Source organism: Pseudomonas syringae group sp. J248-6 (assembly GCF_032586995.1).
Classification (GTDB): Bacteria; Pseudomonadota; Gammaproteobacteria; order Pseudomonadales; family Pseudomonadaceae; genus Aquipseudomonas; species Aquipseudomonas amygdali.
The window spans coordinates 158,383-216,053 of the sequence record NZ_JAWHOP010000003.1; the positions used below are offsets into that span (position 1 = coordinate 158,383).

Here is a 57,671-nt window from a genome sequence, read left to right on the forward strand (position 1 = left end):
CGCGGAGCGTCACCAACGGCATGCCAACGCGGAGCATTGGCACGATAGTGTTCTCGCGTAAGTGCTCTCCCTGAAGACTATCGTTCCGCACGCTCCAGCGTGGGAATGCCGTTCTGGACGCTCTGCGTCCGATCCTGGACGCGGAGCATTGGCACGATAGTCAGAGTGCATTTAAAGGCTACGAATTACTTGCCAACCACGTCGCCACGCATTGGCGCCAACCGGGCTATCAAACGGTTCTGGACCGGAACCGGAACGTTTTCGGTGTCCATCGCTGCGATCAGGTTTTCAACCAGCGCGTTGAAGTCGCTGGGGGTAAGGTTCTGGCCCTTGTGCGACTCGGCCATGCTGTCACCGGTGTAGCGGCACGGGCCGCCCGCTTCGACGCAGAACTGCTCGACCAGTTTGTCGCGCAGACGCACGATGTCGACTTTCTTGAAGTGCTCGACAATCCGGTCATCCTTGGCCACGTTCATGAGCATGCCTTCGACGATGCGCTGGATGCCGGCACGCTGGCCAAGGTCTCGATACAGACTGTCATCCTTGGGGGGCTGTTGCTGTTGGGCGCAACCGGCCAGTACCGTCAGCATCAGACAGATCAGCAAGCGTCTCATCAGAAACTCCCCTGCACAGACAGATAAGTGCCGTTCTGGTTATCCAGCGTGGCGATTTCGCCCAGACGGGCGTAGGCCAATACAACGGACAAGTGCTTGTTGGGGAAATAACCGAGAAACACATCTGCCCAGTCGCTTTCTCCAGCAAACGAAAGGTTATCCGGCTTTTCGCGATATTCGACGCCCAGCGCCCAGCGCGGATTGAACAGCACCGCTACCGAGCCCTCCTTGAGCAGACTGCGGCTGTCACGCCGGTCCCCGCCAAACCCGAGCAGGCCGGTTTCGTTGGCGCGGCTGTAACGCATGCCACCGTTGACCACGACGTTGTAGCCAAACGCCGCGCCCATGAACAGCCGACTGGCCGTCAGATACCCTTCGACATCCGAATCACGCTTGGCACCCACCAGACTCGGGATCAGGAAATCGTTCTGATGCTTGTACTGCACGCCCAGCGAAACCTGCGGCAGGCTTTCATAGATCAGGTCGCCGAACAGGCGCACTTTGACGCCGAACACGTCCTGACTGAGGTTGTCGTCCGGCAGACTGAGCCTGTGCTGCAGGTTGCTGATATCGAAACGTTGGTGAGCATAGGAAAACTCGACGCGGTTGCCATAGGCGACGGCGAGGCCTGCCACATCAAGGTTGTAGTCGGGCAGATTGACGTGCGTGGCGAAGGCTGTCGCGCCCCACTCGCCCTGCTCGCTGTAACCGGTGATCACTGCCCATGGAGTGATACCGCCACCGGCGCTGCCTTCAATGCTGGTCGCGCCGCCCGTGGCAATCAGCCGGCCGTTGTCGCCCAGCGCGAGCGTCGGGACAACCCCTGCCACGCCCGCCAACAGATAACCCAACAGTAATGATGTCTTGTAGGACATGGATTAATTCACCATAAGACTGGGTGATGCCTGATACGTAGCAATCCATGCCTCGAATGCTGACGCTGTCAGCGGCCGACTGATCAGGTAACCCTGGGCCGTATCGCAATGCCACCGCCGGAGCAGGTCCAGACTGTGTTGGTACTCGACACCCTCTGCCACCACCTTGAGTCCGAGGTTGTGGCTCATTTCAATGGTCGACCGCACGATCACCGCGTCTTCGCTGGTTTCATCCAGGTTGCGCACGAACGACTGGTCGATTTTCAACTCCTGCACCGGCAAACGCTTCAAGTGGGCCAGTGACGAGTAACCGGTGCCGAAGTCATCGACCGACAGGCTGATGCCGCAGTCGCGTAGACGGTGCAGGACCACCAGGGCTTTCTCCGGCTCGCTCATGACCGCGCTCTCGGTTATCTCGAATACCAGTTGTTCGGCAGGCACCGCGTATTGCTTGAGCAGTTTCATGACGTAGCCGGCCAGATCGTCGCCCAGCAGGTCGTCGGCGGAAATGTTGACCGATACCTGCAGCACCAGACCGCGCTGGCGCCATTCGGCCAGCTGACGCATTGCTTCTTCGATAACCCAGTTGGTCAGCAGGTTAATACTACCGGTGCGCTCGGCCAGGACGATGAATTCGGCTGGCGAAACATTGCCAAAGCGCGGGTGAGTCCAGCGCAGCAGGGCTTCCGCCTGACGAACATAGCCCTGACGGATATCCAGTTTGGGTTGGTAATGGAGCATCAGCTCGCCATTCTGCGGAGCCTTGCGCAGGTCGCGGATCAGACATATCTGACGCTGGTGAGCGAGGTCACGTCCGTCCTGGTAGATCTGCAGGCGACCGGGAATGAACGCTGCATCCTTGCGTGCAATCGCCGCACGGTTGACCAGTTCCTGAGCCGAATCACCGTGTTCCGGATAAACCGTGATGCCTATACAGCACTCAAGCATCAGATCATGGTTGTCGATACGTTGCGGCTCGCTGAGCAAACGCTGCACGGCATCGGCCATGCCCACCGCGCCGTCACTGGCAGTGTTGTCCAGCAACAGCAAGAACTCGTTGGCACTCAGCCGTGCCACCGTGTCGCCAGACCGCAAATTGCCCTGCAAACGCTGCCCCAACTGGCGTAACAGTTGCTCAACGCCTTCGGCACCCGCACTTTCGTTGATCGTGGCCAGGTTCTCGATGCCCAGGTACAGCAAGGCGACCGTGCGATTTGCCGCAATCAAACTGCCAAGACGTTCCATCACCAACGCTCGATTGGGCAGGCCGGTCAGGTTGTCGTGCAGAGCGTTGTGAGCCAACTGCCCTTCGCGCACGGCGATGCCCTGTTGCATGGTGTTGATCGCGTCGGCGAGCATGCCCAATTCGTCACTGCGCACCAGGGTTACCGGCGTTTTATAGTCGCCATCGCCAATACGTTTGGCCGCAATAGCCAGCTCCTGCACAGGCAGCGACACGCTGCGGGCCAGCGCCAGCGTACCAAGCAGCGACGCCAGCAATGCGATCATGGAAATCCAGAAAATCTTTTCATCCAGCGGCGCAAACGCTTGATAGGCCTTGTCCAGCGGGCTTTGCAGGAGCGCGATCACTTGTCCGCCGTCGCCATTGCTGCTTTTGGCAAGCATCAGCGTCTGGCTGAGGAAGTTAAGGTTCGCTTGCTCGGTCAGCAGCATCTGCCCTTCTGAAGAACTGCGCATCAGCTCGACCAGCCCCGCGTGCATGGCTGGCGGCTGGGTACTGATCAAATCACCGGACTGACCGTTTTCCACCGTGAGAAACGACACTTCCAGCCCACTGAGAGAACGCAGCTCTTCGGCAATGCCACTGTCGATGGTGAAGCCCATCACCACGCGGCCTATCGGCAGCGGCGCAAGCACGGTACTTTCCACCAGCAAATGAGGTATTCCGCCCCCCGGAATAATAAGCACTGACTGACCAGCACGCTTGGCGTTGCGCAGCGCCTGGTCATAGACAAACCTGGACCCCTCCGGCACTTCTTTCTCGGTACTGGCAACCACCACGCCATCCATGCCCAGCAGGAACATATCGCTGGCATTGATGCGTTTGCCATGATTGAGCAGTACCGATCGAATGGTCGATGAGTCGGCACTCGCTACAGCATCACGAAACCCGAAGTCGGCCGCCAGCAGTTGCACGGCATCACGCAGGCGCTTGCCACGCAGATCAATCAACCGCTCGAACACGCGGCTACCCACTTCCAGTTGCGCCTGAGCCTGGGTGCGCACCGCGTCGCCGGTCGCAACCTTGACCGCGAGAAAAACTGCGGCCACGACAATCAGCAACAGGGCAATCAGAACCCCGGCGATGCGCGCCTGAAAGCTGGCTTTAAATTTCATTCATGTGCGGCCTTGTGAAAAGCGTCGCCGAAACCACCGGGGGCCGGCTTGCCGGGTTTGTCCTCGGCTTTCACTTCGACCGCGAGGTTGAAACGCTGGGTGAGGCCCGATGCGGGCACATCGAATTCACCGCCCGATACAGGCTGCATGTCTTCAATTTGCGGATGCCAGAGCGTGGCAGCGTAATGTCCGGCTGGCACCTGATCCAGTTTGAGCAGGCCATTGCTGTCCGTTACGCCGAACCAGGGTTCGTCCGTGACATAGATGTAGCCGACCATCCAGTCATGGATGTTGCAGCCCAGCACTACCACACCAGGCTTGTCGAACAACAGCGGTTCCGAGGGGGTGCCTTCGTAAAGTCGCAACTCGAAACGCTTGGCCGGGGAAAAGGAATAAACCTGATGGCGGATGTTGTCGCTGTTGGGAAACTTGACCTGCGTGCCGGTATGTACAGCCAGCACATGGGGGGCAAACTCCTGGTCGCGCTGGTCCATGGCAGCCTTGAGCACAGCGGGCGACGGATCAGCCGGGCCTTTGAGCGTCACGACTGCATCTGCAAGGGGCTTGCCCTGCTTGTCGAGTACCTGTGCGGTAAAGGCAGAAGCCGATGCATTAGCAGCCGATGCCATCCATAGTCCAGCCAGTAATGCCGAAATAAATACGTTGGTCATACCTGATTCAACCCATAACGGCAGCGCCGTAAATGAAATAAGCCAGCGCTGGCCAGCACGGACTGGACCAACAACTAATAAATGACGGTTTTGCAACCGCTTTACAGACTATCGACCAAGACTATTGAAACCTGAGGGCTGCTGCCCCATCTAAGAAGCATGTTCAACTTCTCAGGTGCCCCATGAGCGACCAGCAGACAGACTCGCCAGATTTGCCCGATGACGCAGACGAGCACGACGTGTCTCTGAGCTCCGACAGCACCTCGCTTGCCTTGCCCGGCCAGAACCTGCCCGACAAGGTTTACATCATCCCAATCCACAACCGTCCGTTCTTTCCGGCGCAGGTCTTGCCGGTTATCGTCAACGAAGAACCGTGGGCCGAAACGCTGGAACTGGTCAGCAAGTCCGAGCACCATTCGCTGGCGTTGTTCTTCATGGACACCCCTCAGGAAGACCCGCGCCACTTCAAGACCGATGCGCTTCCCGAATATGGCACTCTGGTCAAGGTTCACCACGCCAGCCGCGAAAATGGCCGGTTGCAGTTCGTGGCGCAGGGCTTGAGCCGTGTGCGCATTCGTACCTGGCTCAAGCATCACCGTCCGCCTTATCTGGTGGAAGTTGAATACCCGCAACAACCCAACGATCCGACCGACGAGGTAAAGGCTTACGGCATGGCCTTGATCAACGCGATCAAGGAGCTGCTGCCGCTCAACCCGCTGTACAGCGAAGAACTGAAGAATTACCTCAACCGCTTCAGCCCCAATGATCCTTCACCGCTCACCGACTTCGCTGCCGCCCTCACCTCGGCCACCGGCGTCGAGCTGCAAGAGGTACTCGACTGCGTGCCGATGCTCAGGCGCATGGAGAAAGTCCTGCCGATGCTGCGCAAGGAGGTCGAGGTCGCCCGCCTGCAGAAGGAAATCTCTGCCGAGGTCAACCGCAAGATCGGCGAGCATCAGCGTCAGTTCTTCCTCAAGGAGCAGCTCAAGGTCATTCAGCAGGAGCTGGGGCTGAGCAAGGACGACCGCAGTGCAGACATCGAACAGTTCGAGCAGCGACTGGAAGGCAAGACCCTGCCACCGCAGGCGCGCAAGAAATTCGACGAAGAAATAGGCAAGCTCAAGGTGCTGGAAACCGGCTCGCCGGAATACGCCGTGACGCGCAATTATCTGGACTGGACCAGTTCGTTGCCGTGGGGTGTCTACGGCGAAGACAAGCTGGACCTCAAGCACGCGCGTAAAGTGCTCGATCAACACCATGCCGGCCTGGATGACATCAAGGCGCGCATTCTCGAGTTTCTTGCGGTGGGTGCCTATAAAGGCGAGATCAGCGGCTCGATTGTCCTGCTGGTGGGTCCACCGGGGGTCGGCAAGACCAGCGTCGGGCGCTCGATTGCCGAGTCGCTGGGGCGACCGTTCTATCGCCTGAGCGTGGGCGGCATGCGCGATGAGGCCGAAATCAAGGGCCACCGCCGCACCTACATCGGCGCACAGCCAGGCAAACTGGTGCAGGCCCTGAAAGATGTAGAAGTCATGAACCCGGTCATCATGCTCGATGAAATCGACAAGATGGGCCAGAGCTACCAAGGCGACCCAGCGTCTGCGCTGCTGGAAACCCTGGACCCGGAACAGAACGTCGAATTCCTCGATCACTACCTGGACCTGCGTCTGGACCTCTCCAAGGTTCTGTTCGTATGCACCGCCAACACTCTGGACTCAATTCCCGGCCCGCTCCTTGACCGCATGGAAGTGATCCGCCTGTCCGGCTATATCACTGAAGAGAAGCTTGCGATTGCAAAACGCCACCTGTGGCCCAAGCAACTGGAGAAAGCCGGTGTTGCCAAAAACAAGCTGAGCATCAGCGACAGCGCCCTGCGCGCCGTCATCGAAGGCTACGCTCGCGAAGCCGGTGTGCGGCATCTGGAAAAACAATTGGGCAAGCTGGTGCGTAAAGCGGTGGTCAAACTGCTGGATACGCCCGACTCGGTGATCAAGATCGGCCCGAAAGACCTTGAAGCGTCATTGGGCATGCCGGTGTTTCGCAGCGAACAGGTGCTGTCAGGCACCGGTGTGATCACAGGCCTGGCCTGGACCAGTATGGGGGGCGCTACGCTCCCGATTGAAGCAACGCGCATTCACACCTTGAATCGCGGCTTCAAACTGACCGGGCAACTGGGCGATGTCATGAAAGAGTCGGCTGAGATTGCCTACAGCTACGTCAGCGCCAACCTGTCGAAGTTTGGCGGCGATGCGAAGTTCTTCGATGAGGCGTTTGTGCACGTACACGTCCCCGAAGGTGCAACCCCGAAAGATGGCCCTAGCGCGGGCGTTACCATGGCCAGCGCCTTGCTGTCCCTGGCGCGTAACCAGCCGCCGAAAAAAGGCGTGGCCATGACCGGCGAGCTGACCCTGACCGGGCACGTACTGCCTATCGGTGGGGTACGCGAGAAAGTCATTGCCGCGCGGCGTCAGAAGATCCACGAACTGATCCTTCCGGAGCCTAACCGTGGCAACTTCGAAGAACTGCCGGACTATCTCAAGGAAGGCATCACCGTTCACTTTGCCAAGCGCTTTGCGGACGTGGTGAAGGTGTTGTTCTAAAGATTGATACTGCGCAGGTCCCATGCTGAACTGGCACGAGAGGTGTTCTATCGGGCGCCTCTCGTTCCGCACGCTCCAGCGTGGGAATGCGGTTCTGGACGCTCTGCGTCCTATCCAGAGCGACACCTGTTGTACTCCCCCACAAAACTCCGATCAGTTATCCTTGCGCCTCGTCTCGCAAAACCGGAACTTGCCATGACCCCTGCCCGTTTCCTTGCACCGTTGAGCCTTGCGCTGCTGACGGCCTGTGCGCAAACACCGAAGAACATCGTGTCCATCGAGGCTGAAAACGACTGCCCACTGACGCTCCAGAGCGGACAGACGCTGATCCTCACCCTGCCCAGCAACCCGACCACCGGCTTTCGCTGGCTGACCCAAAACCCGGCGCAGAACATCCTGCGCAGCCTTGGGCCAGAGGTGTATGCCAACGCCGAGAGCAAGGAGATGGTCGGCAGCGGCGGGCAGTCAGTCTGGCGCTACAAGGCAACCGACGCAGGCACCGGACGACTGGTGATGACCTACCAGCAGCCGTGGGCTCCGGAAGTGGCGCCGGAGCAGACCTTCGAATGCGCAGTCACGGTGAACTGACCGTTTGCCCGCGGCTTGTCCGAAGGCACGCGCTGCACCATGCATCACGGCGACAACTTGGCTAGAATGCCCGCTTTTCAAAGCCTTCGCCGGAACCGCCGTGAGCAAAGAAACCGACCGCATTTTCGCCCAGCCACTGGCCCAGGTGCCTGACTTCGCCTTCAACGAAGACGTCGTGCGGGTTTTCCCGGACATGATCAAACGCTCGGTACCCGGCTATCCGACGATTGTCGAAAACCTCGGAGTGCTTGCCGCACAGTTCGCCCAGCCGGAAACCGTGCTCTACGACCTTGGCAGTTCGCTGGGTGCCGTGACTCAAGCCTTGCGCCGCCATGTACGCAGCGAAGGCTGTGAAGTCATTGCGATAGACAATTCCAGTGCGATGGTCGAACGCTGCCGTGAATACCTCAATGCGCAGAATTCCATGTTTCAGGAGCTGTTGCCGGTGCAGGTCATCGAGGGTGACATTCTGGCGCTGGAGTTCAAACCTGCCTCGGTGGTCGCGCTTAACTTCACCCTGCAATTCATTGCCCCAGAGCAGCGTCTGACATTGCTCGGTCGCATTCGTGACGCACTGGTGCCGGGCGGCGCGTTGATCCTTTCGGAGAAACTGCGTTTTGATGACGAGCAGGAGCATGCGCTGCTGACGGATCTGCACATCGCCTTCAAGCGCGCCAACGGCTACAGCGATCTGGAAATTGCCCAGAAACGCAGTGCCATCGAAAACGTGATGAAGCCCGACAGCCTGGAAGAACACCGCCAACGTCTTCTCGCCGCCGGTTTTTCCAAGGTGGTGCCCTGGTTTCAATGCCTTAACTTCACCTCGTTGATTGCCCTGCCATGATTGATCTCGCTCCTCTTGTCCGCCGTCTGGCGGGAACCCCTCTGGCTGACTGGGCAAACGGCTTGCAAGCCCAGCTCGATACGAAAATGGCCAAGGGGCATGGTGACTTGCAGCGCTGGCAAAGTGCGCTGGATGCGCTTCCGGACCTACAGCCCGAGCGAATCGATCTGCACGATAGCTTTACCCTGCAAGCCGAGTGCAACGGCGAAACCCGCACTGTGCTGCGCAAGGCATTATTAGGCCTGTCGCCGTGGCGCAAGGGGCCGTTCAATGTGTTCGGCGTACATATCGACACCGAATGGCGTTCTGACTGGAAGTGGTCACGGGTATCGCCGCATCTGGACCTGAAGGGCAAGCGCGTTCTGGATGTTGGTTGCGGCAACGGCTATTACCAGTGGCGCATGCTTGGTGCCGGGGCTGACAGCGTGATTGGTGTTGACCCCAACTGGCTGTTCTTCTGCCAGTTTCAGGCCATGCAGCGCTACCTGCCTGACCTGCCCGCCTGGCATCTACCCTTCGCACTTGAGGACTTGCCAGCCAACCTGGAAGGCTTCGATACGGTGTTTTCAATGGGCGTGCTGTATCACCGCAAATCGCCCATCGACCATTTGCTGGCGTTGAAAGACTGCCTGGTAAAAGGCGGCGAGCTGGTGATGGAAACGCTGGTAGTGCCGGGCGATGTTCATCAGGTGCTGGTGCCGGAAGACCGTTACGCACAGATGCGCAACGTCTGGTTCCTGCCGTCGGTCCCCGCGCTGGAGCTGTGGATGCGCCGCGCAGGCTTCACCGATGTGCGCTGCGTCGACGTCAGCCATACGACGATCGAGGAACAGCGCAGCACCGAATGGATGCGCTTTCAGTCACTGAGCGACTATCTGGACCCTGCCGATCACAGCAAGACCGTCGAAGGCTTGCCAGCGCCGATGCGCGCTGTGATTGTGGGGCGCAAGCCCTGAGGGATTAGTTATCTGGCCGCCGCCACGATCAACGCTTTCATCTCGGCCACTGCCGCCTTGAAGCCGACGAACAGAGCATGAGCCACCAGCGCGTGGCCGATGTTCAGTTCGTTGATGCCCTTGATCGCGGCGACCGCTTCGACGTTGTGATAATGCAGGCCGTGACCGGCATTGACGATCAGGCCCTGGGCGAGACCAAACGCTACGCCGTCGGCGACCCGCTGCAGTTCTTCGGCGACTTCAGTCGGGGTCTGAGCATCGGCATAGCGCCCGGTGTGCAGTTCGATGGCTGGCGCTCCGACGCGCTTTGAAGCAGCGATCTGGCGCTCATCGGCGTCGATGAACAACGAGACCTCGCAGCCGATTTTCGCCAGCCGCTCGACCGCTGCCTTGATCCGCGCTTCTTGGCCCGCGACGTCCAGCCCGCCTTCGGTAGTCAGCTCCTGGCGTGTCTCCGGCACCAGGCAGATATGCGCAGGACGAATGCGCTCGGCAAATGCGAGCATTTCCTCAGTCACGCCCATCTCGAAATTCATGCGGGTCTGCAAGACATCCTTGAGCAGCAGGACGTCGCGCTCCTGAATATGCCGACGGTCTTCACGCAGGTGAACGGTGATGCCGTCGGCGCCTGCCTCTTCGGCGTCCAGTGCTGCCTTGACCGGGTCCGGGTAGCGCGTGCCACGGGCCTGACGCAAGGTGGCTACATGGTCGATGTTCACGCCGAGAAGGATGCGAGTGCTTTGGGTCACGGTTGTCTCCAGAAAAATGGGCGAGCTGGTCGAAGCAGGCTGTAGAGAATAAAGCCTGATCAAGGCTTGCGAAACAGTTCACGACTGACAAGTGGGCGGCCGCCCAGATGCACAGCCAGCGCCTGACGCATCAGACGCTTGGCAGCAGACAACGCACCGGGGACGCTCCAGTCCGCTTCGGACATGGCCAGCAATTCTGTGCCTTGAAACAGGCCGGGCTGAAGCAGATAAACACGCTCAAGCCCGGCATCCACTTGCAGGCGGTACATGCCATCAATGGCCAGCGGTTCGCCGTTGATGTCGGCGTCCATCGCGAAGCCATAGCCCAGGTCATCCAGCAACCGCCATTCGAACGAACGCAGCAACGGCTCCAGCGGACGCCCCAGAGAAAGGGCCAGCAGCGTGGCAGCGTAATGTTCGAACACGGCAGGATGAGGATCTTCGGCAGGCAACAGGCGAATCAGCAGCTCGTTGAGGTACATGCCGCTGAATAACGCCTCGCCGGTCATCCAGGTAGCGACGCCCGCGCTTTCCATGCGGCCGACATTCTTCAGCTCGCCTCGCCCTCGAAACTCGACCTCGAGGGGCACGAATGGGCGTGCCAGCGAACCCGCCTTGCCCTTGGCACTGCGCAGCACGGCACGCAGACGGCCCTGAGGCGTGAGGAAGTCGACCAGCGCGCTGTTTTCGCGATACGCACGGCTGTGGAGCACATAAGCAGGTTGGCCGGTAGGCGTGCTCATCAGGCTGGCTCGAAAGGGAAGTGTTCGCCCGACCATAGCAAGGTCGGGCGAAAGGACAGCTTAGAGGTCGCCGTAGCCAAGGGAACGCAGTGCGCGCTCGTCATCGGACCAGCCACCTTTGACCTTGACCCACAGGTTGAGCATCACCTTGGAGTCGAACAGCAGTTCCATGTCACGACGCGCATCGCTGCCGATGCGCTTGATGCGATCGCCCTTGTCGCCAATGATGATCTTCTTCTGTCCATCGCGCTCGACAAGAATCAGCGCATGGATATGCAGGGTGCGGCCCTGCTGCTTGAATTCTTCGATCTCGACGGTGATCTGGTACGGAAGCTCGGCACCCAACTGGCGCATGATTTTCTCGCGGACCAGTTCGGCAGCCAGAAAGCGGCTGCTGCGATCGGTGATCTGGTCTTCCGGGAAGAAGTGGTCATTCTCGGGCAGGTGCGAGGCAATCAGGCTTTCCAGCGCTTCGAGGTTGTGACCATGCTGCGCGGAGATCGGCACGATGGACGCATTCGGCAACTGGCCCTGCAGCCACTCGAGATGCGGCATCAGATCGCTTTTGTCTTCGATGCGATCGGTCTTGTTGATCGCCAGGATGACCGGCCCCTGGACATACTGAACGCGCTCCAGAACCATCTGGTCTTCGTCGGTCCAGCGGGTGCGATCCACGACGAAGATCACCACGTCGACGTCTTTCAACGCAGCCGAAGCAGTCTTGTTCATGTAGCGGTTGAGCGCTTTCTCGCCATTCTTGTGCATGCCGGGGGTGTCGACATAGATCGCCTGCACGGCACCCTCGGTCTTGATCCCGAGCATGTTGTGACGCGTGGTCTGCGGCTTGCGCGAGGTGATCGCCAGCTTTTGACCGAGAATATGGTTGAGCAGCGTGGACTTGCCTACGTTGGGACGGCCGACAATGGCAACATAGCCACAGCGTGTTGCGGTTGTATCATTCATGACCGTTCTCCACGCCCAGGGCAATAAGTGCAGCTGCTGCGGCTACCTGTTCGGCAATCCGGCGGCTGACACCCTGTCCTCGGCTTTTTTCATTCAATAGGTTGATCTCGCATTCGACGAAAAACGTCCGGCAATGCGGTTCACCCTGGATATCCACCACCTCGTAACGCGGCAGTTCGCAGGCCCGCGACTGGAGAAATTCCTGCAGGCGGGTCTTGGGGTCCTTGTTGGTGTCTACCAGCGTCAGGCTGTCGAACTCGGTTGTCAGCCAGGCCAGAACGCGCTCGCGCGCAGCCTCCATGCCAGCGTCCAGGTAGATCGCCCCGATCAGCGCTTCAAGGGCGTCGGCGAGAATCGACTCGCGACGGAAACCACCACTTTTCAGCTCGCCGGACCCCAGGCGAAGGTACTCGCCCAGATCGAAACCACGGGCCAGCAATGCAAGGGTTTCACCCTTCACCAGGCGCGCACGCAAGCGCGACAACTGGCCTTCGCGGGCCTGAGGGAAGCGTTCGAACAACGCCTCACCCGCCACGAAGTTGAGAATGGCATCACCGAGAAATTCCAGACGCTCGTTGTTGCGACCGGCAAAACTGCGATGGGTCAGGGCCAGGACCATCAGTTCCTGATCCTTGAAGGTATAGCCGAGCTGACGCTCAAGGCGGCTCAAGGATACGCTCACGGTTTACCCACACTGAATTGCTTGTCGAACTTCATCACCAGATCGATGTTCTGGAACCACGGTTCACGCTGCTCATAGTTCAAATGAGCTTTGAACGCATTGTTCTCCACCGTCACTTTCAACGCCTTGTTCAAATCTATATCCCGAATGCTGTTGACCTGCATGTTCTTACCGACATAACCGTAGAAATCGTCGACCGTGGTAATGTCCAGGGCCTGATTGGTGTCGACCGTTTCGATGATTTTCTTCATCGTCATGTAGTCGAGGTAATGCGGGACCAGCTTGAAGGCCGTGCTCGTCGCAAACGCGGCAAGCGCCAGCACCAACAGCCATCCCACTAGCGAAAAACCTTTTTGAGAAGTAGAGAACGTCATGTTCGACTTCAACCTCGAGAGTTCACTGCCTGCCCGACCGGGTCGACTCAGGGTTCAGAGGCGTTTCCAGTCAGCCCAAATGACATACGGCGCTGCTCCAGGCAGCGCCGCATCGATTACTTGATCAACCCTACGCGTGCAAAATTAGGGAAGTGGCTCAGTTTCGGTTCCGGCCAGCTCATCCAGACGGCGAACGCCTTGCCTACGATGTTCTTGTCCGGGACCATGCCCAGTTCGTCCTTGGGAATATTGGGATCGTCCCAGTAACGGCTGTCGTTCGAGTTGTCGCGGTTGTCGCCCATCATGAAGTAGTGCGCAGCAGGCACTGTCCACTCACTGTCAGGCGGCGCGCGGTATCGGCTCATTTCCTGGCGGATCTGATGTTCGACTGCGCCCAGTTGTTCTTCGTACAGTTCTGCGCTGCCCAGTGTACCGGGCTCGGTGCCGATCAGTTTCTTGGCAACCAGCTCACCGTTGATGAACAACCGCTTGTCGCTGGTGTAGCGGATGCGATCACCCGGCAGACCGACGACACGCTTGATGTAGTTGACGCTTGGGTCGCTTGGGTAGCGGAACACCATCACATCACCACGCTGCGGATCACCGAGCTGGATGACCTTCTGATCCAGTACCGGCAGGCGGATGCCGTACGCGAACTTGTTGACCAGAATGAAATCACCCACATCCAGCGTCGGCTTCATGGAGCCCGAAGGAATCTGGAACGGCTCTACCAGAAACGAACGAAGCACCAGCACGATAAACAACACCGGAAAGAACGATTTGCCGTACTCAACCAGCAAAGGCTCTTTGTTCAAGCGCTCTACGACAGCAATGTCAGGTTCGCCGACGCTTCCCTGATAGTTCGAAATGGCAGCCCGGCGACGAGGCGCCAGGATGACCAGATCAATCAGTGCAAGCACGCCACAGACGAACACAGCGATGACCAACAACAGCGGAAAATTTAGTGACATAGGACCTGACTATTCCAACCTGAGCACTGCGAGGAAGGCTTCCTGTGGAATTTCCACGTTGCCGACCTGCTTCATGCGTTTTTTACCGGCCTTTTGCTTCTCCAGCAATTTACGCTTGCGGCTGACGTCGCCGCCGTAGCATTTGGCCAGTACGTTCTTTCTAAGCGCCTTGACGGTTGTCCGGGCCACGATCTGACCGCCAATGGCGGCCTGAATTGCCACGTCGAACATTTGTCGAGGGATCAGCTCTTTCATCTTCTCGGTCAACGCACGCCCTTTGTAATGAGCGTTGTCGCGGTGAACGATCAATGCCAGGGCATCGACCTTCTCGGCGTTGATCAGAACGTCGAGCTTGACCAGGTTGGCCGACTGGTAACGATCAAAATGATAATCCAGCGAAGCATAACCGCGGCTGACAGACTTGAGACGATCGAAGAAGTCCAGAACCACTTCGTTCATCGGCAAATCGTAGCTCACCTGAACCTGGGTGCCGAGGAACAGCATGTCGTGCTGTACGCCACGTTTTTCGATGCACAACGTAATGACGTTGCCCAGGTGCTCCTGCGGCACAAGAATATTTGCGCGAACGATAGGCTCGCGCATGTCTTCGATGGACGACAGGTCAGGCAGTTTGGACGGGTTATCGACATAAATCGTTTCGCCGGTCTTCAGCAACAGCTCGAAGATTACGGTTGGCGCGGTGGTGATCAGGTCGAGATTGTATTCACGCTCAAGACGCTCCTGGATGATCTCCATGTGGAGCATGCCGAGGAAGCCACAACGGAAGCCGAAGCCCAGTGCATCGGAGCTTTCCGGCAGGTATTGCAGCGAAGAGTCATTCAGCGTCAGCTTTTGCAGGGCTTCACGGAAGTCTTCGAAATCGTCCGAGCTGACCGGGAACAGGCCGGCGTATACCTGAGGCTGGATACGCTTGAAACCGGGCAGCACGTCTACATCGGGCGTGGTGCTCAGGGTCAGGGTGTCACCAACCGGCGCGCCGTGAATGTCCTTGATACCGGCAATGATAAAGCCCACTTCGCCGGCTTTCAGATCAACGGTTGCCGTGTGCTTGGGGTTGAACACGCCAACGCTGTCGACCAGATGCAGCTTGCCGGTGGACTTGACGAGGATCTTGTCGCCTTTCTTGACGCGACCGTGGCGCACGCGCACCAGAGACACGACGCCCAGGTAATTGTCGAACCAGGAATCGATGATCAACGCTTGCAGCGGATCTTCGATGTTGCCGGTCGGTGCGGGAATGGTTGCTACCAGACGCTCGAGGACCTCGTCCACGCCCATGCCGCTCTTGGCGCTGCACGCCACGGCATCGGTGGCGTCGATACCGATGATCTTCTCGATCTCTTCCTTGACGCGGTCCGGATCGGCCTGCGGCAAGTCCATCTTGTTCAATACCGGCATGACCTCTAGGCCCTGCTCGATGGCGGTGTAGCAGTTGGCGACCGATTGAGCCTCGACGCCCTGCCCTGCATCGACCACCAGCAACGCACCTTCGCACGCGGCCAGCGAACGGCTGACTTCATAGGTGAAGTCGACGTGCCCCGGGGTGTCAATGAAGTTCAACTGGTAGGTGATACCGTCTTTGGCCTTGTAATACAGGGTAACGCTATGGGCCTTGATGGTGATCCCGCGCTCGCGCTCAAGATCCATGGAGTCGAGCACCTGGGCTTCCATTTCGCGCTCGGACAGGCCGCCGCACATTTGAATGAAGCGGTCGGCCAGCGTCGACTTGCCATGGTCAATGTGGGCGATGATGGAGAAATTGCGGATATGACTCAAATCACTCACGGATCAACACTCAAAAAGGTTGCAGGCAGATTGCCCGCCGAAAAATAGCCGGGAATTGTACCTGAACTAAGCAAGAGGCGTCACGCTTACAGGTACCCGGATAGGCGCAAGGTAAACAAACAGGTACAAAAAAGGGTGGCCGCAGCCACCCTTCCCGGTCAAACCGCCCTGTTACTCGGACAGCTTGAAGGTGATGAAGGTCGCACGGCCCTGACGCAGAACGCGCATCGAAACAGAGCGATCCTTGGGCAGGCTTTTCGCCACCTCAGTGAACTGCTTACTGGAGGTAATCGCCTGATTGTTCAGGTGAGTGATCACATCACCCGGCTGCAGGCCAATCAACGAAGCCGGACCACCTGTAACTTCCTTGATGGCCACACCGCCCTTGAGGTCCAGGGATTTCTTCTGCTCGGCAGTCAGTTCGATCACTGACACGCCCAGACGGTTGCTGCTGCGTTCGGCGCCTGTGCCAGCAACATCGCCCATTTCCTGACCTTCATCAGGCAGCGCGCCAACAGTGACCGTCAGCTTCTGACGCTTGCCGTCGCGAATCACTTCAAGTTCGGCCTTGCTGCCGTCCTTGAGGTTGCCTATCAAGTGCGGCAGGTCAGCCGACATGATGATTGGCTGGCCGTTGGCACTCAGAATTACGTCACCGACCTGCAGACCACCCTTGGCAGCCGGGCCATCTTCAAGCACCTGGGCAACCAGCGCACCGGCAGGCTTGTCCAGACCAAACGATTCGGCAAGGTCCTTGTTCACTTCCTGGATAACCACACCCAGCCAGCCACGGCTGACTTTACCGCTGGCCTTGAGCTGATTGGCCACGTCCATGGCGACGTCAATCGGAATCGCGAACGACAGCCCCATGAAACCACCGGAGCGGGTAAATATCTGCGAGTTGATCCCGACTACCTCACCGGCCATGTTGAACAGCGGGCCACCCGAATTACCCGGATTGATGGCAACGTCGGTCTGAATGAACGGCACATAGGTGTCGTTTGGCAGACTGCGGCCCTTGGCACTGACGATGCCTTTGGTCACGGAATGATCGAAGCCGAACGGCGAACCGATCGCCAGCACCCACTCACCCACCTTGAGCGTATTTGAGTTGCCCAGTTTAGCTGTAGGAAGGTCCTTGCCGTCGATTTTCAGGACCGCAACGTCGGTACGCGAGTCGGTGCCGACCAGCTTGGCTTTCAGCTCGCTGCGATCAGACAGGCGCACAAGAATCTCGTCGGCACCGTCGATCACATGATTGTTGGTCAGAATGTAGCCATCGGGAGAAATGATAAAGCCCGAGCCCAGTGACTGGGCCTCGCGCTGACGATCACCCTTGCCTGCTCCCGGCGGACGCGAACCTGGCGGCATGCTGCGCTCAAGAAACTCGCGGAGCATGGGCGGCAAGCCTTCCAGATCAGGCATCTGCTGATTGGCTATGGCGCGGTCCGGCAGCTTCTGGCGCGTACTGATATTCACCACTGCAGGCGAGGCCTGCTCGACCAGCCCGGTGAAGTCCGGCAGGTTCTCGGCTTGAGCCGTAGCAACCTGGCCGAGCATCAGCACAGCGGCAATCAGTGAAAAGTAGGATTTCATGCGTGGTATCGACATATGGCTCCCGTTGGTAACGAGCAAAAAATTAAGCAGTACAAGCAACTGACTCAAAGACCTCAAGCAGCGATGCTCATCCCTGGATCAGCGACATGGCCTCTGGAAACGACAAAAGGCCAAAGCTGCGAGGCTGTGACCTATAGAAAAAAACCAGAGTTTTTGCAACGTGCAAACCTCACCAAACATTTCAGTACCTGCGCCCAGGCCAGGTTAAATGCGCCCTGGCGACTCTTGAAACCCAGGATGAAAATTTTTACATCCTGGAATTCGTGACTTCAAATGTTTATTTTTTGGCTGGAGATTCGTCGTTACGCATCGACAAGGCTATACGCTCGGCGGTACCCATCGGTATTTCTCCGACGACCGTCACCATCATGTCACCCTGCGGAGTTGTGAGGCGACGCGAAACAGCCACCGTCGGGCCTAACTGGGTGCGAATATCCGAGGAAGATCCGCCTTTCACCGCCTCGATGAACACCGAAAAACGCGCCAGACCGTCGCCATACATCAGATGGGTTACGGAGGATTGCGTGGAGGCGTCCTTGCGCACACCACTGCTGCTGACTTCGAAACCAGGCGGCAGCCAGTCAGAATGCCAGGCCACAGAACTTATGGACGGCTCGGGCTTGGTTTTCACCACAGACACAGGTTTGCAGTCGGCGCTGGCCTTGAGCAACTGCTCGGACAGAACGCCGGCGGTATCGAGATCGGTAAACTGGAAACGTTCGAGCAACTGCCCCTTCTCGCTCAACAGAAGCGACTTGAGCACAAGACCGGTTTCGTTATCCAGGTGAAGTTCGAGGCCGTATCGATGCTGGTCCTTGGGGGACAGCGCAACGATAGTTGCCTGACGACCGGCCACTCTGGATTTTCCGACAATTTTTATGTCGTACCAGGCGGAAAGTCTTTTTACATCGAATGCGCGGGCAGATGAGTCGGCCGGATTGGCCACACCCGCTTCGAGCGTGCCGCTGACGCACTGTGTGAGTCCGTCAACACGCAGCACTTCCTGAGCAGAGCCATCAAGCTGCAACAAACGCTCCTGAACATGACCGTCCGCTATGCGGTGCCAGATTCGATGGGTAGAAAAACTACCATTGCGTTCGTATACAAAGGTGCCTTGATAGCTCTGCTGCTGATCAACCTTGGCAAGACGATTGATTGCGTCTTGCGCATCATCAGCCTGTACCGGGAGGGCAAGCCATCCACCAAGCAGTAATGGCAGTAGAGGGACGGCTCGCATGATCCTCCTTAACGGTTTTCCAGACTCGCAGCACGTGCGTAAGGCAGCGCGCTTTCAGTACCTTTCAACGCTGCTTCCTGGGCGTGCTGACGCAGATAGCCAGGCAAACGTTGATCACCTTGACCAGCACCCTGCAACACACCGTTGGCCATAGGACCAGGTGCCTGCTCGTTGCTTTCAGTGTAGCCAGCCAGTACGGCAGGGCCTTTCACTTGTGGAACGGTCAGGTTGGCAGGCTGTTGGGTCTGCTGTGCCAGTTGCGCGCCGGCAATCTCGTCATTGTTGTACATGCGGACACCGGCCAGAACGGCTACGGTAACCGATGCTGCAACAGCCAGACGACCCAGCGTGCGCCAAGGTCCGCGTGCTGCTTTGAGCGGGCTGACTTCATCGGCGATTGCGGCAGATACAGCAGCCGAAATATCCAGATGCGGGATCAGCAACTCTTTATGCATAGCTGCACGAGCGACTTGGTAACGCGACCAGGTAGCACGAGTATCGGCATCGTCAATGGCATTCAATACCCGACGTAATTCCAGTTCGTCCGCTTCGTTATCCAGTACCGCGGACAGCGATTCCTGCAGGGCTTCACGACTCATGGCGGGTTCCTCTCTTGGGCTATCGCCGCTGTCTCAGGATTCCTGCAACAACGGCTGCAGGGCTTTATCGATGGCTTCCCGAGCGCGGAAGATCCGAGAGCGCACGGTACCAACAGGACACTGCATGACGCTCGCAATGTCTTCATAACTCAGACCATCGAATTCACGTAAAGTTAGTGCCGTACGTAAATCTTCCGGGAGAAGCTGGATGGTCCGATGGACGGTGCCCTCGATCTCATCTCTCAACAATGCACGTTCCGGCGACTCGATGTCCTTGAGGCCATGATCGCCGTCGTAGAACTCCGCGTCTTCAGACCTTACATCGCTATCCGGTGGACGCCGACCTCGCGACACCAAATAGTTTTTCGCCGTGTTAATGGCGATGCGATACAGCCAGGTATAGAAAGCACTGTCACCGCGAAAGTTTCCGAGAGCACGGTAAGCCTTGATAAAGGCTTCCTGTGCAACGTCCTGAGCCTCATGGGTGTCGTGCACGAATCGCACGATCAACCCTAGAATTTTGTGCTGATACTTCAGCACCAACAGATCAAATGCTCGCGTATCGCCACGCTGTACGCGCTCGACAAGCTGCTGATCCTCTTCCTGGGTTAGCATGAACACTCCTCGTTAAGCATGAAGGAGTGTTGCAACTGACATTGTTCAGGCTCGCAAACATAGACTCGGGCTTTTCGCAAAAGTTCTCCCCCTTCAAGCAAGTTTCCTGCGGGCCATCGTAAAGCCTGCACGAAAAACGCAGCTCGACACGGTCGGCTGCGTGAATAGTCTTGTCGCCATTCTCGCAGTTGATGATCACTTATCTAACCCTGCGAAAACGACGCTGTTCCTGTGTAGGCAACCTGCTATTGAGCATGGATCCTGGCAAAAAGTTCCATTGACACAATCACAGGTGTGAGCCGCACACTGCACAAAGTTCTTTGAAATCAGTGCACTGGAGCATTTCCAGTAACAGATAACAGGGAAAACAATATGCATGACATCCGGGACTGGAGCACAATCCATACCCGCCGTGGTCTCACATTGCCATGTAGGCGTGGCTATTGTGCCGTTACCCCAATACTTATACTAGTGGTCGCCAAGGGCAGAATTCGCAGATGAGTCAACATTTTCAGCATGACGTACTGGTAATTGGCAGTGGCGCTGCCGGGCTGAGCCTGGCATTGACCCTCCCCGGCCACCTGAGCATCGCAGTGCTGAGCAAAGGCGATCTGGCCAATGGCTCGACATTCTGGGCCCAGGGCGGTGTGGCAGCGGTACTGGATGACACCGATACCGTGCAGTCTCATGTTGAAGACACGCTGAATGCCGGCGGCGGCCTTTGCAACGAAGAAGCGGTGCGTTTCACCGTCGAGCACAGCCGCGAGGCCATTCAGTGGCTGATTGATCAGGGCGTGCCTTTCACTCGGGGCGATGACGCAGATAGCGATGAAAGCGGCTTTGAATTCCACCTGACACGCGAAGGCGGCCACAGCCACCGGCGGATAATCCACGCCGCCGATGCCACAGGCGCAGCTATCTTTCGCACCCTGCTTGAACAGGCCCGTAAACGGCCGAATATCGAACTGCTCGAGCAGCGCGCCGCCATCGACCTGATCACCGAACGCCGTCTTGGGCTGCAAGGCCAGCGCTGCCTGGGCGCTTATGTACTCAATCGCACCAGCGGCGAAGTGGATACCTACGGCGCGCGCTTTACCATCCTCGCGTCAGGTGGCGCTGCCAAGGTCTATCTGTACACCAGCAACCCCGACGGTGCGTGCGGCGATGGCATCGCCATGGCCTGGCGTTCCGGTTGCAGAGTGGCGAACCTCGAGTTCAACCAGTTTCACCCCACTTGCCTGTATCACCCGCAAGCCAAGAGCTTTCTGATCACAGAAGCACTTCGCGGTGAAGGCGCCTACCTAAAGCTGCCCAACGGCGAGCGCTTCATGCAACGGTTCGACGAACGGGCAGAACTGGCCCCTCGCGATATCGTGGCCCGCGCGATAGACCACGAAATGAAGCGACTGGGTATCGACTGTGTCTATCTGGACATCAGCCACAAACCGGAAGCCTTCATCAAGACGCACTTCCCAACCGTCTACGAGCGCTGCCTGGAATTCTCCATCGACATCACTCGCCAGCCGATTCCGGTGGTCCCGGCAGCGCATTACACCTGTGGCGGTGTCATGGTGGACAGCAAGGGCCACACCGACGTGCCCGGTCTGTACGCCATCGGCGAGACCAGCTTCACAGGCCTGCACGGCGCCAACCGCATGGCCAGCAACTCACTGCTGGAGTGCTTCGTGTATGCCCGCTCGGCAGCGACAGACATCGAGCAGCAACTGGCCGACGTACAGATGCCCACCGACCTTCCGGCCTGGGATGCCAGCCAGGTCACTGATTCGGACGAAGACGTGATCATCGCGCACAACTGGGATGAACTGAGACGATTCATGTGGGACTACGTCGGCATTGTGCGTACCAACAAGCGCCTGCAACGCGCTCAGCACCGTGTGCGTTTGTTACTGGATGAGATCGACGAGTTCTACAGCAACTACAAGGTCAGCCGTGACCTGATCGAGTTGCGCAATCTGGCGCAGGTCGCGGAACTGATGATCTGCTCGGCCATGCAGCGCAAGGAAAGCCGTGGCCTGCATTACACACTGGACTATCCCGACATGTTGCCGGAGGCGCTGGACACTATTCTGGTACCGCCCACTTACGTCGGCTGAACTTCAGGCGCACGCGCAGATGCCGGTGAATGTCCGGTGTCAGCGCATCAAGCGGGATACAGCAGCTTTTTATCGGGCGGCCCGGCCGGCCTGCGATAACCGTGCGAAAACGCAGAATCACGACCAACGGTAACGCAAGGCTGTCCGGACATAACTGCACGGGCTGCCAGCCGTCGCGTTGATTCCACAATTGCCAGCCTTGATGATCGCGCTTAAGCGCGGTGAAGGCTGCCGGATGACTGAGCAGAATCGAGCGCGGCAACGTCCAGGCAGCATGCATCAAGCAAAACAGCACACCCAGTGCCAACGCCCACGAAGCGATGTTCAGCCAGGACAGCGCGACCAGCGCCAGCAACTGAACGGCGAGATACGCCGTCAGCAGCAGGCGCGAGGCCTGCCAGTGACATTCAAATCGATCACTTGGGCTGGACACGATCCAGAATCATGCGAACCATACGTTGCAATTCAGCATCCTCTGACTCGGCGCGCTGCATGAACCAGCCGAACATGTCCTGATCTTCACAAGTGAGCAGACGGCGATACAGATCGCGGTCCACGTCATTCAAATGCGGATAGACCTCACGGACAAACGGCACCAGCAGCACGTCCAGTTCAAGCATGCCACGGCGGCTGTGCCAGTAAAGGCGGTTGAGTTCGACGTCTTCGACCATGGAGCGCTCCTCAAAGTAGGCGGCAAGTATACAGCCGTGAGCCGGGCACGCGAATCTTGCAATGGTCGCAGCAGTTTTCACGTACCCCGTATGCATAACCTCGACTCGGCACTATGATGTGCCCCCGGACTTTTTTCCCAATCTGCGATGACCATGACCCAAAAAGCTTTTTTCTGCACGCTATCCCATGAGGGCGTTCTCGCCGTTCGCGGCGTGGATGCCAGCAAGTTTCTTCAGGGTCAGCTGACGTGCAACCTCAATTATCTGAATGAAGACAAGTCCAGCCTCGGTGCCCGCTGCACGCAGAAGGGCCGGATGCAGTCGAGTTTTCGCATCGTTTTCGAAGGCGACGGTTGCCTGCTGGCGATGGCCAGCGAGCTGATCGAGCCGCAATTGCTGGACCTGCGTAAATACGCAGTGTTCTCCAAATCGAAACTGACTGACGAAAGCGCAGAATGGGTGCGCTTCGGCCTGCAGGATGGCGACAGCGCGCTGGTCGGCCTGGGCCTGAATCTGGCGCAGGAAACCGATGCGGTGGTGCGAGCCAATGAGCTCCTCGCAATCCGCGTCTCCCCGGGCCGGGCCGAGCTCTGGGTACGCGCCGGGCAGGCAGACAGCATCAAATCACAGCTGGCTTCGCAGTTGAGCGAAGGCCCGCTCAATGACTGGCTGCTGGGTCAGATACGCGCCGGCATCGGCCAGGTATTTGGCAGCACCCGCGAGGAATTCATCCCGCAGATGATCAACCTGCAGGCGGTCGGCGGCGTCAGCTTCAAGAAGGGCTGCTACACCGGCCAGGAAATCGTTGCGCGCATGCAATACCTGGGCAAACTCAAACGCAGGCTCTACCGCCTGACCCTGAGCAGCGAAGAAATCCCCGAGCCGGGTACGGCACTGTTTTCGCCGGTACACGCCAGCGCCGTGGGCAACGTGGTCATCGCCGCACAGTCCGGCCAGAATGTTGAACTGCTCGCCGTATTGCAGGGCGATGCGGCAGAAAATGGCCATATAAATCTTGGCTCGCCAGAAGGCGCAGCGCTGCAAATGAGTGATCTGCCCTACATACTGGACAGCAAACTCGAAACTCAGCGCTAAGCCAGACGAACACATTCAGGTTCCTAGTGTCTTTAGAGCGTTCCAGTGCACATGCTGGCGCTCTGCGGAGCGCGCGGAAAACTCTGGACACCCCCAACGGCTGCGAGATGCAACATGAGCAAGATGGCTGACGAGGTGCAGAGAAACTTGATCAAGGCCATCGACAGAGATGCCTTGTTTCTGCCTACCCTGCCGGAAGTAGCACTGAGAATTCGCCTTGCCGCCGAAGACACCGAAATCAGTATTTCGGCCCTGAGCAAGGTCATCGGTAGCGATACAGCCCTTTCCGCACGCCTGATAAAGGTCGCGAACAGCCCCCTGCTGCGCCCGAATTTCGAAGTCAGCGACGTCACCACCGCGGTTCGGCGCCTGGGCGTCAATTACACCTGCAACCTGGCCATCGGTCTGGTGGTCGAGCAGATGTTCCACGCCAAGTCTCCAGTCATCGAGCAGAAGATGCGCGATATCTGGAAGCAAAGCCTGCAGGTTGCCGGCATCAGCTACACCCTTTGTCAGAACTACACGAATCTCAAACCCGACCAGGCCACGCTTGCCGGGCTGATCCACTTGATCGGGATTCTGCCGATCCTGACGTATGCCGAAGACCATTACGAACTGCTGGCTGATCCGATCAGCCTCAACCACGTGATCGACAGCATTCACCCGGTCATTGGCGAACGCCTGCTGCGCTCATGGGACTTTCCCGAGCCGCTGGCCTGCGTGCCGATTCAGTTCCAGAACTTCGCGCGCGTATCGAAAAGCCCGGACTACACAGATCTGGTGCAGATCGCCACAGTGCATATCCACAGGAACACCGACCACCCCTTCAGCCTCATCGAGATGGTCGACCTGCCTGCGTTCAGCCAACTGAGGCTTTCCAGAGCTGAAGGCATGCTGAGCGCCCAGATGGACGAAGCGAAGAGCATGCTTTACTAGGATCAGGGCGCACTGAAACTGACCCGAACCTTCAAACCCCGCTCGGCACCATCGTGCAAGGTGATTCTGGCCAGATGCGCACGGCAGATCTCCCCCACAATAGCCAGACCGAGCCCGGCACCGCTGCCCTGCTGACTGCGACGGTAGAAACGCTCGAAAACCCGCTCACGCTCATCTGCCGGAATACCGGGGCCATCATCCTCGACCTCCAGTACACCCGGCGCATACACCCGTAAAACCACGTTGCCGCCCGGTGAAGTGTGAGCCAGCGCATTGTCGATCAGGTTGCTCAGCAGTTCGTTCAGCAACGTCGGCTCGCCACGCAACCAGACCGGTTCGTCAGCCTCCAGCGCCAGCGCGACGCCGCGTGAATGAGCCAACGGCGCCATGGCCATGCCCAGTTCTCTTGCCAGTTGGCTGAGGTCGAGTTGTTGCGCGCCACCTTCGGCAATGGCCCGCGCACCGTTTTCGATCCGCGCCAGCGACAGCAACTGATTGGCCAGATGCGTCAGCCGATCCGTGCCAAGCGCGGCTGATTCCAGCGTACTGCGCCAGTGTTGCGGGTCGCGCTCGCGCAGGCCCAGCTCGACCCGCGCCTTGAGCGCGGCCAGCGGTGTGCGCAGCTCATGGGCGGCATCGGCGATGAACTGCGCCTGGCGCTCGAACTGCAGGCGCAGCCGCTCGGTAAAGTGGTTCAGCGCCCCTACCAGCGGACGCAGTTCATGCTGCACCTCAACCATTGGCAATGAGCGCAGATCATCCGGCTGACGCTCTTCTACTGCGGTGCGCAAGCGTTCCAGCGGTCGCAGTGCCGCACTGACCGTGAACCAGACCAGCAGCAGTGCGCCCCCACCGAGCATGCCCAGACGCAGCAACGTGTCGGCCATCAGGCTGCGCGCCATGCCCTTGCGCGCCTCCTGGGTTTCGGCCACACGAATTTCAGCCGTGCCGTTCATGCCTGGATCAGTCACAGGCTTGAGCAGGCTGACCACACGTACATCCTGCCCTTGATAAATCCCGTTATAAAACTTCGCCAGCGCAGGGTAATCGTCGGTACGCAAAGTGCCCGGTGGCGGCGAAGGCAGATTTTCATAACCGGAAATCAGCTTCTGATGGATGTCATTGACCTGATAATAGATTCGTCCTTCGCTGTCGTAGGCAAAGGTATCCAGCGCCACATAGGGAATATCGGCGCTCAGCGTGCCATCACGCTGCGTCAGACCGGCAGCGATGGTCCGTGCTGAAGCCAGCAACGTGCGGTCGTAGGCGGTATCGGCCACTTCGCGGCCATTCCAGTAAGCGCTCATGCCGCTGGCCAGCATCAACACCACCAGCAGCAACGCCAGGTTCCACAACAGCCGCCAGCGCAGGCTGTCGTTAATCATCGCGGCTTTCAAGCAGATACCCCAGACCCCGAAAGGTCACGATGGCCACAGAATGCCCGTCGAGCTTCTTGCGCAGGCGATGGACGTAGATTTCGATGGCGTCAGGGCTGGCCTCCTCGTCGAGGCCGAAAACCTGCGCGGCCAGTTGCTCCTTGCTCATCACCCGACCTGGCCGGGCAATGAGCGCTTCCAGCACCGCCTGTTCGCGAGACGTCAGGGCCAGCAGTTCCTCGCCGAGCGTGAAACGCCGCGTGTCCAGGTCATAGGCCAGTACGCCGCAGCGCTGTTGCCGCTCGCCACCCAGCACACTGCGACGCAGCAATGCCTTGACCCTGGCCTCCAGTTCGGAGAGCTCGAAAGGCTTGGCCAGGTAATCGTCGGCCCCCAGGTTCAGGCCATGAACGCGATCCTTGACGTCGCTGCGCGCGGTCAGCATCAATACCGGAAGGTTTTTGCTGCGCGCCCGCAGACGCGCCAGCACTTCAAAGCCGTCCATACGCGGCAAGCCGACGTCGAGAATGGCGACGGCGTATTCCTCGCTGCTCAACGCCAGGTCGGCGGCAACGCCATCATGCAGTACATCAACGGTCAAACCCGCGCTTTTGAGCGCCTGCGCGACACTTTCAGCCAATTGCAGATGATCTTCCACAAGAAGAACACGCATCGCCGTCTCCTGATTGTCACTGTTGTTATCGATCCGAGCATCGAGGCTTGTGGCGGTGGAGTTTACAGGCAGGCCGCCGCCTGTGAAGGACAGAAACGATTCGCGGCCCTTCAATTGCGACATGAAAGGTAGCTGAAAGGTTTACGAAAGGTTCGTCATCTAGCATCGCCGCACGACCCGTTAAAAGGGTACGTACAAAACAGGCGCCCGGATGCGTCTGGACAATAAAAACAATAAATCGCTAAACGGAGTCACGTCATGTCTACGCCAGCCCAGGCTTGCCCGTCCATTGAGCACAGCCCGTCGCGGATTTACCCGCACCCGTCGCGCCCCAGCTCCACCCTCCTGCAAAACATCAGCGTCCACCGCAGTACCGATGGCACCTGCGTGTCAGCGAAAAGGCTTCGTGGTGCGCGAGACAAAAGCATCTGCTGAACAGCTTCTCTCTTCCAAAAACAAAAATATCTCTGGAGACTGAACATGAAATTCCCTCTGCGTCAGATAGCCGCCACCGCCGCCTGCATGCTGGTTGCCAGCCAATTGTTTGCTGCCGAGCCAAAACGTCCGGAATGCATTGCACCCGCCTCACCGGGTGGCGGATTCGACTTGACCTGCAAGCTGGTGCAAAGCGCGCTGATCAACGAAAAGATTCTGACCTCGCCCATGCGCGTGACCTACATGCCTGGGGGCGTCGGCGCAGTGGCCTACAACGCAGTTGTAGCTCAGCGCCCCGCAGATGCTGGCACGCTGGTCGCGTGGTCCAGCGGTTCGCTGCTCAATCTGGCGCAGGGCAAATTCGGCCGCTTCGATGAAAACGCAGTGCGCTGGCTCGCCGCCGTGGGCACAAGCTATGGCGCCATTGCAGTGAAGAGCGACTCGCCTTACAAGAACCTCGACGATCTGGTCAAAGCGCTCAAGGCCGACCCGAGCAAGGTAGTCATCGGCTCAGGCGGCACCGTAGGCAGCCAGGACTGGATGCAGACCGCGCTGATCGCCAAGGCTGCTGGCATCAACCCGCGCGCCTTGCGTTATGTCGCGCTGGAGGGCGGTGGGGAAATCGCTACTGCCCTGCTTGGCGGCCACATTCAGGTGGGCAGTACCGACATCTCCGACTCCATGCCACACATTCTGAGTGGCGACATGCGCCTGCTCGCCGTGTTCGCCGAGAAGCGCATCGACGAACCCGAAATGAAAGACATCCCCACCGCCAAGGAGCAGGGCTACGACATCGTCTGGCCAGTGGTGCGTGGCTTCTACCTCGGGCCGAAGGTCAGCGACGAAGACTACAACTGGTGGAAAGCCTCGTTCGACAAGATCCTGGCCTCTGAAGACTTCGCCAAACTGCGTGATCAGCGCGAGCTGTTCCCCTTCGCCATGACCGGCGCGGAGCTGGACACCTACGTCAAGAAGCAGGTTGCCGACTACAAACTGATGGCCAAGGAATTCGGCCTGATTCAGTAATTGAACTCAATTGACTGACGTTAAGTTGCGCCTGCATAGCGGGCGCGACTCAGGAGCTTCTCATGGTCATACAACGCATTTTTGCTGCCGTACTGCTACTGGCATGCGCAGGCCTGGCTCTAATGGCCTGGCCTTATCAAGCGCCTTTCTCCTATGAACCGGTCGGCCCACGCGCTTTTCCGCTGCTGATGCTCGGGCTGATGGGTGCCGCCCTGCTGTACCTGCTGATTCGGCCTACCCCCATTGTCCACACCGAGGAAGAACCGGCGCTGGACCGCGAAACCCTGGTCAAGATTGGCGCGTGCATCGTTCTACTGCTGATATTCGCCGGGCTGTTCGAACCGCTGGGCTTCATCCTCAGCAGCATCCTGATCGGCATTCCCATGGCCCGCCTGTATGGCGGACGCTGGCTGCCGAGCGTGGTGGTGGTGATTCTGATGAGCGTCGGCCTTTACCTGTTGTTCGACAAGGCCATGGACGTTCCCTTGCCTTTAGGCCTGCTCAGCGTTCTGGAGAACTGACATGGATACTTTCAGCTACCTGGGCCAAGGCTTCGGCGTCGCCCTAACCCCTTACAACCTGATCACCGCACTGTCCGGCACACTGATTGGTACCGTTGTCGGCCTGCTGCCAGGGCTTGGGCCTATCAACGGAGTGGCGCTGCTGATCCCCATTGCCTTTGCGTTGGGCCTGCCGCCCGAATCAGCACTGATTCTGCTGGCAGCCGTGTACCTGGGCTGTGAATACGGTGGGCGTATCAGTTCGATCCTGCTGAACATTCCGGGCGAAGCGTCCACCGTCATGACCACGCTGGACGGTTATCCAATGGCACGCCAGGGGCTGGCCGGCGTCGCGCTATCGCTATCAGCATGGAGCTCGTTCATCGGTGCATTCATCGCCACCTGCGGCATGGTGCTGTTCGCGCCGTTGCTCGCCAAGTGGGCGATTGCCTTCGGTCCGGCGGAATATTTCGTACTGATGGTGTTCGCTATTGTCTGCTTGGGCGGGATGGCCGGTGACAGGCCGTTGAAGACGTTCATTGCCGCGCTGATCGGGCTGTTCCTGTCTGCGGTAGGTATCGATGCCAACAGCGGGGTATACCGTTTTACCGGCGACAACATTCATCTGACCGACGGCATTCAGTTCGTGGTGCTGGTCCTGGGTCTGTTTTCAATCAGTGAAATCCTGTTGCTGCTGGAGAAGACCCATCGCGGTCAGGAGGCGGTCAAGGCTACCGGGCGCATGATGTTCAACGTCAAGGAAGCCGCCGCTGTGTTTGTGGTGAATATTCGCTGCGGGCTGCTGGGATTCATCCTCGGCGTACTGCCGGGTGCCGGTGCGACGCTGGCCAGTGCGGTGGCTTATATGACGGAGAAACGCATCGCCGGCCCTGGCGGCAAGTTCGGCCAGGGCGACATGCGCGGCCTGGCCGCTCCCGAGACCGCCATCGGGGCAACCGCCTGCGGCGCGTTGGTGCCAATGCTGACGCTGGGTGTTCCGGGCTCGGGCACCACTGCGGTGATGATCGGCGCGTTGTCGCTGTACAACATCACCCCCGGTCCGATGCTGTTCCAACAACAACCGGACATCGTATGGGGCCTGATCGCTTCGTTGTTCATCGCCAACATCATGCTGGTGATCCTCAACATCCCGATGATCCGCATCTTCACGCGCATCCTCGCCGTGCCGAACTGGGCGCTGGTGCCGGTGATTGCAATCATTACCGGCATCGGTGTGTATGCAGTGCACGCCACCACGTTCGACCTGTTCCTGATGGTCGGTATCGGTATCTTCGGTTACATCCTGCGCAAGCTGGATTTCCCGCTGTCGCCGATTCTGCTCGGTTTCATCCTCGGTGGTCTGATGGAGCAGAACCTGCGTCGCGCCCTGTCGATCTCCAACGGCGAACTGGGGATTCTCTGGGCCAGCCCGATCACCCTCGGGGTCTGGGTGGTGACCGTGTTCATGCTGCTGTTCCCGCTGATCCGTATCTGGCGCAAGCGCGCAAAACTGCAGGCTGCCGTAACGCATGGCTGATTCGTCACTGCGTCAATGGTGGGCAACGCCGCTGGTTGGCCTGCTCGGCGGCTACCTCGCCAGTCAGGTTGGCTGGCCGCTGCCGTGGATGGTTGGCTCATTGCTGGCAATCATCCTGGTGCGCTGCCTGACACCCTGGCAACTGACGCAGATTCCGGGCGGTCGCAAATGCGGCCAACTGATCATCGGCATCGGCATCGGTCTGCATTTCACGCCAGTGGTCATCGAGCAGGTGCTGGCGCATTTCGGGCTGATTTTCATCGGTGCACTGGTCACCAGTCTGTCGTGTCTGGTTGGCGTCTGGCTGATGCTGCGTACCGGAGAAGATCGCCCTACCGCTTTCTTCTCCAGCATGCCGGGCGGCTCGGGCGAGATGGTCAACCTTGGCGCACGTAACGGTGCGACGCTCAGCAGCGTCGCTGCCGCGCAAAGTCTTCGGGTGCTGGCCGTGGTGTTATGCGTGCCGGCGATCTTCAAATACCTGCTGGGCGACGGCACGCCTTCACTGCATGCCACGGCGGTCGATTGGCGCTGGCTGGCATTCCTGCTGCCGGTCGGCGCAGCACTGGCCTGGCTGTGGCAGCGTCTCAAGCAACCCAACCCGTGGCTGTTCGGCCCTCTGTTGCTCAGTGCCGTAGTGAGCGTGGTCTGGGACCTGAAAATCGGCTTGCCCAACGGTGCCAGCCAGCTGGGTCAGCTACTGATCGGCAGCGGGCTGGGTTGTCATTTCAATCGGGCATTCTTTCGGCGTGCGCCATCGTTTCTGGCGCGTACGCTGTTGGGCACTGCGCTGACCATGTTGATCGCCGCACTGGCTGCGCTGGGGCTGAGCGCCCTCACCCACCTGGACCTGCGCTCACTGACACTGGGCATGATGCCCGGTGGCATTGCCGAAATGAGCCTGACCGCCGAAGTGCTTCAATTGTCGGTGCCGCTGGTCACGGCCATGCAGGTCATGCGCCTGCTGTTCGTGCTGTTTCTTGCCGAGCCGCTGTACAGGCGCTGGAACAAGCGGCTCGCTGACTGAGCTCAATCAGAAGCACTTTGATCAGAGAGCGGGCAGTCGCCAGTCGATTGGCTCGATGCCGTTTTGCTCAAGGTACTTGTTGGCTCGACCGAAATGCCCGTTACCCAGGAAGCCTTTGTAGGCTGACAACGGCGAAGGATGGACGGAGGTCAGCACCAGATGCTTGGTCGCATCGACCAGCTTCTGCTTGCTTTGCGCATGAGCGCCCCACAGCAGGAACACCAGGTGCGGCTGATGCTCGCTGACCACTTGAATGATCCGGTCAGTGAAGTGCTGCCAGCCTTTTCCCGCATGAGAAGCAGCGTTGGCGCGCTCGACGGTAAGAGTAGTGTTAAGCAACAGCACGCCCTGATCAGCCCATGATTGCAGGCAACCGTGATTGGGAATGTCGATATTCAGGTCGCGCTTGAGTTCTTTATAGATGTTGACCAGTGACGGGGGTGTCGGCACGCCAGGCTGCACCGAAAAACACAGGCCGTGAGCCTGATTCGGGCCGTGATACGGGTCCTGACCAAGGATCACCACTTTCACATTGTTGAGCGGCGTCGAATTCAGCGCATTGAAAATCAGCGGCCCAGGCGGATAGATCTCTTTACCCGCGGCATGCTCCTGGCGCAGAAACTCGCGCAACTGCGCCATATAGGGCTGCTCGAATTCATCGCGCAGCGCTTCCTTCCAGCTGGGCTCAAGCTTGATGCGGTCGTCGCTAGTCATGGTTACATCCGGTAAAAACAATGCGCGGACACTAGGAAAGCCCGGCAGCAAAGTCAATGCCGGTTGCGCTATGCGCCTGCAAGATCGGACACAGAGCGTGCAGAAAAAAGAAGTGCCGACGCGGAGCGTCGGCACGATAGTCAGTTCGCAGCAGCCAGTTCACCGCTCTGGCATGGCAGTGAGCGCAGGTTTCAGCTACCGATGCCCGCCACGACCATCACCGCGCCCGCCTCGTCCATGATCACGGCCATCGCGTCCGCCTCGACCGCCATGGTCCTCCCAGCCGCGGTTGCCTCGGTCGCCGCGGAAGCCGTCATTGCGTCCGAAACCACCATTGCCTCGAAAGCCGTCATTACGCCCAAAACCGCCATTGCCGCGAAAGCCGTCGTTTCTCCAGCCATAACCCGGCGGGCGTCCCGGCTGGTAGTAGCGTGGCACTGGCGGCGGGGCGTAATAACGCGGTGCCGGGGCGTAGTAGCGTGGTTGGGTGTAATAGCGTGGCTGAGGCGCTACATAGATGCGCTGCTCCTGATAGTAGGTGGAGCGGTAGCCGTTGTCGTACGCGTAAGCGCCACCGACGACGGTTGTCGGCTGCGTGTACACATCGGATTCGTAGTAACCAGGGCCTGCGTAGCAACCGGCAAGGAAAAGGGTCAGCAACGTGATAAGCAAGGGTCTTCGATACATGGCGGCCTCCTGGACCGCGATTGGGCACGAATCAGCGACGCTGATCGGCGTCCGCCAAAGCGGTTGGCGGACAGAAGTTCAGACACCGAAAAGGGAATCTAGTGCGTTGGCGCAGCGTGTAAACCCTACTAAAGATGATGGCCATCCTTCACTCAAGGGCTCTAAAGCCGGGGCATGCAGGCATGTTTCGACTTCCTGCAAAGATGCTACAAAACATTTCAAAGCACCCATGCATCAACACAGTGCGGTTACGCACCAGCACAAGGCAGTTTCCCTCGGGGCTGACCTGCGATGGTCCGGGCAGGCCTTGAAAAACAAAGGCCTTGGCGAGTTGGCACAAGTCTCGCTTGATGAATGGCGTGCAGGAGTCAACACAGGTTCGCGGCACCACAATTTGCAATAGCCGACTAGGGTTCCGGCTTGCCGACAGGCAAGTGGCTGGTCCGAGAGTTGGCGACCTCCAGTAGAGGTTACACGGCGGGACAAAAGCCCGGGAGACAGGGACACCAGTGGTGTCACGTTGCTCCTGGCCGCCTTTTTTCACTACTGGAGATTTCTCAACATGCAAAAGTCTCGTCTCTTCGGTCTGCTCACGGCAGGCCTGCTTGCTGCGTTGAGCCTCTCGGCGAATGCCGCCCAAAAAGATCACTTCAATGTCTGCTGGACCATCTACGCAGGCTGGATGCCGTGGGAATACGCTGGTAGCCAGGGTATCGTCGACAAGTGGGCGAAAAAATACGGCATCAAGATCGATGTCACCCAGCTCAATGACTACGTCGAATCCATCAACCAGTACACCGCTGGCCAGTTCGATGGCTGCACCATGACCAACATGGACGCACTGACCATTCCGGCTGCGGGCGGTGTGGAAAGCACGGCACTGATCGTCAGCGATTTCTCCAATGGCAACGACGGCATCGTGCTCAAGGGCGAGGGCAAAAAAGTCGCCGACCTGAAAGGCATGGACGTCAACCTGGTCGAGCTGTCGGTGTCTCACTACCTGCTGGCCCGGGCGCTGGACAGCGTCAAGCTCAGCGAAAAAGACCTGAAGGTCGTCAACACCTCGGATGCCGATATCTCGGCAGCCTTCAATACTGACGATGTACAGGCGGTCACCACCTGGAACCCGATGCTTTCGGACATCAAGGCCAAACCTGGCGTGACCGAAGTGTTCAACTCCAGCCAGATTCCTGGCGAGATCATGGACATGATGGTCGTCAACACTCAGACCTTGAAAGACAACCCGGCCCTGGGCAAGGCCCTGACTGGCGCCTGGTTTGAAGTGGTCGCGCTGATGAACGCCAAAAACGCTCAGAGCAAGGCTGCGCTGGAACACATGGCCAAGGCATCGGGGACCGATCTGGCCGGCTTCCAGGCGCAACTGGACACCACCAAGCTGTTTGCCACGCCCAAGGAAGCCCTTGAATTCGCGACCAGCAAACAGCTGCCGGACACCCAGCGCAAGGTGGCTGACTTCTCGTTCGCCCACGGTTTGCTCGGCGAAGGCGCACGCGATGCCGATGCGGTCGGCATGTCGTTCGCCAATGGCGTGATGCTCGGCGACAAGGGCAATCTCAAGCTGCACTTTGACCCCAGCTACGTGCAGATGGCCGTCGACGGCAAGCTGTAAATCACGTTCAGTAGAAAGGTCATTGCCATGCGTTTGATAAACCGCCATCCGGATCGTGCCGGTCGCCTGATACTGGTGATCCTGCCGTTCGCCCTGTTGCTGTTCGCCTATTTCATGGGCTCGGCCACCCGGCTTGCGGAAAACCCCAGCGACAAACTGCTGCCCAGCGCGGTACAGATGGCCGATGCGGTCAAGCGCATGGCGTTCGTTGCCGACCCGCGCAGCGGTGACTACCTGCTGTGGCAGGACAGCGCATCGAGCCTGCAACGCCTGGCCATCGGCCTGGGGATCAGCGCGCTGTTGGGTCTGTGTCTGGGCATCGCAGCGGGCATCCTGCCGTTGTGCGGCGCAACGCTGTCGCCCTTGCTGACGGTACTGTCGATGGTGCCGCCGCTGGCCATTCTGCCGATTCTGTTCATCGTGTTCGGTCTGGGCGAGTTGTCGAAGGTGGTGCTGATCGTGATCGGTATCACACCGATTCTGGCCCGTGATCTGGAACAGCGTGCCCGGGAAATTCCGGTCGAGCTGCTGATCAAGGCGCAGACCCTCGGCGCCTCGACCTGGACGCTGATCCTGCGGGTAGTCCTGCCGCAGTTGCTGCCGCGTCTATTGATTGCCCTGCGCCTGGTGCTGGGTTCGGCGTGGCTGTTCCTGATCGCCGCCGAGGCCATCGCCTCGACTGACGGTCTGGGTTACCGGATCTTTCTGGTCCGCCGCTACCTGGCGATGGACGTGATTCTGCCGTATGTAGTGTGGATCACCCTGCTTGCCTGGCTGATGGACTGGGGCCTCAAAGCCCTGACCCGACGCGCCTTTCCCTGGTACGAAGGAGCGCGGACATGAGCTTTATCTGTGCGCGCAATGTCTGGCAGCAATACGACGATCAGGTGGTGCTTGAAGGCCTGAATCTGGACGTGGCAGAAGGCGAGTTCTGCACGCTGGTCGGCGCATCTGGCTGTGGCAAATCGACTTTTCTGCGCCTGCTGCTGGGTCAGGAAACCCCGAGCCGTGGTCTGATCACGCTGGACGGCAAGGCCCTGCGCAATGAGCCAGACGCCAGCCGTGGCGTGGTGTTTCAGCGCTATTCAGTGTTCCCGCATCTGTCGGTGCTGGACAACGTGGCGCTGGGTCTGGAGCTGCCCCGCTCGGCGTGGCTGGGCCGACTGTTCGGCCAGGCAAAAAGCGAGGCGCGCGAGCACGCTGCGCAACTGCTCGGCAAGGTTGGCCTGGGGCATGCGCTGGATAAATACCCCACGCAATTGTCCGGCGGCATGCAACAGCGTCTGGCCATTGCTCAGGCACTGATCATGAAACCCCGCGTGCTGCTGCTGGACGAGCCCTTCGGCGCGCTCGACCCCGGTATTCGCAAAGACATGCACCACTTGCTGCTGGACCTGTGGCGCGAAACGAAGCTGACCGTGTTCATGGTCACTCACGACCTGTCCGAAGGTTTCAACCTCGGCACCCGCCTGCTGGTTTTCGACAAGGTCCGCCACGACCCGCACGAACCCGGCGCCTATGGCGCGCGCATCACTTACGACATCCCCCTCAACAGCGAACGCCGCGCCGAACGCGCCGCCATCGATTCGCTGCTCAACGTTTCAGAGGAGCCCGTTCAATGACTGACTCAACCACGCTGTACCCGGTTTTCGCCGAAGAGATGCTGCCCGGTGGCGGCCATCGTTCGTTCATCCTCAAGCGCGGCGAACTGCTGCGCCTGACCGACCTGCACGGCAACGCCAACGTCAGCCTGACGCTGCTCAACGCTCACGAAAAAACCGAGCGGCTGAACCTGCCCGACAGCCTCAAATGCCAACACACCGCCAGGTTGAGCAACGGCCATTGCCTGTATTCGGACATGGGCCGTGTGCTGGCGGCCATCGTCACTGACACCTGCGGCTGGAGCGACAGCATTGGCGGCGTGCTCAACGCTCAGGAAGTCGCTGAAAAATACGGCCAGGGCCGTTATCAGGAATTGCGCAACGGCTTCTTTCGCAATGGCGTCGACAACCTGCTGGTCGAGCTGGGCAAATGGGGGCTGGGGCTGTCCGACCTGCTGATGACCCTTAACCTGTTCAGCCGTGTTGATGTCGACGATGCAGGAACCCTGCACTTCGCGCCGAACAACTCAAAAGCCGGGGATTACATCGAACTCTACGCACCGATGGACACGCTGGTGGTGCTGACCGCGCTGCAACACCCGATGGACCCCAACCCGGAATATGCCCCGCAACCGCTGAAGCTCAGCTGGATGAAAGCCGACGCCAGCGTTGCCGAGCACTGCCGCACCTCGCGCCCGGAAAACGAGCGCGGCTTCATCAACACCGACCGCCTGTTCGCCTGAGGAGCCCTGTCATGAATTCACACACTCACATTTGCTGCGACGCAACCATACCGGCAGGCGAGCCGTTCCTGGCCGAAGTCAAGGCCGGGCAGACCGTGCGCATCCTCGATCTGCAAGGCAACCAGGCGGTCGATACGCTGTTTTTCAGCCTCGCCAACCCGCGTGAACGCTACGACGTACAACGCACCTTGCGCCGCCAGAACAGCGTGTACCTGACCACGGGCAGCGTGCTGTTTTCCAATCTCGGCCAACCGATGCTGACCATTGTCGATGACACCTGCGGACGCCACGACACGCTCGGTGGTGCATGCGCGCAAGAGAGCAACACCGTGCGCTACGCCCTGGAAAAACGCTACATGCACAGCTGCCGCGACAACTACCTGCGCGCCTGCCTGCACGACGGGCGTCTGACCAAGGCCGACATCGGTCCGAACATCAATTTCTTCATGAACGTGCCGGTGACAGCCGAAGGCGGCCTGACCTTCGAAGACGGTATTTCCGCGCCCGGCAAATACGTCGAGCTGCGCGCTGAAATGGACGTGATCGTGCTGATTTCCAACTGTCCGCAGCTCAACAACCCCTGCAACGGCTACAACCCGACGCCTGCGCAGTTGCTGATTCGCGACTGATCCGGCACCAGCCCTCAGCAACGGACGACCGTTGCGTAGATAGATCAATAGCGGGACGGCCCGCTTCCCATCACGAAACCGAGCGCGACTGGGTTTCCGGGGTTATGCCATGTTCGACAAACTGCTGATCGCCAACCGTGGCGCCATTGCCTGCCGTATCCTGCGGACCCTGCGCACTTTGCAGGTGAAAGGTGTGGCGGTGTATTCAGAAGCCGACGCCGCAAGCCTGCACCTGATGCAGGCCGACGAAGCCCACAGCCTGGGCGAAGGCGGCGCAGCGGGGACTTATCTGGCGGTGAACAAGATCCTCGCCATCGCCAAAGCCAGCGGCACCAGAGCCATTCATCCTGGCTACGGGTTTCTCTCCGAAAACGCTGCGTTTGCTCAAGCCTGCGAAGACGCCGATATCGCCTTCGTCGGGCCGACGCCCGAGCAACTGCGCGTCTTCGGCCTCAAGCACACCGCTCGCGCACTGGCCAGACAGCACGGCGTGCCCATGCTGGAAGGCACCGAACTACTCGACAGCCTGGAATCAGCCATCGCAGCGGCGCGTGATATCGGCTATCCGGTCATGCTCAAGAGCACTGCAGGCGGTGGCGGGATCGGCATGCGGGTGTGCCGCAGCGCTGAGGAGCTGGCCGACTCGTTCGAGGCGGTGAAGCGCCTTGGTCAGAACAATTTCAGCGACGCGGGTGTGTTCATCGAGAAATACATCCAGCGTGCCCGCCATCTGGAAGTGCAGGTGTTTGGTGACGGTCAGGGCGAGGTGCTGGCGCTCGGCGTGCGTGACTGCTCGGTGCAACGCCGCAACCAGAAAGTACTGGAAGAAACCCCGGCCCCCAACCTGCCCGACGGCATGGCCGATGAACTTTGCGCGGCAGCCATCAAACTCGCCAGAGCGGTCAATTACCGCAGCGCAGGCACCGTCGAATTTGTCTTCGACAGTGAGGATCAGCGCTTCTACTTTCTGGAAGTGAATACACGTCTGCAGGTCGAACACGGCGTCACCGAGCAGGTGTGGGGTGTCGATCTGGTCAGCTGGATGGTGCAACTGGCTGCCGGAGACCTACCACCGCTGGAGCAATTGCAAGCCGGCCTGAAACCGTCCGGCCATGCCATTCAGGCACGGCTGTATGCTGAAGATCCGGGCCGTGACTTCCAGCCCTGCCCCGGCCTGCTGACGGCGGTGAATTTTCCGCCTGCCGATGGCCATGCACTGCGCATCGACACCTGGGTTGAAGCGGGCTGCGAGATACCGCCGTACTTTGACCCGATGATCGCCAAGCTGATCAGTTGGGCGCCGACCCGCGAGCAGGCCAGCGCCGGGCTGATCGATGCGCTGAACGAGACGCGCCTTTACGGGGTCGAGACCAATCGCGACTACCTGCGCCAGATTATTGCCGACACGCCGTTCGCCAGCGGCCAGCCATGGACCCGCTGCCTGGAAGGTCTGGTGTATCACGCTGACACGTTCGAGGTGTTGAGCGGCGGCACGCAAACCAGCGTTCAGGATTATCCGGGACGACTGGGCTACTGGGCGGTCGGTGTACCGCCATCCGGTCCGATGGACAGCCGCGCGCTGCGTCAGGGCAATGGCCTGCTGGGCAATGCCGAAGGATGCGCTGCGCTGGAAATCACCATGAGCGGGCCGTTGCTGCGCTTCAATACCGATGCAGTGATCGCAGTAACCGGTGCGCAGATCCCGATCGCGCTCGATGGCGAACCCTGCGCAATGTACACCGCGCTGCTGGTGCGCGCAGGCTCGACCCTTGCGCTGGGCACCATTGCCGGTGCTGGCGTACGCAGCTACCTGTGCGTGCGTGGCGGGCTGGACGTGCCGGATTATCTGGGCAGCAAAAGCACCTTTACCCTCGGTCAGTTCGGCGGGCATGGCGGGCGGGCGTTGCGTGCCGGTGATGTGCTGCACATTGCGCCGTTGCTGGATCGTAGCGCGGGCCAGTGGATTGCCGATGACGCACTTGAAGCGCTGCCTGACATTCGCCGGATAAGGGTCATTTACGGCCCTCATGCTGCGCCGGAATACTTCACTGAAGCATACATCGAGACGTTTTTTGCAACCGACTGGGAAGTGCATTTCAACTCCAGCCGTACCGGCGTGCGCCTGATCGGCCCGAAACCCGAATGGGTCCGCGCTGACGGTGGCGAGGCAGGTCTGCACCCGTCCAATATTCACGACAACCCCTATGCGATCGGCGCGGTGGATTTCACCGGCGATATGCCCGTGATCCTCGGCCCGGACGGACCGAGCCTGGGTGGGTTCGTGTGCCCGGTAACCATTATCGAAGCGGACTTGTGGCAGCTGGGGCAGTTGAAGGCTGGAGACAAGGTCCGGTTTCATCCGGTGAGTGTCGAGGCATGTCATGCAGCGATGAATTCAACGATGGACCCACGTGGGAGCGAGCTTGCTCGCGAAAGCGATATTCCACACGCAGAAAATACATCGACTGTACCGACCTCTTCGCGAGCAAGCTCGCTCCCACAAGGCACCGCGAACTCCTGTGGGTGCGAAGCTGTGCGCATAGAGGATTTGCCCTCCCCGGTCATTCTCGACATAGGTCAGGACGATAAACGCTTGGTCGCACGCCTGTCCGGCGATACCCATCTGCTCCTGGAAATCGGGGCGCCGGAGCTGGATCTGGTGCTGCGCCTGCGCGGCCATGCCTTGATGCTGGCGCTGGAGGCCAAGCAACTGGAGGGCGTGATTGACCTGACGCCAGGTATTCGTTCGCTGCAAGTCCATTACCGCCCCGAACAACTGCCGCTCCGGCAATTGCTCGACATCGTCGCCGGAGAGTGGGACGCAGTGTGCGCAGCGAAAGACCTGCAAGTGGCGTCGCGCATCGTCCATCTGCCGTTGTCCTGGGATGACCCGGCCTGTCAGCTGGCCATCGAGAAGTACATGACCACCGTGCGCAAGGACGCACCGTGGTGCCCGAGCAACCTGGAGTTCATCCGGCGCATCAACGACCTGCCCAATCTTGACGAGGTGCAGCGTACGGTGTTTGACGCCAGTTATCTGGTCATGGGGCTGGGCGATGTGTACCTCGGCGCACCGGTCGCCACGCCTCTGGACCCGCGTCATCGGTTAGTGACCACCAAGTACAACCCGGCGCGCACCTGGACCGCCGAGAATTCGGTCGGCATCGGTGGCGCCTACATGTGCGTGTACGGCATGGAAGGCCCCGGCGGCTATCAATTCGTCGGCCGCACGCTGCAGATGTGGAATCGCTACCGCGACGTTGCCGCCTTCGAGGGCAAACCGTGGCTGCTGCGCTTTTTCGACCAGATCCGCTTCTACCCGGTCAGCGCCGACGAATTGCTACGCATCCGTCGCGATTTCCCGCTGGGCCGCTTCGACCTGAACATCGAACACAGCACCTTGAACATGGCCGACTACCAGGCCTTTCTGAGCCGCGAAGCCGACGGCATTAAAGCATTCCGTGCTCAGCAACAGTCCGCGTTCAACGCCGAACGCGAACGCTGGATCGCCAACGGCCAGGCCGACTTCCAGAGCGATGAAGGCGTCGCCCCAAACACCCAAGAACTGCCTCTGCAAACAGGCCAGCAAGGCGTCGACAGCCATATCGCAGGCAATCTCTGGCAGGTCCAGGTGCAACCCGGCGAGCGTGTCGAAGCGGGCGATGTGCTGGTGATTCTGGAGTCCATGAAAATGGAAATCCCCCTGCTCGCGCCGGTCGCAGGAGTGGTGCAGGAAGTCCGGGTGCAACCCGGCTCTGCAGTACGCGCAGGGCAACGGGTGGTGGTGCTGGCAGCAGACTGAACCCATCAATTTTTCACTTTCAATGGAATCGCGTCATGAACGACACAGCACTGCCCAATGACCTGCGCCTGGATACCGTACGCACCGCTTACCTGTCCGGCCAGACTTCCCCACGCCAACTGATTCTGGCGCTACGGGAAAAAGCCGCAACGCTCAACGCGGATTATCACCTGTTCATTCACCTGCTCAGCCCGGCTGAACTGGAGCCTTATCTGGCCGCGCTGGAAAATCGCGATATTCATCGCCTGCCACTGTATGGCGTGCCCTTCGCGATCAAGGACAACATTGATCTGGCCGCCATTGCGACCACCGCTGCCTGCCCGGCGTACGCCTACACCCCAGAGCGCTCGGCGACCATCGTCGAGCAATTGATCGCGCTGGGGGCGGTGCCCATGGGCAAGACCAATCTGGACCAGTTCGCCACCGGCCTGAATGGCAGCCGCTCGCCCTATGGCGCCTGCCCTAACAGTGTCTTGAAAGAATACCCGTCCGGCGGCTCAAGTTCCGGCTCGTCACTGGCCGTCGCGCTGGGGGTCAGTAGCTTTTCGCTGGGCACCGACACAGCGGGTTCGGGCCGTGTGCCCGCAGCGTTGAACAATCTGGTGGGGCTGAAAGCCAGCAAGGGGCTGATTTCCACCGCCGGTGTCGTACCTGCTTGCCGTACGCAGGATTGCGTGTCGATCTTTACTGCCACAGCAAGGGAAGCCAGCCAGTTGCTGGGGCTGGTTGCCACGCTTGATCCGCGCGATGAATACAGCCGACACAACCCGCAGTGGAATGACGTTTCGGCTTTCGGCGCACCTCGGCCGTTTCGCTTCGGCGTACCGCGCGCTGAAGATCTGGAATTCTTTGGTTGTACCGAAGGACCGAGGCTGTTCAGCGCGGCCATCGCCCATCTCACTGCGCTGGGCGGCGAAGCTGTCACGGTAGACCTGTCGCCGTTTCTCGAAGCTGCGCGGCTGCTGTATGAGGGCCCGTGGGTGGCAGAGCGCTACAGCGTAGCCGGACAATTAATGGAAGAGCATCCCGACGCGGTATTACCAGTGATTCGCGACGTGCTGGCCAAGGCACCCCAGGTCAGCGGGGTCGATACGTTTCGCGCGCAATACCGTTTGCAGGCGCTCAAGGCGATTTGCGATCGGGCGCTTGAAGGGCTGAACTGTGTGGTAACGCCGAGCATCGGCCGCCCGGTAACGTCAGCAGAACTGGCTGCGGAGCCGGTGCTGCGCAATTCTGAGCTGGGCTATTACACGAACTTCGTCAACCTGCTCGACTACGCCGCTATCGCCGTGCCCAGCGCATTCATGAGCAACGGCCTGCCGTGGGGCATTACGTTGTTCGGACGGGCATTCACCGATCAATACCTGCTCAGCCTGGCCGATGCTTTCCAGCGGCACACCGACCTGCCTTTGATCGGCGGTGAAGCGCCTCGATTGCCCGCGCCGAAGACCGCAGCAGGTAACGATATGGCCCGGTTGGTGGTCTGCGGCGCGCATCTGGACGGACTGGCGTTGAACTGGCAGCTCAAGCGACGCGGTGCCCGCTTGCTGGAGTCCACACACAGCTCAGCCGACTATAAGTTGTTCGCGCTGGCCGGTGGCCCGCCATTTCGTCCAGGCATGGTACGGGTGGCCGAAGACGGTGTGGCCATTGAGGTGGAAGTCTGGGAGTTGCCCAGTGTCGAGCTGGGTTCGTTTCTGACCGGCATTCCGGCACCGTTGGGCCTGGGTAAGGTGCAACTGGCCGATGGTCGCTGGGAGACGGGGTTTATCTGTGAAGCCTACGGCCTGACAGGTGCTCGCGACATCAGCCATCTCGGCGGCTGGCGTGCCCACTTGCAACAGATGTAAGCGAAAAGGCGGCATGCTCTGACATGCCGCCCTGTCTGAAACGGCTCTGTTGCCTGGAAGGCTCTGCCACTACTACATAGTTATGTCATGTTCGGATGGCCTTGCCGACATAGTGCGCATCCACTCACTTCGACCAGCCGTCATGAACCACATCTGGAGTCCGCTTCGCCAGGACACCCTCTTTCACGCCTCATCGTTTCTGCTGGAACAGCCAAGCGTTCTGCTGCCAGAGTACAGTCACAACCGACACGATACGCTCAATGCCTCGGCGCCCTTTACCCTGCCTGCGCTCCGGTTTCCATCCCGTGAACAGCCACTGCCGCCGCTGGCCGAGAAGCACGATACGCAAGCGACGCGAAATACGACCACACGCATCGAGCGCACGCTCGACGCACTGCGCAAAAGCCCGGGCTTCGAGCTGATCGCCAACTCGGCCTTGCTCCTTGAAGCCTGCCAGCTGGATATGGACTTCCCGCCGACTCGAAAACACTATGTCCGCCAACAACTCATCATGCTGCTCGAACAAAAGACCGGCAAGACGCTGGACCCGGACACGCTGCGGATCACGTTCAGCACGCAGACCCTGCCCGCACTGAACGACGAGGGGCATGAGCGTTACAGCATTGCCCTGTCGCTGACCAACGTGGCGTTGGCGGTCTTCGATCCGGAACAGTTCGTGGCGCTGTATCGCAGTGAAATCACCGACACGCCCTTGTCCGAGGAAACCCCGTTACTGAGCGCAAGGCAGGTGCTCAAGTGGATCAGCGAGACACCGCTGGATCGAGACTACAGCATGGCTCTGGAGGCTTTCAGGGCACGGCACACAGTCACCTGCCGCACCTTGTCGCGGTTGGGTTTTCTGGATGCGCTGGCTCGCCAGTTCTTCCACGGGCACATCAGCCGTGACGGCTATTTCCTGACGCTGGACGCCCTGGGTCTCAGCGATTTCCCGGCCGACGCAGCGACACTGAAACAGAGCGGCTGCGGTGAGAAATCAGAGGTTCGAGTAATGTCACTCAACGGCGAAACGGTACCGGGCATTTTTCAGGTCAGGTCGAAAACCACCTCCCACTGCTTCATTCACATACTGAGTGCCAAGGGCAAAGTCATCGAATACATCAGTGATGATCCGGAACAGATGACCAGCAGGCTGCTGGAGGCCATGAATGCCTCGGGGCTCTATGGCTATGCGTTGCATGCACTTGATCAGGACGCAGGCATCGTTGCCAGCGCGCCGCTGCTCGCAGAAGACGTTTTTACCGAACTGACCCAGGCAGCATTCGCCGAGACACAGCTCAACAGCCAGAACATCGACCTGCTCAAGACCGTATCGCGCAGCCTCAAGCTGGCCGGGGCGGCAGACCTCTGGCAGACCGCTCCTGCCCTTCTGGAACACATTCCCTCGGCCTCCAGAATGGCTGCACAAATCATGGCGACTTATCTACTGGAACATCACGGTCTGACGCTCAACCCTGACCACGTGTTCATCGCCTATCTACCCGGTAACTCGATCAGCCCGCTGGGCGGAGCCCGCAATCCAGCCACGCATGTTCATACGCCCGATGAAAAACCGATCAGCCTGAGCGAAGCGCTGGTGATCAACTACAGGGTCGATTATCCCGAGGGCTATATTGATCACGAGGGTATTACAGAGGTCTTTCGCGACACCACCGGCCAGGGCGTACGCGCTCAGGGCCAGAGTTTGGCGATCAAGCCGCAGGCACTTGAAGACTATATCAAGGCATTCGATTTCCTGAGCTGGATGACCACACGTATTCAAGCGTTCTGGGGACAACAAAAAGAAGCCATCGAACAGGCACTCAGATCAGCCTTTATCCATCAGGCGCTGATCAGCCTGAAGCGCGGTAGCCTCAAACGCAGCGGTTTCGATCAAGTCGTTGAAGCGCTCGCCCCTTCTGCGCCAAATCACTGGCTGGTACTTGGCTTCTTCGTTCAGGGCTCGCTGCTCGACGGCATGGAATATCAATACACCGGGCTGTTGATACTTGAGCAACCCGGTAAACCGAAGGTGCTCTATCAGCCTGGGTATCCCGAAGCCTTTATCGAGTTTTCGGACGACGATGCACTTGAACGCTATCTGAACCTGAAGACCGCCCAACCGGACTGGCGTGAAGCCGTGATGCGCTACGTTCCCGTGCGCCATCACCAACGTCTGCACTACCTGTTCAAGCTATGGGCCGGCGTTCAGGCACCAGGCCCGCCCGTCTCCATACTGCGCCCGTGGACGGATGCGCTGTACAACCCTGACACTCGAAAAGCCCTGCACCACTCATTGTGTGAAAAAAAACTGGAGGGCTCGCCGTTCGATTATCTGCATCAACTCATGAAACAGAATTCGCTGGCTGATGCACAGGAGCAGATCGTGACCTGCGAACAGGTTTCGCTGGCGTACTGGACAGACCGTCTACACCATTTACAGCGTTTGCTGGTGCCCATGTCTCTGTTGCTGACACCGGCGTTTTTAGCGTCGCTGGCAGCGGATGTCGGCCTTACTGCACTGAGCGTTGCCTCCGCGAATTTGCCGGGCAGTCGTTACGCAGAAAAGAATCAGGCGCTGCTGGCAACATTATCGCTGGGCTTGTTACAGCTTGGGCCGCAGACACCGAGACTACTGCGCACACTGACCAAAATCGTCAAACCTGCCGCTCATACAGCGGGGGCGTCTTTAGCGTTGTCCGGTGGCTCACGAGGCTCCAGCCGTTTAGGCGCGCGGCCATTAAAACCGCGCCAGACACGACTGGAAAAATTCTTTCATACCGACGCCCTTCTAAAACGCTGGACCATCACCAGCATAGTGTCGCCCGGTTTGTTGCCGGTGCATGCCTGGAAGCTGGGCCGTCGTTTCCTGCTCTGGACGTCGGACAGAGGTCAGGCGCGGACACTGGTGGTCAGCACCCACGGGTACTACACGCCTTGGGCTACGACAGTGAAGATCCCCAACGGCACGGAGATCCGCACCTATGCGCCGCATGGTTATGAATTGGTCGACCCCAAATTGCACCGTATCGTCAACAAGAATGCCCGGCCGTTTGCCATCTCCAATACAAAGGAAAATATCCTGATGTATTCAGTAGCCGCGCATGAGCCATTGTTGATGACTGACAAGATACTCGCGGGCACGTCGCTGCCTGGCAGGCTTAAGAACTACAGCCTGTCCAAGTTCCAGACAACCAGTTACGAAACCTATGACGATATTGCACGGGTGGTAGGCAACTCGAACGCATCGCCCCTCAAGGGCTGGTTACCGCCAACGCCAATGGATGTACTGACGGTACGCAACCGCTTCGGCAAGGCGCCCCCTTCGTTGAGCGACCTGTTCAACAGTCTGTCGACACAGGGCATTCATTACGACAGGGTGTTGCTGGTGCACTGCCGATGCGCAGCAATATCTGCACTGTTGCGCCGCGCACCGGTTTATCATCCCCCTGCAACATAGCCAATTGGCAGAAGCGCCTGAATCAACTGCCACGATCATCGAGCAAGACAATCGCCATGAACGACACCCGCCTTTGCCCTCTGTGCGGTTTCAGCAACCAGTGCAGCCTGGCTGACCCGCGTACGGCAGACCAGGCCTGCTGGTGCTTTTCGGAAAGCATCGACCCTGCTTTGCTTGAAGCCTTGCCTGCGGACATTCGCGACAAGGCGTGTCTGTGTCCGCGTTGCGCCGGAATCCAGGAGGCCGCATCCGGCCAGCCTGCCGACCGGATCAACGAGTAAGATGCGCCCCCCATCCCCTGTCAGCCACTATCGCCATGCGTCTTGACCGCTTCCTCAGTAACCTGCCAAGCCTCAATCGCAAAAGCGTGCGCCTGGCGCTGGCCAGCGGGCGGGTGCAGGTAGACGGGCAAACAACCAGCGACCCGCACCACGAAGTCCGTGAGTTCAGTTGCGTAGCGCTCGACGGGGAAATACTGCAAGCCGGCAAAACTGCCCGCTATTTCATGCTGCACAAACCTGAAGGCTGCGTCAGCGCGACAGTTGATACACAGCACCCGACAGTCCTCGACTTGCTGGACGAGCCTGACAGACACGAGCTGCATATCGCCGGGCGGCTGGACTTCAACACCACTGGCCTGATGCTGATTACCAACGATGGTCAATGGTCACGACGCCTCACCCAGCCGCAGACAAAAATGCCCAAAGTGTATTACGTCGAGACCGAACAACCGATCGACGAACGCTACGCGGCCACATTCGCTGCTGGAATGTATTTTTCATTTGAGAACATCACCACGCAACCGGCGCAATTAACCCTGCTGGGGCCACGTAGCGCACGCCTGACTATTGTCGAAGGTCGCTATCACCAGGTGAAACGGATGTTCGGTCACTTCGATAACAAAGTGCTGCGCCTGCACCGGGAGAATATTGGCGAGCTGGCGCTGGACTCAGCCTTGGCACCCGGCAGCTACCGCGCGTTGCACGCTACGGAAATCAGCCTGTTCTGAAAAGTCACAACCGTTTGGCGGATTACGCAAACAAGGTACGAATGACACTTGCGGGTTAACGGATCGACTGCTTGACTGGGATTGTCAGTCCTTATGCGACTGATGAGTCAATCCATTATTCCAAGAAACACTTTGTCGTATCGAGCCGCTGGCTCGCGACACATTGCCCGCCAATAACAATACCTGTCGAACAGCTTATCGGATCGACATGGGCCTTTAATCGGCTATCGCCTGCCTGTCACGAAACTCGTGCAACGTCATGTGCACGCTTACCTGTTTACGCCAGGAGTTACACCTATGTCGCCAGAAAAAGCAGTGCTGGACATACAAGGACAGTTTCGGGTTTATACCGAGTTCTATCACACCGATGCCGCCGCAAAGACCATCATTCTGGTCAACGGCTCACTGGCCACCACCGCGTCATTTGCTCAGACCGTCCGCAACCTTTACCCCACATTCAACGTGGTGCTGTATGACCAGCCTTACTCGGGCAGGTCCAAGCCACACAACGTGCACGGCGCACCGCTGACCCGGGAAGAGGAAGGCCAGCTGTTGCTGGAACTGATCGACCATTTCAACGCCGAGCACGTTCTGTCCTTCTCCTGGGGCGGCGCAGCTACGCTGGTTGCGCTGGCGCATCAACCAAGACGCATCGAAAGCGCGGTCATCAGCTCGTTCTCACCGGTTATCAACGGTGCCATGCGCGAGTACCTGGACAAAGGCCTCGACTACCTCGGCGCACATAGCCGTTACGACATGGGGCATCTGATCAACAACACTATCGGCAAACACCTGCCGTCGCTGTTCAAGCGCGTCAACTATCGCCACGTCAGCAGCCTGGACGGTCATGAATATGACCAGATGCACTATCACTTCAGTCAGGTACTCGAGCTTGACCCGGACAATTACCTGACAGCAGGAAAGCGCATCAAGGCCCCGGTACTGTTCATCAATGGCGCCTGGGACGAGTACACCTCCGCGAACGACGCCGCGCAGTTCTCCCGATACCTGCAGAACTGCAGCTTCAGCACCATCGAAGCCACAGGCCACTTTCTGGACATGGAACACAAGGCCGCCTGCCGCGACTCGAAACAGGCGCTCATGAACTTCCTGCAACCGGCACAAGCGTCATCCAGCGTCTACAACCGGGTTCAGGGCCACCATGCTTTCGCCTTCTGAAACACGTCAACGCCTCTCCGTCAGCCCACACGCATGTGCAGCTGGCGGGGGGTGTGCGAGGGTGTGATCAGGAGGGAAATCGCTGCGCGGTGAAATTAGCGCTTCAAATAAAGGCAGGGTTCTGGTACAAAGTCAGCCGCTCAGAGCAGGTCCCAGAGCGGGTATAGTTTAGTGGTAAAACGAAAGCTTCCCAAGCTTTAGTTGAGGGTTCGATTCCCTCTACCCGCTCCATTTCTCTCCTGACACGTTAATTCTCCTCAAATCTCCGAATGGCACGTAGCGTGACAACCTCTACCGCTGTCCGAGCGGGATCTACGCTTCTTCGCATAGCTGCTCATGTTCAGTATCGCCTCTATCTTCAGTCAGACTGATATCCATACATCAACGCGTTCCAGCCACCTGACCGCCGAAAAAGCGATAGTACGCAGCGTCTGGAATGACGACTTACCAAGCTTGGGTACATGCTAACGACTTGGCAGGAAGCACGTGCTCGCGCCAGCTCAAGCGTCAGAACCCTGGAAACTGAAATCAACTACCTGACAGTTTTTTGAAGATGACCTGCGAGCGTTAACAGGCCACTATCCGTTGCACCCAAGCCATCAAGTTCAGAGGGGCCTGAGGGTAACCAACACCCCGCCAGTCCCATCCTCAATCAACCAAATAGTAACGTCAGGCGCAACACCTTTGACCTTATCCCCCCGGGGAGGATAAGGTGTCAGCCTGGATCATTCACCAAACAGGCTCAAGCGATGAGTGAGCACGAACATCCGTATGACCATACGCACCAGTCACACGAGGCGATCATCAAACGTCTCAAGCGTGCAGACGGCCACTTGCGAAGCATCATCACCATGATCGAAGACGGCCGCGAATGCGTGGACATTGCTCAACAGCTTCATGCAGTCGAGAAAGCGATATGTCAGGCGAAACGCACGCTGATCCAGGATCATATCGATCACTGCCTTGAAAACACCATGGGTGCTCTTGCCAAAGGCGAGCGAGCGCCACTTGAAGCCTTCAAGCAAATCACTAAATACCTGTAAGGCCTCACATGCCCGACTTTGCCGATTTATTGCAGCGAGGCGGTGCACACGCTTGGCTGTACTTCCCCAGCGCCATACTTTTAGGGGCATTGCACGGCTTGGAGCCAGGGCACTCCAAAACCATGATGGCGGCATTCATCGTGGCCATTCGGGGATCGGTGAAGCAGGCTGTCATGCTCGGGCTGGCGGCAACGCTTTCCCATACCGCTGTTGTCTGGTTGGTCGCCATCGGCGGCATGTATTTGGGTCAGGGCCTGGATGCCGAAACGACCGAGCCCTACTTTCAACTTGCGTCCTCAGCGCTGATCATCGCCATCGCGCTGTGGATGCTGTGGCGCACATGGCGTGGCGAGCAGCTGTTTAAATTCGAAGAAGAAAACGGTGCCCACAGCGATCACCACGACCACGAAATACACCACCAAAGCCATGACCATGACCTGGAACACCAGCACGGCCATAGCCATGATCACGGCAATCCGCAAAGATTCACGCTGGCTGCCGAGGGCTATCAGGATGCTCATGAGAAGGCCCATGCCGAAGACATTCGCAAGCGGTTCACCCACCGAGAGGTCAGCAACGGTCAGATTCTGATGTTCGGTTTGACCGGCGGGCTCATCCCTTGCCCAGCCGCAATCACTGTTTTGCTGCTGTGCCTGCAAGTGAAGCAAGTCACGCTGGGGGCCGCGATGGTGCTTTGTTTCAGCATTGGTTTGGCAATCACTTTGGTGACTGTCGGAGCCGCTGCCGCTATCGGCGCTCGCAAAGCATCAAGCCGTTTTCCCTGGCTCAATGCAGCTGCCCGACGAGCTCCGTATCTTTCCAGCGTGTTGATCATTTGCGTCGGCGTGTACGTGGGTGTCCACGGCTGGAACGGATTGTATTCGTGAGATGACATCGTGTTCGAGCTGACCAGCTATCTGGGCCTCTTTGCCGTGGCATTTGGTGCCGCAACGCTTCTGCCGCTGCAGTCTGAAGCAATGCTGGCCGGTATGCTCCTTTCGGAACGCTACGCGACGACTCTTCTTTTGGTGACGGCAACGACGGGCAATGTTCTGGGGTCGGTCGTGAACTGGTATCTAGGGCGCTCGATTGAACGCTTTCGGCACAAGCGCTGGTTCCCCATCAGCGAGCGACACCTCGACAAAGCGCAAATTATTTACAGGCACCATGGACGCTGGGCATTGCTGCTCAGTTGGGTGCCCATCATCGGTGACCCGATCACCATGATCGCCGGTGTCATGCGCGAACCGCTTTGGAGCTTTCTTCTCGTCGTCACTTTTGCAAAAGCTTTACGCTATTTGACGCTGACAGCGATCACGCTGGGGTGGGCGGTATAGAGGTGATCGGCGGTGGCGGCTCGAATAGTGGGTAGACACTCCAGATAGAGTGCCCGGTTTCGCTTTGATACTTATTTCAATTTTGCAAAAAATTGAAATAAAACCCCAACCTCCGTACTCTCCATCTCAAATTCCTGGAAATTTGAAATCATGGTCAAGTCGCCGCCTGCGCTCATCCAGAATCCGTTCGCCATGATTATCAGCGATCACGCCGATCAGGCAGACGCCTACCTTGAGCTTGCGCAGCCCTTCGATGCGCAGGGACGTTATCTGCATTTCGATAAACTGCGTTTCAGATTTCCTAAATCGCTGGATGCAGCTCTGGCCTGGTCGGTCGTCAGGCAAGCCAGAAATCGCCAGCTAGTCACGGCCATATCTCTGGGTGAACCATCTCGGCCCTGCGGCTTTCTCTATACGCCTGCAATGCAAATGGCTGTCTCTGCCGGTGACCAGAATACGACCACAGCGGCGCTGGAATGGATGTGCTCCAGAATTGGAGAGTCCAGGCAACTGACGTACCTGCTTAACGATCTGGTCGAAGACGAGGCGATCAGCAGCAGCCAGCTTGAGGGGGCTGCAACGACTACCAAAGCAGCAAAGGAGTTGCTGAAAAGAAAGCGTAGCGCCCGGACTCCCGACGAAAAGATGATCATCGGTAATTTCCGGATGATGCAACATGCGTGGGAATGCCGGGACCAGGAACTGTCGCTTGAGCTGATAACCGACCTGCATCAGGTGGGTGTCGAAGGGATAGAAGACGAGCGTTATTGTCCAGGCGAATTACGGTCAGTGGATGACGTTGTTGTCGAGGATGGAAACGGAAACATTGTTCATCAGCCACCGCCCGCTCAAGGCATTCAGAAACGGCTTCTGTCGGTTATTGCGTGGGCGAATAGCGAGCACTCGGACCTGGACAGTCCAACCTACATTCATCCGTTGATAAAAGCGGTCATCCTCCATTTCGTGATTGGTTATGAGCACCCATTTCACGATGGCAACGGTCGAGTCGCCAGGTCGTTATTTTATTGGTACCTGTTCAAATGTGGTTTTGGCGGATTCAGGTATATCGCCATCAGCACGCTTCTGAAAATCGCTCCGATCAAGTATGAAAAAAGCTACCTGTACACCGAAACGGATGACATGGACCTGACGTACTTCATCGACTATCAGTGCCAGGTCATTGCGCGGGCCATCAAAGAGTTTATGAGAAATCACGAAGCGAACGTGGCTGCAATTGATCGCTTCAACGCGTTCCTTTACGAGTCGGGGCTGTACACGAAGCTGTCCGACAAACAACGAATCATCTTCAACGTGGCCAACTCATCAGACATAAAGTCTTTCACCGTGACCGATGTCAAAAACAAGCTGGGGTGTGCTTACAATACAGCGGCAACTGTACTGAATGGTTTGGTGGACCTGAAACTGTTTCACAAAATGAAGACCGGCAGTGAGTCGGTTTATTCGATGATCGATACGACTCAACTATTGAAATCATCATCGTAAACCAACACCTACCTTCCCCACGCCTGCGTCTTCCGGTACGCGCGCCCTGGCCTCTTGCGCCGAAACCGGCACCACCAGAAACTGCCGATAATCCCCGAAAGCCTCCAGCACAGATGTGTCCTGAGGACGATAGTCATCGCCACTCATCTGTTGCTGATTCGCCACACACGCTCTTCCAATAACACTCATACATACATCGTTTGCGCCAGCTGGACCCGGACCAAACAAAGCAAACGCGGTACCCGGCTGATCCGTGTCGTTGAACAGTGGATGAGCTACGTTTTCAAAATCATTCCCTTCCACCAGCAACTGTGAGGATGAAGTCCGCGACATGATTGCGCCCTGGTAGGTCATGCGCTGAAAAACGTTATTGACCAGTTGAGCGCGGACTTGCGCATTATTCATGCCTCCGGAATGCGGCGCTCTTCCCGAAGCGTCGTGTATGTAGTTTTTCGACAGCGTCAGCGTGTCCTGACTGCCGAGGAACAGCCAGACCCAGTAATGATGACCATCGCAGGTCGACGAGTAAGGCGTGCGACCGTCGAATTCATTGCTGGAAATGGTGACGTGTGAAGCAGTGCCCCAGCCTGTCACGATCATTTGTCTGCCGATACGCGCGAAGGTGTTGTGGTCAATCCACACGCCATCGGCCTTGTTCAGAGTGAGCGCATCTCCGCCCCATACGACACTCGGGTTGATGTCTGAGAGCGTCAGGTTACGGACAATCACGTTATGTGCGCCGTCACCGATGAACAGCCCCGCACCTTGGATACCAGCCTTTTTGCCCACGCCTATCAGGGTCTTGTTCGATCCGACTTTCAGTGGCTTCAGCCCTGCATTGTCGTAGGTCACCATGACCGGTGGCCTGGATTGGCAGAAGTTGTTGGGACCATTGAGTGCAAGCTGCTCGCCGCCATGCGGACACTGTTTGACCATGCAACCCGGTTCGGTGGTTTCGGCACTGCCTTTGGCAACGAGACTCCCGCGAAAATCGAACAGGTGCTCCAGCACAATGACCCGCGGAGTTTCATCGGTACAGGCACCGCGCGAGTCGTAAGACGCGCACAGTGCAGACCGAAGCTGATCAAGTGTCGAAGGGTGTACTGCCGCGGCGGCTCCGCCCCCCGTAACCCCTTTGGCAAAACCTTCAGGCAAGTCCGCTGCCTCCAGGTATTGCGCCCCCGACAGCATCAGGAACAAAGCAGAAACGCATTGCAAAAGAGCACCCAAAAGCCTCATTTGTTGAACTTCCAGTCCCATTCGCGAAGGGTCGCGAAAACAGTCTGAATGCTAAACGCAGAGCGGCCTGCCTTACTCGTATTCTGTAGCCTTCGTCAGGCTCTGTTCAGCCGCGAGCATCACTCACGAAAACGCCAGCTCCATTCTGATACTGTCGATTCCAGGACCATGCCCGTCCACTTCGACAGAGGTCACGACAAACCCCAGATTCAAGTAGAAGCCCTGAACGTGCTGGCTGGTATCGATGTGGGAACGGGTGACGCCCGGTAATGACCTTACGACATCAAGTCTCGCCTGGGTCAGAAACCTGCCCAGGCCGCTACCGTGTTGCTCACTGTGGACCATGCCCCATGTAAGCTCGGCCACTGACGGGTCTGACAGCACGAGGTATCCCCCGCAAGCCAGAACATCGCCATCACGCTCGACAACGAAGTAATGACCCAACGGTGCCAGCAGGAAGCTTGCAAATTGCTCGCGCTCCGCAGGATCAAAGTAACGCGGTACGTTGCTGTCGAAAATATCCAGACAGATATTCCGGGCCGAAAATGTGTAGGGTAAGAGCGTTGCCATTTTTAGCCTGTCTGTTGCGGTTGATCACATTGCCTGACGAAATATCTCCTGAATCTGCTCAAGATCGGCACGACGCGGATTGGTCAGACCGCACGCATCTTTCAGGGCATTGGTGGCCAGGATCGGAAAATCCTCTTCCTTGACGCCAAGCACCGCCAGCCCCGCCGGGATGTCCACGGCAGCCGACAGTGCGCGAATGGCCTCGATTGCCGCCTGAGCGCCTTCTTGCGGAGAAAGACCACGAATATTGCAGCCCATCGCATGTGCAACATCAGTCAGCCGCGCAGCGCTGACGCTCGCATTGAAACGCTGAACATGAGGCAGCAATACGGCGTTGCACACACCGTGCGGCAAATCATAGAAGCCGCCCAGTTGATGCGCCATGGCGTGTACATAGCCCAATGATGCGTTGTTAAACGCCATGCCGGCCAGAAACTGTGCGTAGGCCATGTTCTCGCGCGCAGTAATGTTCGCTCCATTGGTGAAGGCGTCGCGCAGATTGTTGGCAATCAGTGCCATGGCCTGCAACGCGCAGGCATCCGTGATCGGAGTGGCAGCCGTCGAGACATAGGCCTCTATCGCGTGAGTCAAGGCATCCATACCGGTGGCGGCGGTCAGTGACTTGGGCATGGCAATCATCATGTTCGGGTCGTTTACGGATAACAGTGGCGTCACGTTACGGTCAATGATGGCCATTTTTACGTGGCGCGCTTCGTCGGTGATGATGCAGAAGCGGGTCATTTCGCTGGCGGTTCCGGCGGTGGTGTTGATCGCAATCAGCGGCAACTGGGGTTTTGCCGAACGGTCGACGCCTTCATAATCACTGATATGCCCACAGTTACTGGCGCACAGGGCAATTCCCTTGGCGCAGTCATGAGGTGAACCGCCGCCCAGAGAAATCACGAAATCGCACTGGCGTTCCCGCAGCAAGGCCAGACCGTTCTCGACGTTGGCGATGGTCGGATTGGGTTTGGCACCGTCATACACCACCGAGTCGATGCCCTGCTCCACCAACAGCCCCGCGACCTGACTGGCCACACCGGCCTTGGCCAGCCCTGCGTCGGTCACGATCAACGCCTTTAGAAATCCGTATTTGCGAATGGCGAGCATGGCTTCATCAATGCAGCCAGTGCCGATGATGTTCACTGCGGGGATGAAAAAGGTGCTGATCATGACGGACCCTCGTGGGTAGCTCGGATGCTTGGGTGATAGCTCAAGCATCCGCCGTGTGCGAGGTACAACCATTGACCTGGCGCAACGAAGCAGCCCGATAGCAGACCGTTGGTCGAAGATTCTTCGGTCTACGCATGCAGGGTGGCTATTTCAGCCGATGAAGCCGTCCGCCCTCAGCAGCGTTTCAAGGCACTGCTCGCTGATGCCGTAAAACGTCTTCAGCTCCTGGATACGCGCGATCAACAGGTCCGGGTTGACCGGTTCGGCGCGCTTGACCGCCAGTATCATCTTGTTCTTGTTGGTGTGCTCCAGAGAGATGAACTCAAAGACCTTGGTTTCGTAACCGCACGCTTCCAGCAACAAGGCACGCAGGCTGTCCGTGACCATTTCTGCCTGCTGGCCCATATGCAGGCCGTATTGCAACATCGGTCTCAGCAAGGCCGGGCTCTGGATCTGCAGGCGAATCTGTTTGTGGCAGCACGGCGAGCACATGATGATCGAGGCGCCGGAGCGAATGCCCATATGAATGGCGTAGTCGGTTGCGATGTCACAGGCATGCAGCGCGATCATCACATCCAGCGCGCTGGGCGCGACAGTACGCACATCGCCGTGCTGGAACGTCAGGCCAGGGTGCTCAAGACCCGCCGCGGCGTTATTGCACAAGGTGACCATGTCCTCACGCAGCTCGACACCGGTCACTTGCCCTTGCGCCTGCAAGGTATTGCACAGGTAGTCATGGATCGCGAAGGTCAGGTAGCCCTTGCCTGAGCCGAAGTCTGCCACCTTGATCGGCTGATCTAGCTTGAGTGGCGATGAACTCAAGGCATGGGAAAACACTTCGATGAACTTGTTGATCTGCTTCCACTTGCGCGACATCGCAGGGATCAGTTCATGCTGCCGATTGGTGACACCCAAGTCGGCCAGGAACGGGCGGCTCAGCTCCAGATAGCGTTTTTTCTCACGATCATGCCCGGCCGAAGGAGCTTCACGCTCCTGCTGAGCCTTGCTTTTGAACAGCGTGGTCTTGCCCTTCTTGCTGAATTCCAGCTGCACCTCGTCGGTCAGCGACAGCAGATGCGCGTTCTTGAACGATTCAGGTATCAGGCTGGCAATAACGCCCACAGCTTCTGCAAGCGGGAAATTCTTGGTGATATCGCGGGTCTTGTAGCGATACACAAAGGTAAGGCATGGCTGTTCCTTGACGGTCAGCGGTTTAATGATGACCCGCTGTAATTCGGCCTCGCTGCCCACGTATTTGGCCAGCACCAGCTTGATCAGCGAGTTTTGCGACAGGCTGGTGTCCAGCAGGCCGAGAAACTGCGCGCGGTGATCGGTCGCAGTGTTGGATGACGTGGGGGTAATGACTGACATTGAAAATGTGCCTCAAACGTCCCGGCCGGGACTCGAAAAATCAGACCGGCATTTTAGGCGCGTCGACGCGTCAAGGGCACCTCTATTTTTCAAAGACTACACACACTGTTTGCACGGACCTACACACCAAAGCGAAACACACATAACCTGTAAAACAATCACGACGAAAATCACGAGCCATTACTTGTACCGCGCAAAAACACCTTTATAGTCGCCCTCACTGATGACAGACAATCAGATCTCACTCTTGGAGCTTTTTGCTCTAACAGAATAACTTGTACAAGGAACGTGCAGTATGTTGAGTCAAGCAGCACTCTTGGAAAACGAAGATATCGCACGGGTTACTTTAAAACCCGTAGAGTACTTGAGCCTCATATTCGATGATGAAAAAAACGGAGGCCGGAGCGCGGCACTTATTCTGACCAGGGAAGACATCCTCAGTCTTAAGCGTTACGAGCGTCACGCCCTGAATATTCCCACCTCGCTTACTCGTGTCGAACAGCAATTGGGTTTTACAAGAAGTTACATTCCCGGGCTTGAGCCCAAAGATATGCTGGTGACTTACCAGGCAATCAATAATCATGGCAAGAGCTGGCTCAGTATCGAGGATGGCATCAAACGCAGCGGGTTCGCCATTGAATTGTTTGCCACCCAATTCTCGAGACAGGGCGAACAGATCATCAACCACATCGAAAAAATGGATTTTGCCAGACAACTGGACCTGACCGTTGCCGATTTAAACATCGAGGAGGTCCGTAACGCTGCGCCGGTACCACTCGGCGAAACCGATCAGAGGGTGTGTATCACGCTGGCAGAGTTTCTGAAGAAAACGGCGTCACAAATAAAAAACCATCAGCACGCTGCGCAAACCCTGGCGGACCA

Annotated in this window: 52 protein-coding genes, 1 tRNA gene and 1 riboswitch (1 of these 54 running past the window's edge); of the genes, 28 read left to right on the forward strand and 25 right to left on the reverse strand. The window is 58.4% G+C overall.

Annotated elements, in window-relative coordinates; translation table 11 throughout:
• Positions 1-185: 185 nt before the first annotated feature.
• Genes RYC17_RS05045 through RYC17_RS05060 form a run of 4 tightly spaced genes read right to left on the reverse strand, consistent with a single transcriptional unit; the run spans position 186 to position 4,518 of the window.
• Positions 186-614 carry a group I truncated hemoglobin gene (locus RYC17_RS05045; RefSeq protein ID WP_058400825.1) on the reverse strand — a complete coding sequence of 143 codons (429 nt, stop codon included), beginning with the start codon at positions 612-614 and terminating at the stop codon, positions 186-188.
• Complete coding sequence (locus RYC17_RS05050) at positions 614-1,489, reverse strand: DUF3034 family protein (RefSeq protein ID WP_058408047.1); 876 nt, start codon at positions 1,487-1,489, stop codon at positions 614-616. Before RYC17_RS05050 ends, RYC17_RS05045 begins: the two co-directional genes overlap by 1 nt.
• A 3-nt stretch (positions 1,490-1,492) precedes the next feature.
• The gene (locus RYC17_RS05055) at positions 1,493-3,847 is read right to left on the reverse strand and encodes an EAL domain-containing protein (protein WP_219170019.1); all 2,355 of its coding nucleotides are present in this window, start codon (positions 3,845-3,847) and stop codon (positions 1,493-1,495) included.
• The gene (locus tag RYC17_RS05060; protein ID WP_057401522.1) at positions 3,844-4,518 is read right to left on the reverse strand and encodes a methylamine utilization protein; all 675 of its coding nucleotides are present in this window, start codon (positions 4,516-4,518) and stop codon (positions 3,844-3,846) included. The genes RYC17_RS05055 and RYC17_RS05060 overlap by 4 nt, the downstream gene beginning before the upstream one ends.
• A 182-nt stretch (positions 4,519-4,700) precedes the next feature.
• Between RYC17_RS05060 and lon the strand changes: the two genes are divergently transcribed.
• The 4 genes from lon (at position 4,701) to cmoB (ending at position 9,506) form a co-directional block, all read left to right on the forward strand.
• The gene (gene lon, locus RYC17_RS05065; RefSeq protein ID WP_058400823.1) at positions 4,701-7,118 is read left to right on the forward strand and encodes an endopeptidase La; all 2,418 of its coding nucleotides are present in this window, start codon (positions 4,701-4,703) and stop codon (positions 7,116-7,118) included.
• A 195-nt stretch (positions 7,119-7,313) separates the two neighbouring features.
• A complete protein-coding gene (locus tag RYC17_RS05070; protein ID WP_122280728.1) occupies positions 7,314-7,706 on the forward strand; it encodes a protease inhibitor I42 family protein in 393 nt (130 codons plus the stop codon).
• 100 nt (positions 7,707-7,806) lie between these two features.
• Complete coding sequence (gene cmoA, locus RYC17_RS05075) at positions 7,807-8,550, forward strand: carboxy-S-adenosyl-L-methionine synthase CmoA (protein WP_044317872.1); 744 nt, start codon at positions 7,807-7,809, stop codon at positions 8,548-8,550.
• Positions 8,547-9,506 carry a tRNA 5-methoxyuridine(34)/uridine 5-oxyacetic acid(34) synthase CmoB gene (gene cmoB / locus RYC17_RS05080; RefSeq protein ID WP_122258639.1) on the forward strand — a complete coding sequence of 320 codons (960 nt, stop codon included), beginning with the start codon at positions 8,547-8,549 and terminating at the stop codon, positions 9,504-9,506. The genes cmoA and cmoB overlap by 4 nt, the downstream gene beginning before the upstream one ends.
• Positions 9,507-9,514: 8 nt before the next feature.
• Here the strand turns inward: cmoB and pdxJ are convergent, their stop codons facing one another.
• The 11 genes from pdxJ to rpoE form a co-directional block, all read right to left on the reverse strand.
• Positions 9,515-10,255 carry a pyridoxine 5'-phosphate synthase gene (gene pdxJ, locus RYC17_RS05085; protein WP_005746594.1) on the reverse strand — a complete coding sequence of 247 codons (741 nt, stop codon included), beginning with the start codon at positions 10,253-10,255 and terminating at the stop codon, positions 9,515-9,517.
• 59 nt (positions 10,256-10,314) lie between these two features.
• Positions 10,315-10,998 (reverse strand): DNA repair protein RecO, encoded by a 684-nt coding sequence (gene recO, locus RYC17_RS05090; protein WP_316902607.1) that lies wholly within the window; start codon positions 10,996-10,998, stop codon positions 10,315-10,317.
• A gap of 60 nt (positions 10,999-11,058) precedes the next feature.
• Positions 11,059-11,961, reverse strand: coding sequence for a GTPase Era (gene era, locus RYC17_RS05095; protein ID WP_003363707.1), 903 nt, complete (start codon positions 11,959-11,961; stop codon positions 11,059-11,061).
• Positions 11,954-12,643, reverse strand: a complete 690-nt coding sequence (gene rnc / locus RYC17_RS05100) for a ribonuclease III (protein ID WP_002554906.1) — start codon at positions 12,641-12,643, stop codon at positions 11,954-11,956. Before rnc ends, era begins: the two co-directional genes overlap by 8 nt.
• On the reverse strand, positions 12,640-13,017 hold the full coding sequence (locus RYC17_RS05105) for a DUF4845 domain-containing protein (RefSeq protein WP_219170053.1): 378 nt from the start codon (positions 13,015-13,017) through the stop codon (positions 12,640-12,642). The genes rnc and RYC17_RS05105 overlap by 4 nt, the downstream gene beginning before the upstream one ends.
• Before the next feature lie 116 nt (positions 13,018-13,133).
• Complete coding sequence (gene lepB, locus RYC17_RS05110; protein WP_002554908.1) at positions 13,134-13,988, reverse strand: signal peptidase I; 855 nt, start codon at positions 13,986-13,988, stop codon at positions 13,134-13,136.
• A 9-nt stretch (positions 13,989-13,997) separates the two neighbouring features.
• The gene (gene lepA / locus RYC17_RS05115) at positions 13,998-15,794 is read right to left on the reverse strand and encodes a translation elongation factor 4 (protein WP_010200891.1); all 1,797 of its coding nucleotides are present in this window, start codon (positions 15,792-15,794) and stop codon (positions 13,998-14,000) included.
• 171 nt (positions 15,795-15,965) lie between these two features.
• Positions 15,966-17,390, reverse strand: a complete 1,425-nt coding sequence (locus tag RYC17_RS05120; protein WP_227447902.1) for a DegQ family serine endoprotease — start codon at positions 17,388-17,390, stop codon at positions 15,966-15,968.
• Positions 17,391-17,688: 298 nt separating this feature from the next.
• Positions 17,689-18,648, reverse strand: a complete 960-nt coding sequence (locus tag RYC17_RS05125; RefSeq protein ID WP_058400818.1) for a MucB/RseB C-terminal domain-containing protein — start codon at positions 18,646-18,648, stop codon at positions 17,689-17,691.
• 8 nt (positions 18,649-18,656) lie between these two features.
• On the reverse strand, positions 18,657-19,247 hold the full coding sequence (locus RYC17_RS05130; protein ID WP_058400817.1) for an anti sigma-E factor RseA C-terminal domain-containing protein: 591 nt from the start codon (positions 19,245-19,247) through the stop codon (positions 18,657-18,659).
• A gap of 33 nt (positions 19,248-19,280) precedes the next feature.
• Positions 19,281-19,862 (reverse strand): RNA polymerase sigma factor RpoE, encoded by a 582-nt coding sequence (gene rpoE, locus RYC17_RS05135; protein WP_002554912.1) that lies wholly within the window; start codon positions 19,860-19,862, stop codon positions 19,281-19,283.
• A 497-nt stretch (positions 19,863-20,359) separates the two neighbouring features.
• Here rpoE and nadB point away from each other — a divergent pair, with 497 nt between their 5' ends.
• Entirely contained in the window at positions 20,360-21,976 is a 1,617-nt protein-coding gene (gene nadB, locus RYC17_RS05140) for an L-aspartate oxidase (RefSeq protein ID WP_316902608.1), read from the forward strand.
• Here the strand turns inward: nadB and RYC17_RS05145 are convergent.
• Together RYC17_RS05145 and RYC17_RS05150 are read right to left on the reverse strand one after the other, a co-directional pair.
• Entirely contained in the window at positions 21,945-22,409 is a 465-nt protein-coding gene (locus RYC17_RS05145) for a protein YgfX (protein ID WP_316902609.1), read from the reverse strand. The two genes, nadB and RYC17_RS05145, sit on opposite strands and share 32 nt — an antisense overlap.
• A complete protein-coding gene (locus RYC17_RS05150) occupies positions 22,393-22,647 on the reverse strand; it encodes a succinate dehydrogenase assembly factor 2 (protein ID WP_003378499.1) in 255 nt (84 codons plus the stop codon). The genes RYC17_RS05145 and RYC17_RS05150 overlap by 17 nt, the downstream gene beginning before the upstream one ends.
• 153 nt (positions 22,648-22,800) lie before the next feature.
• On the opposite strand from RYC17_RS05150, the gene RYC17_RS05155 reads away from it, so the two are divergent.
• Positions 22,801-23,742, forward strand: a complete 942-nt coding sequence (locus RYC17_RS05155; protein WP_316902610.1) for a folate-binding protein YgfZ — start codon at positions 22,801-22,803, stop codon at positions 23,740-23,742.
• Positions 23,743-23,856: 114 nt separating this feature from the next.
• Positions 23,857-24,678: an HDOD domain-containing protein gene (locus RYC17_RS05160; protein ID WP_004658258.1), complete on the forward strand. Its 822-nt coding sequence runs from the start codon at positions 23,857-23,859 to the stop codon at positions 24,676-24,678.
• A gap of 2 nt (positions 24,679-24,680) precedes the next feature.
• Here the strand turns inward: RYC17_RS05160 and RYC17_RS05165 are convergent, their stop codons facing one another.
• Together RYC17_RS05165 and RYC17_RS05170 are read right to left on the reverse strand one after the other, a co-directional pair.
• Positions 24,681-26,063 carry a sensor histidine kinase gene (locus RYC17_RS05165; protein ID WP_004664052.1) on the reverse strand — a complete coding sequence of 461 codons (1,383 nt, stop codon included), beginning with the start codon at positions 26,061-26,063 and terminating at the stop codon, positions 24,681-24,683.
• Positions 26,056-26,727 (reverse strand): response regulator, encoded by a 672-nt coding sequence (locus RYC17_RS05170; protein WP_002554918.1) that lies wholly within the window; start codon positions 26,725-26,727, stop codon positions 26,056-26,058. The genes RYC17_RS05165 and RYC17_RS05170 overlap by 8 nt, the downstream gene beginning before the upstream one ends.
• Positions 26,728-27,207: 480 nt before the next feature.
• Here RYC17_RS05170 and RYC17_RS05175 point away from each other — a divergent pair, with 480 nt between their 5' ends.
• The 4 genes from RYC17_RS05175 to RYC17_RS05190 all read left to right on the forward strand — a co-directional run bounded on the left by RYC17_RS05175 (position 27,208) and on the right by RYC17_RS05190 (position 31,252).
• Entirely contained in the window at positions 27,208-28,188 is a 981-nt protein-coding gene (locus tag RYC17_RS05175) for a Bug family tripartite tricarboxylate transporter substrate binding protein (RefSeq protein WP_058400814.1), read from the forward strand.
• A gap of 62 nt (positions 28,189-28,250) precedes the next feature.
• Positions 28,251-28,709, forward strand: a complete 459-nt coding sequence (locus RYC17_RS05180; protein ID WP_058400813.1) for a tripartite tricarboxylate transporter TctB family protein — start codon at positions 28,251-28,253, stop codon at positions 28,707-28,709.
• Between the two features lies 1 nt (position 28,710).
• On the forward strand, positions 28,711-30,225 hold the full coding sequence (locus RYC17_RS05185) for a tripartite tricarboxylate transporter permease (protein ID WP_058400812.1): 1,515 nt from the start codon (positions 28,711-28,713) through the stop codon (positions 30,223-30,225).
• The gene (locus RYC17_RS05190) at positions 30,218-31,252 is read left to right on the forward strand and encodes an AbrB family transcriptional regulator (protein ID WP_058400811.1); all 1,035 of its coding nucleotides are present in this window, start codon (positions 30,218-30,220) and stop codon (positions 31,250-31,252) included. Before RYC17_RS05185 ends, RYC17_RS05190 begins: the two co-directional genes overlap by 8 nt.
• Before the next feature lie 21 nt (positions 31,253-31,273).
• On the opposite strand, the gene ung is transcribed toward RYC17_RS05190, so the two are convergent.
• Together ung and RYC17_RS05200 are read right to left on the reverse strand one after the other, a co-directional pair.
• A complete protein-coding gene (gene ung / locus RYC17_RS05195; protein ID WP_058400810.1) occupies positions 31,274-31,966 on the reverse strand; it encodes a uracil-DNA glycosylase in 693 nt (230 codons plus the stop codon).
• Between the two features lie 195 nt (positions 31,967-32,161).
• Positions 32,162-32,653: a hypothetical protein gene (locus RYC17_RS05200; RefSeq protein WP_002554925.1), complete on the reverse strand. Its 492-nt coding sequence runs from the start codon at positions 32,651-32,653 to the stop codon at positions 32,162-32,164.
• A gap of 396 nt (positions 32,654-33,049) precedes the next feature.
• Positions 33,050-33,152, forward strand: a riboswitch (guanidine-I (ykkC/yxkD leader).
• 63 nt (positions 33,153-33,215) lie between these two features.
• On the opposite strand from RYC17_RS05200, the gene RYC17_RS05205 reads away from it, so the two are divergent.
• From RYC17_RS05205 to RYC17_RS05280, 16 genes are all read left to right on the forward strand, one after another.
• Entirely contained in the window at positions 33,216-34,283 is a 1,068-nt protein-coding gene (locus RYC17_RS05205; RefSeq protein ID WP_058400809.1) for a putative urea ABC transporter substrate-binding protein, read from the forward strand.
• A gap of 27 nt (positions 34,284-34,310) precedes the next feature.
• Positions 34,311-35,126: an ABC transporter permease gene (locus RYC17_RS05210; RefSeq protein WP_058400808.1), complete on the forward strand. Its 816-nt coding sequence runs from the start codon at positions 34,311-34,313 to the stop codon at positions 35,124-35,126.
• A complete protein-coding gene (locus tag RYC17_RS05215; protein ID WP_058400807.1) occupies positions 35,123-35,905 on the forward strand; it encodes an ABC transporter ATP-binding protein in 783 nt (260 codons plus the stop codon). The genes RYC17_RS05210 and RYC17_RS05215 overlap by 4 nt, the downstream gene beginning before the upstream one ends.
• Positions 35,902-36,627: an urea amidolyase associated protein UAAP1 gene (locus RYC17_RS05220; protein WP_058400806.1), complete on the forward strand. Its 726-nt coding sequence runs from the start codon at positions 35,902-35,904 to the stop codon at positions 36,625-36,627. The genes RYC17_RS05215 and RYC17_RS05220 overlap by 4 nt, the downstream gene beginning before the upstream one ends.
• An 11-nt stretch (positions 36,628-36,638) precedes the next feature.
• The gene (locus RYC17_RS05225) at positions 36,639-37,256 is read left to right on the forward strand and encodes an urea amidolyase associated protein UAAP2 (protein WP_005735135.1); all 618 of its coding nucleotides are present in this window, start codon (positions 36,639-36,641) and stop codon (positions 37,254-37,256) included.
• Between the two features lie 109 nt (positions 37,257-37,365).
• Positions 37,366-41,058: an urea carboxylase gene (gene uca / locus RYC17_RS05230; RefSeq protein ID WP_316902611.1), complete on the forward strand. Its 3,693-nt coding sequence runs from the start codon at positions 37,366-37,368 to the stop codon at positions 41,056-41,058.
• Between the two features lie 35 nt (positions 41,059-41,093).
• Complete coding sequence (atzF, locus tag RYC17_RS05235; RefSeq protein ID WP_316902612.1) at positions 41,094-42,908, forward strand: allophanate hydrolase; 1,815 nt, start codon at positions 41,094-41,096, stop codon at positions 42,906-42,908.
• Positions 42,909-43,050: 142 nt separating this feature from the next.
• The gene (locus RYC17_RS05240; RefSeq protein ID WP_122258651.1) at positions 43,051-46,365 is read left to right on the forward strand and encodes a dermonecrotic toxin domain-containing protein; all 3,315 of its coding nucleotides are present in this window, start codon (positions 43,051-43,053) and stop codon (positions 46,363-46,365) included.
• Between the two features lie 56 nt (positions 46,366-46,421).
• Positions 46,422-46,646, forward strand: a complete 225-nt coding sequence (locus tag RYC17_RS05245; RefSeq protein WP_057402902.1) for a cysteine-rich CWC family protein — start codon at positions 46,422-46,424, stop codon at positions 46,644-46,646.
• A 35-nt stretch (positions 46,647-46,681) separates the two neighbouring features.
• Positions 46,682-47,374 carry a pseudouridine synthase gene (locus RYC17_RS05250; protein WP_058400800.1) on the forward strand — a complete coding sequence of 231 codons (693 nt, stop codon included), beginning with the start codon at positions 46,682-46,684 and terminating at the stop codon, positions 47,372-47,374.
• Between the two features lie 297 nt (positions 47,375-47,671).
• Positions 47,672-48,553, forward strand: coding sequence for an alpha/beta fold hydrolase (locus RYC17_RS05255; protein ID WP_057402904.1), 882 nt, complete (start codon positions 47,672-47,674; stop codon positions 48,551-48,553).
• 157 nt (positions 48,554-48,710) lie between these two features.
• Positions 48,711-48,784 (forward strand) — tRNA-Gly (locus RYC17_RS05260).
• Between the two features lie 518 nt (positions 48,785-49,302).
• A complete protein-coding gene (locus RYC17_RS05265) occupies positions 49,303-49,596 on the forward strand; it encodes a metal-sensing transcriptional repressor (RefSeq protein ID WP_005745585.1) in 294 nt (97 codons plus the stop codon).
• Between the two features lie 8 nt (positions 49,597-49,604).
• Positions 49,605-50,483, forward strand: coding sequence for a nickel/cobalt efflux protein RcnA (locus RYC17_RS05270; RefSeq protein ID WP_058400796.1), 879 nt, complete (start codon positions 49,605-49,607; stop codon positions 50,481-50,483).
• Between the two features lie 9 nt (positions 50,484-50,492).
• Entirely contained in the window at positions 50,493-50,933 is a 441-nt protein-coding gene (locus RYC17_RS05275; protein ID WP_058400795.1) for a YqaA family protein, read from the forward strand.
• Positions 50,934-51,083: 150 nt separating this feature from the next.
• Complete coding sequence (locus tag RYC17_RS05280; protein ID WP_316902613.1) at positions 51,084-52,436, forward strand: Fic family protein; 1,353 nt, start codon at positions 51,084-51,086, stop codon at positions 52,434-52,436.
• Here the strand turns inward: RYC17_RS05280 and RYC17_RS05285 are convergent.
• The 4 genes from RYC17_RS05285 to RYC17_RS05300 all read right to left on the reverse strand — a co-directional run bounded on the left by RYC17_RS05285 (position 52,428) and on the right by RYC17_RS05300 (position 56,789).
• Entirely contained in the window at positions 52,428-53,675 is a 1,248-nt protein-coding gene (locus RYC17_RS05285) for a polysaccharide lyase family 1 protein (RefSeq protein WP_316902614.1), read from the reverse strand. The genes RYC17_RS05280 and RYC17_RS05285 overlap by 9 nt on opposite strands.
• 123 nt (positions 53,676-53,798) lie before the next feature.
• Positions 53,799-54,245 (reverse strand): GNAT family N-acetyltransferase, encoded by a 447-nt coding sequence (locus RYC17_RS05290; protein ID WP_058408065.1) that lies wholly within the window; start codon positions 54,243-54,245, stop codon positions 53,799-53,801.
• A 24-nt stretch (positions 54,246-54,269) separates the two neighbouring features.
• The gene (gene yiaY, locus RYC17_RS05295) at positions 54,270-55,418 is read right to left on the reverse strand and encodes an L-threonine dehydrogenase (RefSeq protein WP_316902615.1); all 1,149 of its coding nucleotides are present in this window, start codon (positions 55,416-55,418) and stop codon (positions 54,270-54,272) included.
• Positions 55,419-55,568: 150 nt separating this feature from the next.
• Positions 55,569-56,789, reverse strand: a complete 1,221-nt coding sequence (locus RYC17_RS05300; protein WP_316902616.1) for an SAM-dependent methyltransferase — start codon at positions 56,787-56,789, stop codon at positions 55,569-55,571.
• A 295-nt stretch (positions 56,790-57,084) separates the two neighbouring features.
• Between RYC17_RS05300 and RYC17_RS05305 the strand changes: the two genes are divergently transcribed.
• Positions 57,085-57,671, forward strand: the start of a protein-coding gene (locus RYC17_RS05305; RefSeq protein ID WP_316902617.1) for an alpha-xenorhabdolysin family binary toxin subunit A. It continues 634 nt past the right edge of the window; only the first 587 of its 1,221 coding nucleotides appear in the window; its start codon is at positions 57,085-57,087; the stop codon falls past the right edge of the window.

What these genes read in the sequence shown, in the direction of transcription:
- rpoE (WP_002554912.1), bottom strand. Translation starts at nt 19,862, where the DNA reads ATGCTAACCCAGGAAGAGGATCAGCAGCTTGTCGAGCGCGTACAGCGT.
- RYC17_RS05190 (WP_058400811.1), top strand. Translation starts at nt 30,218, where the DNA reads ATGGCTGATTCGTCACTGCGTCAATGGTGGGCAACGCCGCTGGTTGGC.
- RYC17_RS05250 (WP_058400800.1), top strand. Translation starts at nt 46,682, where the DNA reads ATGCGTCTTGACCGCTTCCTCAGTAACCTGCCAAGCCTCAATCGCAAA.
- ung (WP_058400810.1), bottom strand. Translation starts at nt 31,966, where the DNA reads ATGACTAGCGACGACCGCATCAAGCTTGAGCCCAGCTGGAAGGAAGCG.
- RYC17_RS05055 (WP_219170019.1), bottom strand. Translation starts at nt 3,847, where the DNA reads ATGAAATTTAAAGCCAGCTTTCAGGCGCGCATCGCCGGGGTTCTGATT.
- RYC17_RS05070 (WP_122280728.1), top strand. Translation starts at nt 7,314, where the DNA reads ATGACCCCTGCCCGTTTCCTTGCACCGTTGAGCCTTGCGCTGCTGACG.
- recO (WP_316902607.1), bottom strand. Translation starts at nt 10,998, where the DNA reads ATGAGCACGCCTACCGGCCAACCTGCTTATGTGCTCCACAGCCGTGCG.
- lepB (WP_002554908.1), bottom strand. Translation starts at nt 13,988, where the DNA reads ATGTCACTAAATTTTCCGCTGTTGTTGGTCATCGCTGTGTTCGTCTGT.
- RYC17_RS05165 (WP_004664052.1), bottom strand. Translation starts at nt 26,063, where the DNA reads ATGATTAACGACAGCCTGCGCTGGCGGCTGTTGTGGAACCTGGCGTTG.
- RYC17_RS05290 (WP_058408065.1), bottom strand. Translation starts at nt 54,245, where the DNA reads ATGGCAACGCTCTTACCCTACACATTTTCGGCCCGGAATATCTGTCTG.
- RYC17_RS05155 (WP_316902610.1), top strand. Translation starts at nt 22,801, where the DNA reads ATGACCCAAAAAGCTTTTTTCTGCACGCTATCCCATGAGGGCGTTCTC.
- RYC17_RS05185 (WP_058400812.1), top strand. Translation starts at nt 28,711, where the DNA reads ATGGATACTTTCAGCTACCTGGGCCAAGGCTTCGGCGTCGCCCTAACC.
- RYC17_RS05280 (WP_316902613.1), top strand. Translation starts at nt 51,084, where the DNA reads ATGGTCAAGTCGCCGCCTGCGCTCATCCAGAATCCGTTCGCCATGATT.
- RYC17_RS05130 (WP_058400817.1), bottom strand. Translation starts at nt 19,247, where the DNA reads ATGAGTCGTGAAGCCCTGCAGGAATCGCTGTCCGCGGTACTGGATAAC.
- RYC17_RS05105 (WP_219170053.1), bottom strand. Translation starts at nt 13,017, where the DNA reads ATGACGTTCTCTACTTCTCAAAAAGGTTTTTCGCTAGTGGGATGGCTG.
- RYC17_RS05175 (WP_058400814.1), top strand. Translation starts at nt 27,208, where the DNA reads ATGAAATTCCCTCTGCGTCAGATAGCCGCCACCGCCGCCTGCATGCTG.
- RYC17_RS05060 (WP_057401522.1), bottom strand. Translation starts at nt 4,518, where the DNA reads ATGACCAACGTATTTATTTCGGCATTACTGGCTGGACTATGGATGGCA.
- atzF (WP_316902612.1), top strand. Translation starts at nt 41,094, where the DNA reads ATGAACGACACAGCACTGCCCAATGACCTGCGCCTGGATACCGTACGC.
- RYC17_RS05285 (WP_316902614.1), bottom strand. Translation starts at nt 53,675, where the DNA reads ATGAGGCTTTTGGGTGCTCTTTTGCAATGCGTTTCTGCTTTGTTCCTG.
- cmoB (WP_122258639.1), top strand. Translation starts at nt 8,547, where the DNA reads ATGATTGATCTCGCTCCTCTTGTCCGCCGTCTGGCGGGAACCCCTCTG.
- RYC17_RS05240 (WP_122258651.1), top strand. Translation starts at nt 43,051, where the DNA reads ATGAACCACATCTGGAGTCCGCTTCGCCAGGACACCCTCTTTCACGCC.
- RYC17_RS05180 (WP_058400813.1), top strand. Translation starts at nt 28,251, where the DNA reads ATGGTCATACAACGCATTTTTGCTGCCGTACTGCTACTGGCATGCGCA.
- RYC17_RS05215 (WP_058400807.1), top strand. Translation starts at nt 35,123, where the DNA reads ATGAGCTTTATCTGTGCGCGCAATGTCTGGCAGCAATACGACGATCAG.
- RYC17_RS05125 (WP_058400818.1), bottom strand. Translation starts at nt 18,648, where the DNA reads ATGCGAGCCGTCCCTCTACTGCCATTACTGCTTGGTGGATGGCTTGCC.
- RYC17_RS05225 (WP_005735135.1), top strand. Translation starts at nt 36,639, where the DNA reads ATGAATTCACACACTCACATTTGCTGCGACGCAACCATACCGGCAGGC.
- RYC17_RS05050 (WP_058408047.1), bottom strand. Translation starts at nt 1,489, where the DNA reads ATGTCCTACAAGACATCATTACTGTTGGGTTATCTGTTGGCGGGCGTG.
- lon (WP_058400823.1), top strand. Translation starts at nt 4,701, where the DNA reads ATGAGCGACCAGCAGACAGACTCGCCAGATTTGCCCGATGACGCAGAC.
- RYC17_RS05255 (WP_057402904.1), top strand. Translation starts at nt 47,672, where the DNA reads ATGTCGCCAGAAAAAGCAGTGCTGGACATACAAGGACAGTTTCGGGTT.
- RYC17_RS05300 (WP_316902616.1), bottom strand. Translation starts at nt 56,789, where the DNA reads ATGTCAGTCATTACCCCCACGTCATCCAACACTGCGACCGATCACCGC.
- RYC17_RS05205 (WP_058400809.1), top strand. Translation starts at nt 33,216, where the DNA reads ATGCAAAAGTCTCGTCTCTTCGGTCTGCTCACGGCAGGCCTGCTTGCT.
- RYC17_RS05200 (WP_002554925.1), bottom strand. Translation starts at nt 32,653, where the DNA reads ATGTATCGAAGACCCTTGCTTATCACGTTGCTGACCCTTTTCCTTGCC.
- RYC17_RS05245 (WP_057402902.1), top strand. Translation starts at nt 46,422, where the DNA reads ATGAACGACACCCGCCTTTGCCCTCTGTGCGGTTTCAGCAACCAGTGC.
- era (WP_003363707.1), bottom strand. Translation starts at nt 11,961, where the DNA reads ATGAATGATACAACCGCAACACGCTGTGGCTATGTTGCCATTGTCGGC.
- yiaY (WP_316902615.1), bottom strand. Translation starts at nt 55,418, where the DNA reads ATGATCAGCACCTTTTTCATCCCCGCAGTGAACATCATCGGCACTGGC.
- RYC17_RS05220 (WP_058400806.1), top strand. Translation starts at nt 35,902, where the DNA reads ATGACTGACTCAACCACGCTGTACCCGGTTTTCGCCGAAGAGATGCTG.
- RYC17_RS05265 (WP_005745585.1), top strand. Translation starts at nt 49,303, where the DNA reads ATGAGTGAGCACGAACATCCGTATGACCATACGCACCAGTCACACGAG.
- RYC17_RS05150 (WP_003378499.1), bottom strand. Translation starts at nt 22,647, where the DNA reads ATGGTCGAAGACGTCGAACTCAACCGCCTTTACTGGCACAGCCGCCGT.
- RYC17_RS05120 (WP_227447902.1), bottom strand. Translation starts at nt 17,390, where the DNA reads ATGAAATCCTACTTTTCACTGATTGCCGCTGTGCTGATGCTCGGCCAG.
- RYC17_RS05160 (WP_004658258.1), top strand. Translation starts at nt 23,857, where the DNA reads ATGAGCAAGATGGCTGACGAGGTGCAGAGAAACTTGATCAAGGCCATC.
- uca (WP_316902611.1), top strand. Translation starts at nt 37,366, where the DNA reads ATGTTCGACAAACTGCTGATCGCCAACCGTGGCGCCATTGCCTGCCGT.
- RYC17_RS05045 (WP_058400825.1), bottom strand. Translation starts at nt 614, where the DNA reads ATGAGACGCTTGCTGATCTGTCTGATGCTGACGGTACTGGCCGGTTGC.
- nadB (WP_316902608.1), top strand. Translation starts at nt 20,360, where the DNA reads ATGAGTCAACATTTTCAGCATGACGTACTGGTAATTGGCAGTGGCGCT.
- RYC17_RS05170 (WP_002554918.1), bottom strand. Translation starts at nt 26,727, where the DNA reads ATGCGTGTTCTTCTTGTGGAAGATCATCTGCAATTGGCTGAAAGTGTC.
- RYC17_RS05210 (WP_058400808.1), top strand. Translation starts at nt 34,311, where the DNA reads ATGCGTTTGATAAACCGCCATCCGGATCGTGCCGGTCGCCTGATACTG.
- RYC17_RS05270 (WP_058400796.1), top strand. Translation starts at nt 49,605, where the DNA reads ATGCCCGACTTTGCCGATTTATTGCAGCGAGGCGGTGCACACGCTTGG.